A 56701-nucleotide genomic window follows, 5' to 3' on the forward strand; every position below is an offset into this window, starting at 1 on the left:
GCGGGGGGGGGGGGGGGGGTTGGGGCCTGTTGTGCGGGGGGGGGGCGGCCGGCGGGGGGCGGGCGGCCGCGCCCGTGGGTCCGGAGAGGGCGCCCGGGTCAGTTCTCGCGCGTGTAGTAGACGTAGAACATCGTGCAGGCCATCCCGGCCCCGACCACCAGCCCGAGCAGGCCCGACGCCAGCACGCTGTTGCCGTGCAGGCTGTAGAGGAAGCCGACCGCGCCGCCGGCCAGCACCCCGAAGCCCGCGGCCCGCAGCTCGCGCGGCAAGGCCCAGCGGACCCGTACGAGGGCGTAGCAGAGCACCGCGAAGGCCGCTCCGGAGATGACACCGAGCCAGATCTGCCCGCCGGTGGTGGCTCCGCCGTCCCGCTTGATGAAGAAGGCCCAGAACCCGAGGATTACGCCCAGCGCGACGGGTGTCGCCCAGGCGAGCGGCGTGCGGGCGTGGCCCTGGCGTGCGGGGGCGGGGGCCCGCGCTGGTCGGCGCGTCGGCATCGTTGCGTGTGTGGCCATGGCGCACAGCTCCTTCCGTCGCCCCCGTGTTCCTCCAGCGCACACCCGGCCGGGCCACCCGGCAACTCGAATGGCGTACGGTCCGCAGCGCCGCGCCCCCGAACGGGATTGGCTGGTGCCTGTGCGGAACTGTCTCTCGGTGGCCCTGTCTGCGGTACTGCTCGTCCTGCTGGCCGTGCTGGTGCCGCTGAGCGCGCTCTCCGCCTGGGTCGACCTGGAGCTCGACGACACCGACCGGTACCTCGCCGCCGTCTCCCCGCTGGCCTCCGACGCGGACGTCCGGGACACCGTGGCCACGCTGGTCACCGACGAGGCGATGAAGAACATCGACGCCGGGCCGCTCCAGGAGTCCGTCGCGAAGTTCCTGCACGAGACCGCGCTGTCGTTCACCACGACCGAGGCCTTCCAGCGCGCCTGGGACAGCGCGAACCGCACGGCTCACCAGGCCGTGACCGACTCGCTGCACGGGGACGACGGGCAGGCCGTCACCATCGATCTGGCACCGGTGATCGAAGAGGTCAAGAAGGAGCTGGTCAGCAGCGGGGTGCCGTTCGCCGATCAGATCCCGGTCCAGGAGACCTCGATCACCGTGCTGCCCGCCGACCGCGCCGACGACCTGCGGTCCTCCTTCCGGTGGCTGCGGTACTGCAGTGTCTGGCCCGCCGTCGGGACGGTGGTGCTGCTCGTCCTGGTGCTGGGCCTCTCGCTCGTGCGCGGCGGCCTGCGGGCCTTCCTGACGACCGCGGCCGTGACCGGCGGGGGTCTCGTGCTCGGCGCGGCCCTGCTCCGGATCGCCGTCGCCGTCGGCCGCGACCGGGTGCTCGACGAGGTGCCGGGCACCGACCGGGACGGGGCCGCCGCCGTCTTCGACGCGCTGACCGCCTCCCTGCGGACGACGGCGTGGATCGTGCTGCTCGTGGGCGCGGTCCTGGTGGTCGGCGGGATCGTGGGCCGGGTCGTGGCGGTCCGCCGCGGCAGGGCCCCGGTGTGAGCGGCAGGGCCGGCCCGTCCGGGGGCCCCCCACCGCGGCCGATCCCGGGCACGGGCCCGACGTGCGGGGGTGCGTGGGCCGGGCGACAGTGGGATGCGTGGGGACAGGGGACGACTGAGAGGTCTGCCGTATGCGAGCCATCGCTGTCAGCGCGTTCTGTGCGGAGCCCTGTCTCGTCGAGGTGTCGAAGCCCGATCCCGGGGCGGGCGAGGTGCGGGTGAAGGTCGAGTACGCGGCGCTCAACCCGCTCGACTGGCAGACCGCCGACGGCCCTCCCGACAGGGCCGTCCCGCATGTGTTCCCGCTCGTGCTGGGCACCGACTTCGCGGGCCGCGTGGACATGATCGGCAGCGGCGACAACAGCTTCCGGGTCGGCGACGCGGTCTTCGGACGGATCACCGCACCGCCCCTGGGGCGCTGCGGAGCGTACTCCGAGTACGTGTGCGTTCCCCAGGACTCCCCGATCGCCCTCGTCCCGCGCGACATGCCGCTCCGGATCGCCGCGGCCCTCCCGTCCGCCGGGACGACCGCGGCGCAGATCCTTTCGAGCACCGCCGTGCGCAGTGGGCTGAGCCTGCTGGTCGTCGGGGCGACGGGCGGCGTCGGCAGCTTCCTGACCCAGCTCGCGGCGGCTCGCGGCACCGGTGTCGTCGCCGCCGTACGGGGGGACGAGAGCCGGCGGATGGGGGAGCTCGGCGCCACCGCCACCGTCGACACGACGGCCGGTGCCGAAGCACTCGGAGCCGCGGTACGGAGCCTGTATCCGGAGGGCGTCGACGCCCTCGTCGACCTCGTCTCCACGGATGCCGCGTCGTTCGCCGCGTACGCCTCCCTCGTGCGCGACGGTGGGGTCACCGTCACCACCCGGGGTGTGCCGGCGCCGCCCGGCGTCGCATGGACCGACTTCCGGCTCGCCCCGAACGCCGCGCTCCTGGACGAGCTGGCCTCGGCGGTGGCCCGCGGCGAACTGGCCGTCCCCCTCGACATGGAGCTCCCGTTGGAGAAGGCCCCGCAGGCGCTCGCCCAGAACCGCGCGGGCGGGGCGCGCGGCAAGACCGTCTTCGGTATCTGACGGACACGAAGGACACCCGACCAGGAGAAGCTCATGGCCGACCAGGACATCTTCGAGAACATCGACGGGCTGATCGCCGAGGAGCACGCCCTGCGCGCCCGCTCCACCGCGGAGCTGGGCCTCTCCTCCGAGGAGCGGTCACGCCTGCGCGAGGTCGAGGTCCAGCTCGACCAGTGCTGGGACCTGCTGCGCCGGCGACGCGCGCTCAGCGAATACGGCGAGGACCCCTCCGAGGCCAGGGTGCGCCCCGCCGACGAGGTGGAGGGCTACCAGAGCTAGCGTCCTTCGGCCGCGCCCCGGCCCGACCCGGACGGAGGACCCTGGTCGGGATCGGGGCCCCGCCCCTGGAGACGTTCCATCTCGCGGCGGTCCCGCTTGGTCGGGCGCCCCGTGCCCCGGTCACGGACCGGGACCTGGAACGCCGCCTCGCGGGGCGGCGGGGGCGGGCTGTTGTCGACGAAGCACTCCGCCGCGACCGGCGGGCCGACGCGCTTCTTCACGACTCTGGAGACGACGACGATCCGGTCCCGGCCCGCGTGCCGCAGCCGCACCTCGTCGCCCGTACGCAGGGCCTGGGCGGGCTTCGCACGCTCGCCGTTGACCCGCACGTGTCCCGCACGGCAGGCGGCAGCCGCCTGCGACCGGGTCTTCGTCAGCCGGACCGCCCAGATCCAGGCATCGACCCGGACGCTTCCCTCCGCCTGCGGCGCCTCACCGGAAACCATGGGTCCGACTCTAATGCGGTGAGGCGCCCCGGACGGGGTCAGGAACCGAAGTCGCCGATGACCTCGGACATGTTGTAGCTGTACATCTCACGCTTGCACCCGGGGCACTCGCTCGTCGGGGCGTGCTCGCCCAGGGAGTAGAGCTGCGGGGCGAAGCCGTCGCCGCGGCCGTGCGCGAGGTAGAGGTCCTCCGGACCGACCGAGGACTGCAGGACCTTCGAGTTCCCGACGAGCTGCGTCGACTGCGGTGTGGCCTGGAGCAGCCGCCCGTTGCTGGACGCGTTGCTGCGGTGGAAGTACCACTTGCCCTCGTACCGCGTCACGCCCTGGATCTTGTGCCACAGGTCCTCGCCGTTGAAGGAAGCACCGGCCGGCAGCCCGTACGCGAGGTCGGCACCGGCGGTGGTCCCCGCCGCGCCCTCGACGGCAGCCGTCAGAGCCGTCATCGGATAGGTGCCGACGCGGCCCGTGCTGTCACCGCCGTTGTTGTGGTTGCAGTACTCACCGAGGATCAGGTGATCCGTGTCCGTCCGGTCCAGCGAGATGTACGAGGCCTTCGGGCGACCGGTGGAGTAGCACTGGTTCCCCTTGGTGGTCTGGCCGTTCTTCGCCGTGGTGAACTTCAGCGTCGCCACCTGGGGCATCACGTACCGGTAGCCGTAGCCGTACCAGACGTTGCTCTGACGGCCGACCCGCTTCTTGTCCAGGACGTCGCTGACCAGGCCGTCCGGGGTCGGGTCGTTGACGTCGGCGTCGTTGTCCGGGTTGAGGTCCATGATCTTGCGCAGGTCGAAGACGCGCATGCCGTTGGCGGTGTCGGCGACGTACAGGTAGTCGCCGTACCAGACCATCCCGCCCGCGTGCATGCCCTGCTGCGCCTTGCAGGAGTCCGTCACGCTTCCCGTGCACTTGCCCTCACGCGCGTGCAGCGCGTCGAAGGAGATGTGGTCCTTGGAGTTGACGTAGGGCCAGACCAGCAGCACGTGGCGGTACATCTGGGTGGCCTGGTTGAAGAAGCTGACCCGGATGCCCTTCTCGTTGCAGGCATCGGAGGCGGAGTCCTGGACACAGTTGTCCCGGCCCGACGTGAGGTCGCTGCGGCCCGGATTGGAATTGTCGTAGCCGGCCACGGCTATCGGCTCGGAGTTCGACGACCCCCAGTCCTCGTCCTCCTGCGCGTCCGAGACACCGGTGATCGCCTGCGGAATCCACTCCGTGGACGTGGCGTCGTCGCTCTTCCAGCAGATGCGGTGGTTCACGGCGAGATCGGGGCCGTAGATGCCGGTGCTGCCACAGGCTCCCTCCCAGCCCGCGGGGCGGTTGGCCTGCTCCATGAGCTCGGTGAGGCCCTGCTTGGGCAGCGCGGCGTCCAGATCGTTCACGAGACCCGTGAGGGAGGAGCCCGCAGCCAGCTTGAAGTCCCTGGCACGGCCGGGGACCGGGGCCGGAAGCACGCCGGTGGGGGCCAGTCGGGAGGGGGATCCGTCGGGCCCTGCCAGGTCGTCCTGCTCGCCCTCGGGTTCGTTCTCGAATCCGTCGTCGGGCATTCCCTCGTTGCCCGGGACGGGTTCGTCGGCCGTCACGGCCGCCGGGCGGGGAGTGGCCGGGGCGGCGGTCGCCCCGACGGCCGGCGCGAGTGCCGACAGCATCCCCCCTGCCAGCACGGCACAGACCGCGAGTCGTGTTCTGCGGGACGGTATTCCCATGTGGGGGCCCTTCGTGAGCGCGTGTGAGGATCGACGCGGTGCGCCTGACACCCCATCAGCCACACCGGCCGGTCACGCTAGCAACGCGACTCGGTTCCCCGCGCACACATTTGGACGACACACATCAGCCGTGCACCCCACGGGCACAGGCCGTAGGAGGGCTTCCGGTCCCGTCCGGCCCCCGGTCCCGTCGCCCCCCCTTGCGCGAGGGCTGCCCCTTACGCAGGGGGCCTGCGGGGGGGGCTTGCGAGGGGTGGCCCCTGTCCGACGGCCACCCCTCGCGGGCGGTCAGACGCCGATGTCGTGGCCGTCCTTGCGCCACACGGCCACGACCGACGGCCGCACGATCCTGCCCGGCCCGTCCGGCCAGGCGCTCGCCGGCTTGTCCACGGACGCCCCGTCGACCTCGCCCGGGTGCTGTACGGCCACCAGGACACGGCGGTCCTGGATCACCGGACCGCAGGTCTCCGCACCGGTGGGCACGGTCAGGAACTGCTTGAGCTCCCCCCGGCGCTCGCCCTGTGTGGCGACCCCGAACAGCCCGTCGTGCGAGCCGAGCTGGTTGCCGTCCGTGGAGATCCACAGGTTGCCGTGGTCGTCGAAGGCCACGTTGTCCGGGCAGGAGATGGGGCTGACCTTCTCCTTGGGGAAGCCGGAGAAATACGTCGACGGGTCCTCCGGGTCACCCGCGACCAGGAACAGCCGCCAGGCGAACCCGTCTCCCGCCGGGTCGTCCCAGTGCTCCGCCAGCTCCAGGATCTGGCCGTGCTTGTTGGCGTTGCGGGGGTTGGCCTCGTCCGCGCCGGCCTTGCCCGCCTTGCCTCGGTCGGTGTTGTTGGTGAGGGCGACGTAGACCCGGCCGGTGCGCGGCGAGGGCTCGACGTCCTCGGGCCGGTCCATCTTCGTCGCGCCGACCTTGTCTCCGGCCAGGCGCGTGAAGACGTAGACCTCCTCGGCCGTCATGCCCGGGACGTGCGACGTGGTACCCGTGGCGAGCGGGATCCAGACACCGCTGCCGTCGAACTCGCCGTCGGAGGGGAGCCTGCCCGTGCCGTCGAACTCGGTCGCCGGTGAGTCGCCCGTCAGCTTGGCGACGTACAGCGTGCCCTCGTCCAGAAGGGTGAGGTTGTGCTCCCGGGCCGCTCGCGAACCGCCCTTCCTCATCCGCTTGCTGGAGACGAACTTGTAGAAGTAGTCGAACCGTTCGTCGTCACCCATGTAGACGACGGGACGGCCGTCGGAGGTCAGCCGGGGCTGCGCCGCCTCGTGCTTGAACCGGCCGAGCGCGGTCCGCTTGCGGGGCGTGGAGTCGGGGTCGTAGGGGTCGAGCTCGACGACCCAGCCGAAGCGGTGGGCCTCGTTCGGCTCCTGCGCCAGGTCGAAGCGCTTGTCGAACCTCTCCCACTTGCGTTCCGTCCCGGCTGTGCCGATGCCGTAGCGCTTGTCCGTGTCGCTGGAGCCGTTGGCGAAGTACTGGTTGAAGTTCTCCTCGCCGTGCAGCGTGGTGCCCCACGGAGTGGTGCCGCCCGCGCAGTTGTTGAGGGTGCCGAGCACCTTCCGGCCGGTGCGGTCGGCGGAGGTGCGCAGCAGCGGGCTGCCGGCGGCAGGGCCGGTCACCTGGAACACGCTGGTGGCGGTGAGACGGCGGTTCAGCGGGTGGCGGCCGACCGGCGCGAGCCTGCCGGTGCGGTCCTCCTCCTGGACGACGACCACGGAGAGTCCGTGCGCCGCCCAGGCGATCTCGACCTGCGCACGGGTCGGGGCGGCCGGATCGTACCCACGGAACATCAGGATCTCGTCCGTGTACTCGTGGTTCGCGACCAGCACCTGACGGCCGCGCTCGCCGGGGAGCGGGAGCAGGGAGAGGAAGTCGTTGTTGTAACCGAACTGGCCCGCCTGCGCCTTCGCGGACTGCTTCTCAGGATCGAAGGCGGGGGCACCGCGCAGAATCGGTTCGCCCCAGCGGATCACGACGTTCTGGCCGTACCCCTCGGGGATCGTGACCCGGTCGTCCTTGTTGGGCGCCACGGCCGCGAAGCGCAGGCCCCGGGCACCCGGAGGAGTGGGCCTCGGCCTGCCGCCGGGACGGCCCGCGAGCGGAGCGGCCTCGGCACGCTGGGCGGCCGGACCACCGAGAGCGGCGGTTCCTGCGGCCGCGACGGTCACCACGGCGGCGGCCCGCATCATCGACCGGCGGGACAGGGCACCGGCGATGATGTCGCCGGCGTACTCGTTGTCGCTGGTGTTCGGTACCGCCTGGAAGCAGGCGTCACCGCAGCGGTAGAGGCAGGTCAGCGCAGAGCGCCCGCCCGGGTGCGAGCCGATGAGCGGCAGCAGTTCGCGCACGTTTTCGTCCCTCCGTCTGTGTGTCACGCGTGACGGTAGGTGCGCATCCACGCCATACGTGGGACTGCCGGTGAACAGAGGGTGAAGTCCGGGACAGGGCTGCCCTCCCCGCCGTCCAGGGCTCGGTTACGACTCGGTTGGAGCTCGGTTGACGCAGGGGCGGGCCGCGCCGCCGAACGGCCGGATCCGGCCGCTAACCTTACGTATCCGCCCTGGCCAGGGATCAATTCCCGCAGTACGGACATTTATTGCACCCAACTCATGCGAAAGGCCTCGCCCATGGGCATTCGGAGCTTGCTGCGCAAGGTGTTCGGCCGGACGGAGCAGGACGAGCCGACCACGGCCACCGTCCCGCCCCAGGCCGAGCGCACCCAGCCCACGGAGCCGGAGACCGCCGCTTCGGCGGCCGAGCCCGCGAAGGCCTCGGTGCCGGCCCCGGCCTCCTCCTCGGACCGGTCCGCCGGTGCCGAGCACGACAGCGGACAGGCGTCGGACCTGGTGGCGGCGGCCTTCGACAAGGCGGCCGCGGCGTCCGCGACGGCGCCGGCCTCCGCGCCCGCGCCGCGGGTTCCGGCCCAAGGGTCGGACCCGGAGGCGAAGCCGGCCGCGGACGCCGTGAAGGACGCTCCCGCGGAGACCGTTGTCGAGGCCGAACCGGTCGCCGCGACACCGATCACGATCGACATGGACCCGGAGCCGGAGGCGGAAGCCGAGGCGGCACCCGTCGTCGTGGCCACCGAGACGCCCGTCGTCGTGGCCACTGAGACGCCCGTCGTGGCACCTGCCGAGACGTCCGTCGTCGCACCTGTGACGGAGCCGGAGGCGGTGGCTGAGGCCACCGCCCCCGAGGCCGAGGTCGCCGCGGAACCGGCCGCCCCCACCGCATCCGGGACGCCGGAGGCCGAGCCGGTCGCCGCCCCCGAGCCGGTCGCCGCCCCCGAGCCGGTGGCCGTCACCGAGCCGGTCGCGGACCCCGAGCCCGTCGCCGAGCCCGCGCCTGTCGTCGAGCCCGCATCGGACGTGGCACCCCAGCCGGTCGCCGCACCCGCACCGGTCGCCGCCGCGGAGCCCGTCGCCGCCGAGCCGGTCGCCGCCGTGGCCGCGCCCGCCGTCGTGGCCGCGGCCAGGGCCACCGCCCCCGCCGGCAAGCCCGCCGTCACCCTCGCCCGGGTCAAGGCCGCGGCTCCCGGGCTCGTCGCCCCGTACAGGGCGGCGCAGGCCGGGCTCAAGGCCCACGGCCTGACCGGCCTGCGGGCCACCGTCTACCTCGTGCTCGACCGGTCCGGGTCCATGCGGCCGTTCTACAAGGACGGCAGCGCCCAGCACCTGGGCGACCGCACCCTGGCGCTCGCCGCGCACCTGGACACGGACGCCACCGTGCCGGTCGTCTTCTTCTCGACGGACATCGACGGCACCGGAGCGATCGACCTCACCTCCCACGAGGGCAGGATCGACGAGCTGAACGCCGGGCTCGGCCGCCTGGGCCGTACGAACTACCACCGGGCCGTCGAGGAGGTCGTCACGCACTACGAGAAGTCGGGAGCCACCGGTCCGGCACTGGTGATCTTCCAGACGGACGGCGCCCCGGACGCCAAGGTGGCGGCCAAGCAGGCCCTGACGGACGCGGCACGCCTGCCGCTGTTCTTCCAGTTCGTCGCCTTCGGCGACACGGACGCGAAGGGCTTCGACTTCCTGCGCAGGCTGGACACCGGCAACGCCGGGTTCTTCCACGCGGGGCCCGCCCCGCGCGAGGTGCCCGACGCCACGTTCTACCGGGAGGTGCTCGCCGGACTGCCCGCCTGGGCAGCCGCCCGCGGGGTCGTCGCGGAGGACTGATCCGCCGGCAGCCGTACGGTCACGGCGAGCCCGCCCTCCGGGCCGGGAACGAACCGCCGTGACCGTACCGCCGTGGGCCATGGCGACGGAACGGACGACGGACAGTCCGGGACCCGGCCCTGTCCCACCCGGGACGGGCGAGCGCCGCGTCCCCGCTGTACACGGTGGAGACGGCGGATCCGGCCCTCCGCGGCCCGCTCGCCACCAGTTCGCGAAGCTCTCCGCGACCGGGGCAGCCGTTATCGATGTGAGTGGATCTCCCACGGACCGTTAGGATTTCGACCATGGCGGCCACTGGATCCGAGAAGCAGGGGGCGAAGGCGTTCTACGTCTCGACCCCCATTTACTACGTCAACGACGCTCCTCACCTGGGCCACGCCTACACGACCGTCGCAGGCGACGTGCTCACGCGCTGGCACCGCCAGCGCGGCGAGAAGGTGTGGTACCTCACCGGCACGGACGAGCACGGTCAGAAGATCATGCGCACGGCCGAGGCGAACGACGTCACGCCCCAGGCCTGGTGCGACAAGCTCGTCGAGGAGGCGTGGAAGCCCCTCTGGGAGCATCTGAACATCGCGAACGACGACTTCATCCGTACGACGGAGAAGCGGCACACGGACCGTGTGCAGGAGTTCGTGCAGGACCTGTACGACAAGGACCAGATCTACAAGGGCGGCTACGAAGGCCCGTACTGCGTGGGCTGCGAGGAGTACAAGCTCCCCGGCGACCTGATCGAGGCCGAGGACGGCACGAAGCTGTGCCCGATCCACAAGAAGCCGGTGGAGCTCCTCAAGGAGGAGAACTACTTCTTCAAGCTGAGTGAGTACGGCCCGAAGCTCATGGAGTTCTACGCGGCCAACCCGGGCTTCATCCAGCCCGAGTCCGCCCGCAACGAGATCGTGAACTTCGTCAAGCAGGGCCTGCAGGACCTGTCGATCTCCCGCTCGACCTTCGACTGGGGCGTCCCGGTCCCGTGGGACCCGAAGCACGTCATCTACGTATGGATCGACGCGCTGCTCAACTACGCGACGGCGGTCGGCTACGGCGCCAACCAGGAGAAGTTCGACGCCACCTTCCCGGCGGACGTGCACCTGATCGGCAAGGACATCCTGCGCTTCCACTCGGTCATCTGGCCGGCCATGCTGATGGCGCAGGGCCTGCCCCTGCCCGGCAAGGTCGTCGCCAACGGCTGGCTGATGGTCGGCGGCGAGAAGATGTCCAAGTCGAACCTGACCGGCATCAAGCCGCAGGACCTGACCTCGCACTTCGGCGTGGACGCGTACCGCTGGTACTTCCTGCGGGCCATCGCCTACGGCAGTGACGGCTCGTTCTCCTGGGAGGACTTCAGCGCCCGCTACACCTCCGAGCTCGCCAACGACTACGGCAACCTCGCCTCGCGCGTCGCGGCCATGGTCGGCAAGTACTTCGGCGGTGCGCTCCCGGAGGCCACGGCCCCCGGTGACGCGGAGCGCGCGGTCCAGGAGGGCCTGGCGCAGGCCGTCGCCACGGCCGATCTGAAGATCGGCGAGGAGCTCGACTTCCAGGCCGGCATCCTGGCGGTCTTCGACTTCGTGAAGCAGGTCAACGGCTACATCACGGAGCAGGAGCCCTGGAAGGTCGCCAAGGACACGTCGCCGGAGGGCCAGGCCCGCCTCGCGACCATCCTGTACACGGCGGCCGAGTCGCTGCGCGGGGTCGCGGTCCTGCTCAACGCGGTGATGCCGGACACCTCGCAGAAGCTGTGGGAGTCCCTGGGCGCGGAGGCTTCCCTCGGTGCCCTGGCCGACCAGCCGGTGCAGGACGCGGGCCGGTGGGGCCTGCTGCCCGTCGGCTCGACGGTGACGAAGGGCGCGGTGCTGTTCCCGCGCCTGGAGGAGAAGCCCGCGTAACCGACGCAGGCGCCCTGTGCGCGCGAAGGAGCCCGGCCCCTGTCACATCGGGGCCGGGCTCCTTCGTACGTACGCCGCCGCACCGGCGTCACCGGGCCAGCGACGCCGCGTCCCCCATCACGATCACGGGGCTCTTCGCGGGGTCCAGGGTGAGCAGGAGCTCCCGCATCCGGTCCTCGGTCAGCGAGACACAGCCCTGCGTGGGCCCGCCGTGATCCACATGGACCCAGATGCCGCCGCCCCTCTCCCCGCCGAGCGGCCGGGTGCGGTCCAGCGGGCTGGTGCCGGCGAGGCGGTTGTAGTTGATGGCGACGACATAGTCGAAGGAGCCTTCGAGGGGCTCCCCCAGGAAGCCCTCGCCGCTCACCGCGAAGCGGGGTTCCTCGTCGTAGGGGAGCAGCGCGCCCGGGTCGGGCAGCCGGCCACCCGCGTCGGTGAGGCCGAAGACCCCGACGGGTGATCTGAGGTCGTCGGCGAGATGGTGGTCCGTCCAGCCCTCCATCCCGTTGTGGGCGGGCCAGGGCCCTGCCCCGGGTCTCCAGCCGCGTGCGGGATCGTCGCGGCTGTAGAGCGTGACCGCGGAGCGGTTGGAGTCGGGTCCCTGCCCGGTCACCACCACGGCCTGCCGTGCGGCGGCAGGGATCTGTGCCAGGATCTCCGGGCCGAGTGCGGGGATCTCCGCGGGAGCGACGAAGGGCTCCACCGTGCGGGGCGGCGCGGACGAGGCGCCGGAGCCGGGCGCACCCCGGGGCGCCGACGGGTCGGAGGTCTGCACCGCACCGGCGGAACAGCCGATGACCAGCAGGAACAGGGCGACGAGAAGGGCATACGGGCGACGCGGCACGGACACGGTGCGGAACTCCTCGGTGGCGGGCGGGCGAGCACTTCCGGTGCCAGTCCTTGCCGGGCCATGCGGCGCCGAACCCGAACCGGGGCCATCCGGATGTACCCGGTCCGCGTACCCGCGTACGGCGAGTTCCGCACGTCTCACCCGTACGCAGGAAAGGGGCCGGTCCCTGATCGCCTGCCGTGGAGGAGGGCGAGGCCAGGCAGCCCAGCCGGTAGGGACGTGAGCGCAGGCTGTGCGTTCCTGTGCGCCTACGAAAACAGTCCCCGGCCGAACGGCCGGGGACTGTTTCACGTGGAACCGAAGCGGAACCGCTGACGCCTACTTCGCGCCCGTGTCCCTCGCCACCGAGTCCTTGGCCTCCGCCTTGCCCTTGGCCGACGCGACGGGCTTGCGGAGCTGGATGTTCAGCTCGCGCAGGCGGGTCTCGTCCAGCTCGCTCGGGGCGCCCATCATCAGGTCCTGGGCGTTGCCGTTGAGCGGGAAGGCGATCGTCTCCCGGATGTTGGGCTCGTCGGCCAGCAGCATCACGATGCGGTCGACGCCCGGGGCGATGCCACCGTGCGGCGGGGCGCCGAGGCGGAACGCGCGCAGCATGCCCGCGAACTCCTTCTCGACGGTCTCCGCCTCGTACCCGGCGATCGCGAAGGCCTTCAGCATGACCTCGGGCTCGTGGTTACGGATGGCGCCGGAGGACAGCTCGATGCCGTTGCAGACGATGTCGTACTGCCAGGCCAGGATGTCGAGCGGGTCCTTCTCCTCCAGGTCCTTCATGCCGCCCTGGGGCATGGAGAACGGGTTGTGCGAGAAGTCGATCCTGCCGGTCTCCTCGTCCTTCTCGTACATCGGGAAGTCGACGACCCAGCAGAACCGGAAGACGCCCTCCTCGAAGTGGCCGGCGCGCTTGGCGGCCTCGACGCGGACGACGGACATGATCTTGGAGACCTCGTCGAACTCGCCCGCACCGAAGAAGACGGCGTGGCCGGGGACGAGGGAAAGACGCTCGGTGAGGGTCTTGGTGTCCGCCTCGGTGAGGAACTTGGCGATCGGGCCCGCCAGCGTGCCGTCCTCGCCGACACGGACCCAGGCGAGGCCCTTGGCGCCGTGCTCGACCGCGTACGCACCGAGGCCGTCGAAGAACTTCCGGGACTGGCCGGCGGTGTCCGGCACCGGAAGGGCGCGGACGTGCTTGCCGGCGAAGGCCTTGAACTCCGAGTCGGCGAAGATGTCGGAGATGTCGACGAGTTCCAGCTGGGCGCGCAGGTCGGGCTTGTCGTTGCCGTACTTCAGCATCGACTCGCGGAACGGGATGCGCGGGAACGGCGAGGTGACGTGGCGGCCGTTGCCGAACTCCTCGAAGAGCTCGGTCATCAGCTTCTCGATCGGCCGGAAGATGTCCTCCTGCTCCACGAAGGACATCTCGACGTCGAGCTGGTAGAACTCACCGGGCGAGCGGTCCGCGCGGGCGTCCTCGTCGCGGAAACACGGCGCGATCTGGAAGTAGCGGTCGAAGCCGGAGATCATCAGCAGCTGCTTGAACTGCTGGGGCGCCTGAGGAAGCGCGTAGAACTTGCCCGGGTTCAGACGGGACGGGACCACGAAGTCGCGGGCGCCCTCGGGGGACGTCGCGGCGAGGATCGGGGTCGCCATCTCGTTGAAGCCGAGGGCCACCATCTTGGAGCGGATGGAGGCGATCACGGACGAGCGCAGCATGATGTTGCGGTGCATGCGCTCGCGGCGCAGGTCGAGGAAGCGGTACTCCAGGCGCCGCTCCTCGTTGACCCCGTCCTCGGCGTTGATCGTGAAGGGCAGCGGGGCGGCCTCGCCCAGCACCTCGACGTCGGTGACCTCGATCTCGATCTCGCCGGTCGGGAGCTCCGGGTTGACGTTGTCGGCACCGCGCGCGGAGACCTTGCCGTCGATCCGGACGACCGTCTCCTTGGTCAGCTTCGCCAGGGCGTCGTTGCCGGGGGTACCGGGGCGCGCGACGAGCTGCACCAGACCGTAGTGGTCGCGCAGATCGATGAAGAGGATGCCACCCAGGTCTCGGCGATTGTGCAGCCAGCCGCTCAGCCGGACGTCGGTGCCGACGTCAGAGGCGCGGAGCTCGCCGCAGGTGTGGGACCTGTACCGATGCATCGTCGTTCATCCAGTCTTCGCGGTCGGGGTGGATTGAGACCCCAGGCTACCGCCCGTGGACCCAGCGCTTCATTGGCATTGTCGCCGCACGGCTGTCCGGGACGCGCCCAGGAGGTGTCCGGCGGCCGCCGGGCGGCCGTCCCTCGGTGGCGACTGTCGAGAACATCTTCCTAAAGTGGGGCAATGCGCACCAAGGAGATCCTGGCTGCGATCGGGACCGGCCTGTGGAGCTGGGACAGCTCATCGGGCATGGTCGCGCTCGACGCCGAGGCGGCACGCCTGGTGGGACTGCCCGCCGAGGCCACGGTCCGCCCGGGCGAGGAGGTGCGCCCCCGTTTCCACCCGGCCGACTGGAACGAGATCGACGGCATCGTGAACTTCGCGATCACCGAGGGCACGGTGGCCGAGGCCAGGATGCGGATCGTGGACGAGCGCGGCACGGTCGTGCGCATGGTGCGCACCCGGTCCAAGCCGGTCCCGCTGGACACCCCGGGCCGCCACACCTACGTGCTGATGGGCATCCTCCAGGAGGTCGCCCAGCCCTCGGAGGCCACTGCGGCGCACACCCCGCTCACGGGCGACTGGCGACGCTCGCGCGAGGCGTTCCTGCTGGACGCGGGGCGGGCGCTGGCCGAGGCCGGGTCCACCGAGGAGGTGCTGCGGGTCGCCGGGTCGCTCTCCATGCCGGGCTTCTCGCCGGACGGGCTCGCCGTCTTCGGGGTGTCGGGCGAGCAGCTGACGGTCATCGGTCACCACGGGCACAACGTCGGCGACGAGAAGCCCTTCACCGACATGCCGCTGCAGACCGACTACCCGGCCGCCGAGGTCGTCCGGACGGGCCAGGCGATCTACCTCGAGTCCCCCGAGGAGTACCGGCGGCGCTTCCCGGCCACCTGGCCCCTCGCGCAGGAGTTCGGGCGCCAGTCCTGGGCCTTCCTGCCGCTGATCTCGTCCGGACACACCATGGGCGCGTGGATGGCCGGCTTCCGGCACAACGTGGCCTTCTCCCCGGACGAGCGCTCCGTGCTGTCGACGGTGGCCAGGATGCTGGCACAGGCCCTGACCCGCGCCGGGGTGGCCGAGACCGAGCGCGAGCTGTCGCTGGGCCTCCAGAAGGCGATGAGGCCGTCCCTCGGCCCCGGCGTGCCCGGTCTGACGGTTGCGGCGCGCTACATCCCGACGGGAGGCGGCCTCCAGGTCGGCGGCGACTGGTACGACATGATCCCGCTCCCCAACGGCCGCATCGCCCTCGTCATCGGTGACGTCCAGGGGCACGACGTGCGGGCGGCCGGCCTGATGGGCCAGCTGCGGATCGCCCTGCGGGCGTACGCCTCCGAGGGGCACCGCCCCGACGCCGTGCTCTCGCGCGCCTCGCGCTTCCTGTCCGGGCTGACGGAGACGTACGACCTCGCCGACGGCGAGGACCGGTCCGACGCGACGCGCTTCGCGACCTGCCTGTACGCGGAGGCCGACCCGGAGAACGGCACCCTCGACGTCGCCCGGGCGGGCCACCCCGACCCGGTGGTGATCAGCGTCGACGGCACCGCGGTGATCCGGCAGACCGCGGGAGGGCTGCCCCTGGGCGTCGACAAGGACGCCGACTACCCGACGACCCGCGTCGTCCTGGGGCCCGGGGAGACGATCATGCTGTGCACGGACGGCCTCATCGAGACCGGCGGACACGACATGGCCACCGGATGGACCAGGCTGAGGCCGGTCCTGGAGAAGCCCGCCGAGGATCTGGAGGAGCTCGCGGACGCCCTCGTACAGGCCGTGCACGGTCCGGGCTCGCACTACACGACGGGGCCGCTGGTGGACCGCCGCGAGGACGACATCGCGGTCCTCGTCCTGCGCCGCGAGGGCGCGCGGACGCGCAGGACCCCGGGGCGGCGTTCGGCGATGACCATCGCCCAGGCGGAGCCCGAGCGGGTCGCGGCGGCCCGGCAGCAGCTGCGGGAGCTGCTGCACGACTGGGCGGACGGCGAGCAGGTCGACTCGGCGGAGCTGATGGTCTCCGAGATGTCCACCAACGTGCTCGTCCACACGGACGGGGACGCGCTGCTGGTGGCGGAGGTGACGGGTGAGCGGGGCGAACGGCGGCTCCGGGTGGAGGTGGCCGACGCCAGCGACGAGCTGCCGCACAAGCGGCGGCCGGGGGAGATGGCGTCCAGCGGCCGGGGCCTGGTGCTGATGGAGATGCTCGCCGACGCGTGGGGGGTGGACCCCCGGGGCGAGGGCAAGTCGATCTGGTTCGAGCTGTACGAATCGTCGGAGCCGGTGGAACTGAGCGCCGTCGCCGGGTCATGAGTCCCCGGGAACCGCGCTTCCGTCGCCCTCGGCCCCGTACGCCTTGCGCAGCTCGCCGATCACCCCGAACACCGCGGCGCACAGCGGCACCGCCAGCAGCATGCCCAGCAGGCCCGCCACGCTCGCTCCCGCGGTCAGCGAGATCATGATCATGGCGGGATGCATCTGGACCGTACGGCTCTGGATGGCGGGCTGCAGCACGTGGCCCTCCAGCACCTGGACGGCCAGCACCACGCCCAGTGCCCAGAGGGCGATCACGATCCCCCGGTCGGCGAGCGCGACCAGCACGGCCACGGCGCCGGAGATGAAGGCCCCGAGATACGGGATGTAGGCGCCGACGAAGACCAGCGCCCCCAGGCCCGCCGCGCCCGGCACCCGCAGGATCAGCAGGCCCACGGTGATGCACAGCGCGTCGATCAGGGCGATGAAGGTGGTGCCGCGCATGAACCCCTCGACGGCCTCGAAGGCCCTGCGGCCCATGGCCTCCACGAAGTCGCCCGTGCCACGCGGTGCGAGGCTGTGGGCCAGGCCCACGGCACGGTCGGAGTCGCGCAGGAAGAAGAAGGTCAGCAGCAGCGCGAGGACGCCGGTGGTGACGAGCGACCCGATGAGGCTGATCCCGGTGAGGAGCCCGCCCGCGGCGCTCGCACCGAACTTCTCCACGAGGTTCTTGGCGTTGTCCGCCAGATCGTCGACGTCGGCGACGCCCTCGATGTCGAAGTGGTCGATGACCCACTGCGCGGCATCCTTCAGCGAGTCCACGATCTGGCCGCCGGTGTCGACGAGCACCGTGACGACGATGTAGCCGGCACCCCCGCCCACCGCCACCAGGGCGGCGCACGTGAGCCCGGCGGCCACCGACCTGTTCACCTTGTGGGCGGCCAGCCAGCGGTGGACGGGACCGAGAAGCGCCGTGCCGAGCAGGGCCAGGAGGACCGGGGTGACCGCGGTCTTGAGTGCGACGCACAGCCAGACGGCCACGCCCACGACGCCGGCGACGAGGAGCAGAACGCCGCACCAGGCGGCCGTCCGCCGCGCGACGTCGGGCAGGAGGGGCTTCCGGGTAGGCACCCTCCCACCCGACCACGGGCCCGGAGTGGTGTCCCCTCCTCACGGGCGTACGGGTGACGGTCCGTCACCCGTACGTCCGAGCAGGCGTCCTCACATCCCGTGGACGGCCGGGACGGTGCCCAGCCTGCCCTTCTGGAAGTCCTCGAAAGCCTGCTTGAGCTCGTCCTGGGTGTTCATCACGAACGGCCCGTAGTGCGCCATCGGCTCACGGATCGGACGCCCGCCGAGCAGCACGACCTCCAGGTCGGGCGTGTTGCCGTCCTGCGTCTCGTCGGCGCGGACGGTCAGCGAGGACCCCTTGCCGAAGACCGCGGTCTGGCCGGTGCGGACGGGGCGGCGCTCCTCGCCGACGCTCCCGCGGCCGGCGAGGACGTAGGCGAGGCCGTTGTACTCCTCGCGCCACGGCAGCGTCACCTCCGCGCCCGGCCGGATCGTCGCGTGGACCATGGTGATGGGCGTGTGCGTGATGCCCGGACCCTCGTGACCGTCGAGTTCACCCGCGATGACGCGGAGCAGCGCGCCGCCGTCCGGAGAGGCGAGGAGCTGGACCTGGCCACCGCGGATGTCCTGGTAGCGCGGGGCCATCATCTTGTCGGCCTTGGGCAGGTTCACCCAGAGCTGGAGGCCGTGGAAGAGGCCGCCGGACATGACGAGGGACTCCGGCGGGGTCTCGATGTGGAGGAGGCCGGAGCCGGCCGTCATCCACTGGGTGTCGCCGTTCTCGATGGAGCCTCCGCCGCCGTTGCTGTCCTGGTGGATGAAGCTTCCGTCGATGATGTAGGTGACGGTCTCGAAGCCGCGGTGCGGGTGCCAGGGGGTCCCCTTCGGCTCGCCTGCCGCGTATTCCACCTCACCCATCTGGTCCATCATGATGAACGGGTCGAGGTGCCGGTAGTTGATCCCGGCGAAGGCGCGCCGCACCGGGAACCCCTCGCCCTCGAAACCGCTCGGCGCGGTCGTGACGGTCAGCACGGGACGGGCCACGGCCTCGGCCTGGGCCGCGACCTTCGGCAGGGTCAACGGGTTTTCGACGGTCACTGCGGGCATGGGGGCCACCTCCGGGAGTCTTCTGATCCCAATTTAGTTGAACGGTGAACATCTTGCAAGGCGGCGTTCATTCCCGACGCCTCCGGACAGCACCGAGGGCCCGCACCGGCACGGTGCGGGCCCTCGGGGTGCCTCGGGTTGCTGCGGACGCTCCTCAGCCGTACGTACGGCTGCGAGCGCTCCTCAGCCGTACATACGGCGCATCGCGAAGTCCACCATCTGCTCCACCGCCTTGGCGTCGAAGACCATGCGGTGGTCGCCCTCCATGTCCAGGACGAAGCCGTAGCCGGTCGGCAGCAGGTCGATCACCTCGGCACCGGTGATCACGAAGTACTTGGACTCCTTGCCCGCGTAGCTCCGCAGCTCCTTGAGCGTGGTGAACATGGGGATCACCGGCTGCTGGGTGTTGTGGAGGGCCAGGAATCCGGGGTTGTCGCCGCGCGGGCAGTAGACCTTCGCCGTGGCGAAGATCTGCTGGAAGTCCTCCGCGGACAGCGAACCGGTCGTGAAGGCCCGTACCGCGTCGGCCAGGGACGGCGGCGAGGGCTCGGGGTACAACGGCTGCTCGCCGTAGCCGCCGCCCATCTGCTGCTGTGCGCCCTGGTTCTGGTCGTAGCCATACATGCCGCAAAGAGTAATCGGACACATCTGTGCCTTGAGGGGTTGCGTCTTATTACTGACGGGTAGCATCATCGTAGAGGTCAGGTGATATACCCACGCCCGGCCGTCCGCCGCCCGATCGTCACTCCTCCACGGGGCGCTGCGCGCCACTGCTATTGATTACGGAGCCTTCCCATGGGGCACTACAAGTCGAATCTCCGCGACATCGAGTTCAACCTCTTCGAGGTCCTCGGGCGCGACAAGCTGTACGGCACCGGTCCGTTCGCGGAGATGGACGTCGAGACCGCGAAGAGCATCCTGGACGAGGTCACCCGCCTCGCGGAGAACGAGCTCGCCGACTCGTACGCCGACGCCGACCGCAACCCGCCGGTCTTCGACCCCGAGACGAACACCGCGCCCGTCCCGGCCTCCTTCAAGAAGTCGTACCAGGCGTTCATGGACTCCGAGTACTGGCGCCTGGGCCTGCCCGAGGAGATCGGCGGCACGACCTCCCCGCGCTCCCTGATCTGGGGTTACGCGGAGCTCCTGCTCGGCTCCAACCCGGCGGTCTGGATGTACTCCTCCGGCCCCGCGTTCGCCGGCATCCTCTTCGACGAGGGCAACGAGGCGCAGAAGAAGGTCGCCGAGATCGCCGTCGAGAAGCAGTGGGGCTCCACCATGGTGCTCACCGAGCCGGACGCCGGTTCGGACGTGGGCGCGGGCCGCACGAAGGCGGTCGAGCAGGAGGACGGCTCCTGGCACATCGAGGGTGTGAAGCGCTTCATCACCTCGGGCGAGCACGACATGTCCGAGAACATCCTCCACTACGTCCTGGCACGCCCCGAGGGCGCCGGCCCGGGCACCAAGGGGCTCTCCCTCTTCCTGGTCCCGAAGTTCCACTTCGACTGGACCACCGGCGAGCTCGGTGAGCGCAACGGCGTGTACGCGACGAACGTCGAGCACAAGATGGGCCTGAAGGCGTCGAACACCTGCGAGATGACCTTCGGCGACCAGCACCCCGCCAAGGGCTGGCTGATCGGTGACAAGCACGACGGCATCCGCCAGATGTTCCGCATCATCGAGTTCGCCCGCATGATGGTCGGCACGAAGGCCATCGCGGCGCTGTCGGCCGGCTACCTCAACGCGCTGGAGTACGCCAAGGAGCGCGTCCAGGGCACCGACCTGTCGCAGTTCATGGACAAGACGGCCCCCAAGGTCACCATCACGCACCACCCCGACGTGCGCCGCTCCCTCATGACGCAGAAGGCGTACGCCGAGGGCATGCGCTCCCTCGTCCTGTACACCGCCTCCGTCCAGGACGCGATCCAGGTGAAGGAGGCCGCCGGCGAGGACGCCAAGGCGCTCAACGGCCTCAACGACCTGCTCCTCCCGATCGTGAAGGGCTACGGCTCCGAGAAGTCCTACGAGCAGCTCGCGCAGTCGCTCCAGACCTTCGGCGGCTCCGGATACCTCCAGGAGTACCCGGTCGAGCAGTACATCCGTGACGCCAAGATCGACACCCTGTACGAGGGCACGACGGCGATCCAGGGCCAGGACTTCTTCTTCCGGAAGATCGTCCGTGACCAGGGCGCCTCGCTGAACACGCTCTCCGAGGAGATCAAGAAGTTCCTCGCGGGCGCCCACGGCAACGAGGAGCTGTCCGGCGCGCTGGACAACCTCGCCAAGGCGGCGGTGGACCTCGAGGCGATCGTCGGCACGATGATCACCGACCTCACCGCGACCGGCGAGGACGTCAAGAACATCTACAAGGTGGGCCTCAACACCACCCGCCTCCTGATGGCCTCCGGCGATGTCGTCGTCGGTTACCTGCTGCTCAAGGGCGCGGTCGTGGCCTCCGAGAAGCTGCGCAACGCTTCGGCCAAGGACGCCGCCTTCTACCAGGGCAAGATCGCCGCGGCGAAGTTCTTCGCCGCGAACATCCTGCCCGGCGTCGGCGCCGAGCGTGCGCTCGCCGAGACCGTCGACAACTCGCTGATGGAGCTGGACGAGGCCGCCTTCTAGGGGCGCCGCGCCTCCCGGCCGTCGAAGCGCCGCCCCCGGAGTCCTCCGGGGGCGGCGCTGTCGTGTTCCGGCCCGGGGCGGTGGCGCGACGACGGCCGGGGACAACTTTTGGACACGGGTCGCAGGCGTCCGCAGCACACCGTGAAGCGTCCCCGTCCGCCGTCGTTACAGTGAAGAACATGAGCTCTCCCCCCCTCCGCTTCGACCGCGGGCACACCGACGATCTGATGGCCTTCCTGATGGCCGCTCCCTCCCCGTACCACGCCGTGGCCGCAGCGGCCGCGCGACTGGAGAAGGCCGGATTCCGGCAGGTCGAGGAGACGGACGCGTGGGACGGCTCCACGGGCGGGAAGTACGTCCTGCGGGGCGGCGCGATCGTGGCCTGGTACGTGCCGGAGGGCGCCGGCGCCCACACTCCGTACCGGATCGTCGGGGCCCACACCGACTCCCCCAACCTGCGGGTCAAGCCCCTGCCCGACACGGGTGCGTACGGCTGGCGCCAGATCGCCGTCGAGATCTACGGCGGGACGCTCCTGAACACCTGGCTGGACCGGGACCTCGGTCTGGCCGGCCGCATCTCGCTGCGCGACGGCACGCACCGGCTGGTGAACGTCGACCGGCCGCTGCTCCGGGTTCCGCAGCTGGCCGTGCACCTGGACCGGTCCGCCAATCCCGACGGTCTCAAGCTCGACCGCCAGAAGCACATGCAGCCGATCTGGGGACTCGGTGAGGTCGAGGAGGGCGACCTCATCCGCTACGTCGCCGAGGAGGCGGGCGTCGACCCCGCGGAGATCACCGGCTGGGACCTCATGCCGCACCCCGTGGAGGCTCCCGCCTACCTGGGCCGGGACCGTGAGCTGCTAGCCGGCCCGCGCATGGACAACCTGCTCTCGGTGCACGCCGCGACGGCGGCGCTGGCCGCCGTGGCCGCGCAGCCGGACGCGGAGCTCCCGTACATCCCCGTGATGGCCGCCTTCGACCACGAGGAGAACGGCTCCCAGTCCGACACCGGCGCGGACGGCCCGCTGCTCGGCACCGTCCTGGAGCGCTCCGTGTTCGCCCGTGGCGGTTCGTACGAGGACCGCGCGCGGGCCTTCGCGGGGACCATCTGTCTGTCTTCGGACACCGGTCACGCCGTCCACCCCAACTACGCCGAGCGGCACGACCCGACGCACCACCCGGTGGCCAACGGCGGGCCGATCCTCAAGGTCAACGTCAACATGCGCTACGCGACCGACGGCGGTGGCCGCGCCGTGTTCGCTGCGGCCTGCGAGAAGGCGGGCGTGCCCTGGCAGATGTTCGTCTCCAACAACTCGATGCCCTGCGGCACGACGATCGGGCCGATCACCGCGGCCCGGCACGGCATCAGAACCGTCGACATCGGTGTGGCGATCCTCTCGATGCACAGTGCGCGCGAACTGTGCGGCGCCGACGACCCGTACCTCCTGGCCAACGCCCTCGTGGCGTTCCTCGCGGGCTGACCTCCACCGCCCCAACCGCTCCCACGGACATGGTTGTTGCCGGGCCGGGTACTCGATCCGTACACCGGCCCGGAGTCACCGGGCCGTCGAGGAGGCGGAAATCATGGGACTCGGAGGATGCATTCTCCTGATCGGTGCCGGGGCGATTCTGGCGTTCGCCACCGACTGGGAAATGGACACCGTCAACGTCGACCTGGTCGGCTGGATCATGATGCTCGTCGGCCTCGTCGGGGTCTTCGTCTACGTGAGCATCGCGCGCCGTCGCCGCATGGTCGTGCCGCCCACCACCACGGTCGTCACGGAGGACGAGCGCCGCTACCAGTGACCTGACGGGCAGGCAGGGCACTGCCGCCCGGCCGACCCGCGCCGCCCGTCGGCGCGCCGTCTCCCGTGGCAGCACGAGGCGCCCAGCGGATCATCCGCCGGGCGCCTCGTGCACGCGCGGGCGGACCGGGCCGCCCTTCGCCGCACTCCGTGCGGTCAGCCCTGCTGCTCGTCCATCCCGGCCAGCACCAGCGGGAGCCTGGACACCCCCGCGGCGGTGACGCTGACGGGGACACCCCAGTCCTGCTGGTGCACATGGCAGGCCGGGTACTCGTTCGCCGGGTCGTCGTCGCAGGACGCCGCCATCGCGGACACGTGCAGGACGCCCTCGGTGAACCCGTCCGCGAGGACCAGGTCGCGGCTCAGATCCGTACCCGGGCCGGACCCTTCCGCCAGCAGCTCCGGTGGGGTCGAGGAGACCAGCAGCCTGGTCGAGGGGCCGTAGCGGGTGTCGAGCTTCTGTCCGGCCGGCGCCTGGAAGACCACGTCCAGCCGCAGCGTCCCCGGGGCGACCTCGGTGGCCGCCCGCCGGGTGCGGTGGGCCCGGTCCGCGACGCGCACAGCCTCCTCGGGGAGCCGCAGCCGGGTCAGCCGGTGCCGTGCGGACTCGACGACGACCAGGTCGCCGTCGACCAGCACCGCATCGCTCGGCTCCCTCAGGTCGGTGGCCAGGGTGGTGACCTCGCCGCTCTCCGGGTCGAAGCGCCGCAGGGCGTGGTTGTAGGTGTCGCTGACGGCGACGGAGCCGTCCGGGAGGGCGGTGACGCCCAGCGGGTGCTGGAGCAGCGCCTGCCCGGCGGGGCCGTCGCGGTGGCCGAAGTCGAAGAGGCCGGTGCCGACGGCGGTGTGGACCGCGCCCTCCAGGTCGACGTAGCGCAGCGAGGAGGTCTCCGAGTCGGCGACCCAGAGGCGGTCGCCGGCGGCGGCCAGGCCGGACGGCTGAGCGAACCACGCCTCGTCGCCGGGGCCGTCGACCAGGCCCTCGTTGGTCGTTCCTGCGGCCACCCGCACCGTGGCCTGCCCGGGGTCGTAGGTCCACAGCTGGTGCACACCGGCCATCGCGATCCACAGCCGGTCGCCGAACCACGCGATGTCCCACGGTGACGACAGGTCCACCTCCGTGGCCGGGCCACTGGTGGCGGACCCCTGCCACCACTGGCGGCCGGTCCCGGCGAGCGTGGTCGTCACACCCGTCGCGAGGTCGAGCGCCCTGATCGCGTGGTTGACCGTGTCCGCGACGGCGATCCGGCCGTCCGGCAGGACGGCGAGTCCCTGGGGCTCGCTGAACCGCGCCTCGTCGGGGCCGCCGTCCGCGAATCCCCGCTCACCGGCGCCGAAGTGGCCCCGCACGGTCTCGCCGTCGGCGTCCAGCTCGACCAGTCGGTGGCGGGTGGTGTCCGAGACGAGGAAGCCTCCACCGGGCAGGGCGAGCGCCTTCCCCGGGAAGCGCAGGTGTGTGGCGACCGGCTCCGGGGCGACGTACGGGCCGTCACCGCGGCGCAGGGTGCCCTTCGCGGCGTGCTCGGTCTCCAGCTCCTCGACCAGCTTCTCGATGGCGTGGGCGTGCCCCTCACCGGCGTGCTGGGCGACGACATAGCCCTCGGGGTCCACGACGACGAGCGTGGGCCAGGCCCGGACGGCGTACTGCTTCCAGGTGGCGAGCTCGGGGTCGTCGAGGACGGGGTGGTGCACCTCGTACCGCTCGACGGCGTCGACGACGGCCTGGTGCTCCGCCTCGTGGACGAACTTCGGCGAGTGGACACCGATGATCACCACGGTGTCGCGGTGCTTCTCCTCCAGCTCGCGCAGCTCGTCGAGCACATGCAGACAGTTCACGCAGCAGAAGGTCCAGAAGTCCAGGATGACGATGCGTCCCCGCAGGTCAGCAAGGGTGTACTGCCGGTCGCCTGTATTGAGCCAGCCGCCCTTGCCGATCAGTTCGGGGGCGCGGACACGTGCACGTGCTGTCATGACACCAGTCAACAGCACCATGGCCTGCGCGCATTCCGGCAGGGCGTCGGGGAACCTGTGATCCATGAGACTTCTCGTACGTGAGCGGCTGCTCGGCATCGGCGACGACTACTGGATCGAGGACGCGGACGGGCGCAAGCTCTTCCTCGTCGACGGCAAGGCCATGCGGATCCGCGACGCCTTCGAGCTGAAGGACACGGACGGCCGGGTACTGGTGGAGATCCGCCAGAAGCTGATCAGCCTGCGCGACACCATGCTCATCGAGCGCGGCGGCGAGAAGCTCGCCCAGGTCAAGCGGAAACGGCTCTCGCTCCTGCGCAACCACTACCGGGTGACCCTGGTGGACGGCACCGAGCTGGACGTCAGCGGCAAGATCCTGGACCGGGAGTTCGCCGTCGACTACGACGGCGAACTGCTGGCGCAGATCTCCAGGCGATGGCTGAGCGTCCGCGACACCTACGGCGTCGACATCGTGCGGGAGGACGCCGATGTGCCCCTGCTCATCGCGGTGGCGGTCTGCGTGATCGCCCTCGCGGACAAGGAACACGACGAGGACTGACTGGACCGGCTCTCCCGGACCGCCGGTGGCCCGGTTTCACGTGAAACCGGGCCACCGGGAAGACGGACGTACGACTCAGGGGAGGCGCCGGGGGGCGATGCCCAGACGGCGGTCCTTGAGTGCCGGGAACTGCTCCCGCGTGGTGGTGGCCTTCGCCGGGTCGAACTCCACGGTGAGCACCTCCTCGTCGGCCCCGGCCTCGGCGAGCACCTCGCCCCAGGGGTCGACGACGATGCTGTGGCCCGCCTGCTGGACCCTCGCGTGGGTGCCCGCGGACCCGACGGCCAGGACGTACGCCTGGTTCTCCACGGCCCGGGCCTGCGCCAGCAGCGTCCAGTGCGAGCGACGGCGCTCCGGCCAGCCGGCCGCGACGACCATGGTCTCGGCCCCGGCGTCGACGAGCCCGCGGAACTGCTCGGGGAAGCGCAGGTCGTAACAGGTGGCGAGGCCGAGCGTGGTCTCCGGCAGAGCGACGGTCACGAGCTCCTCACCGGCCCCCATCATCACCGCCTCGCCCTTGTCGAAGCCGAACCGGTGGATCTTCCGGTACGACGCGGCCCGCTCGCCCTCGGGCGAGAACACCAGCGAGGTGTTGTAGAGGGTGCCGTCCTCGGCACGCTCCACGAAGGAACCGGCATGCAGCCAGACGCCGGCCTCGGCAGCCGCCTTCGCCATGATCTCGTGCGTGGGCCCGTGCAGGGGCTCGGCCTCGTCGGCGAACGTGGTGTAGGCGAAGGCCCCGACCATCCAGAGCTCGGGAAGGACGACGAGGTCCGCGCCCCGCTGGGCCACGACCAGTGAAGCCGCGCGCTCTCTACGGGAATTGACCGATTCATCCTGGTTTACAGCGATCTGGATGAGAGAGGCGTGCACACTACCACCGTCCTGGCATGGGAGCCGTCAACGCGGGCCTACGATCGTCACACGAAAGCACTGCCGGGGTGCCTGCTCGCAGCGTAACTTAGCGAGCGAACCTCCCACGCAGCCCGCAGACAGCACCGTCGGTGCCGGCCATCCCGTCGGCACTCCCCTGCTCGCCAGCCCATGCACCGCAGAACCGCACGAGGGGTCCCGTGACCGTCCATCCCAGCCTCCAGACCTATGCCGACGCCTGGACCCACTCCATCGAGTCGATAGCCGAGCTGGTCAAGCCACTCGCCGAGGGGGAGTGGAACCGCCGGACCCCCTGCCCGGGCTGGTCGATACGCGACATCGTCTCGCACGTCATCGGCATGGAGTGCGAGCAGCTCGGCGACCCCCGTCCGATCCACACGCTGCCGCGCGACCTCTACCACGTGCAGAACGACCACCAGCGCTACATGGAGATGCAGGTCGACGTACGGCGCCACCACACGGCGCCGGAGATGACCTCGGAGCTCGACTACACGCTCATCCGGCGCATGCGGCAGCTGCGCAACGAGTCGCGCGACCCCGAGACCATGGTGCGGGCGCCCCTCGGCGCCGAACAGACGCTGGAACTGGCCCTGCGCATGCGCGCCTTCGACGTCTGGGTGCACGAGCAGGATCTGCGTACGACGCTGGGGCAGCCCGGCAACCTGGATTCCCCCGGCTCCCTGATCGTCCGGGACACGCTGCTGGTCGGTCTGGCGAAGGTCGTCGCCAAGGACGCGGGCGCGCCGCCCAACTCGGCCGTGGTCTTCGATGTGCACGGCCCTCTGGAGTTCCTGCGCACGGTCAGGGTCGACGGCGAGGGGCGCGGCTCGGTCGACGGTGCGCCGTCGCTGGGGCCCGCGGCGACCCTGGCGATGGACTGGGAGACGTACTACCGGCTGGCCTGCGGCAGGGTCCGGGCCCAGGCCGTGGAGGACCTCGTCAAGATCGACGGCGACCAGGACCTGGGCGCCGAGATCCTGCGCCACTTCGCCGTGACCCCGTAGCGCGGCACCCGGCGCCACCCCTCCGTCGGCGGCCCCGGGCGGGCCCGCCGACGGGGCGCGTTCAGGCCGGCACGTGCACGGCTTCGACCCGGCTGACGACGTGGTGGTCGCGTTCCCTGTGCGTGGCGCCGGCGTGCAGCCGCAGGATCTGCACGACGCCGAGCGCCTCCAGGACGAAGACCGAGGCGAACGCCACGCGGTAGTTGTCCCCGGTCGCGTCCAGCAGGACCCCGACCGCGAAGAGGGTCGTCATCGAGGCGACGAAACCGCCCATGTTGACGATCCCGGAAGCCGTGCCCTGGCGCTCCGGCGGATTGGCGGGGCGGCCGAAGTCGAACCCGATCATCGACGCCGGGCCGCAGGACCCCAGCACCAGGCACAGGGTGATGAGCAGCCACATCGGCGCGTGGTCACCGGGGTAGAAGATGGTGGTCGCCCAGAGCACCGCGGTCATCGCGACCGTACCGAGGGCCAGCGGGGCGCGCGCCGCGTGGTGACGGGCGATGATCTGCCCGTAGACGAGCCCCACCACCATGTTGGAGAGCACCACCAGGGTGAGCAGCTCACCGGCGGTACCCCTGCTCAGCCCCTGCGCCTCGACGAGGAACGGCATGCCCCACAGCAGCAGGAAGACCATGGCGGGGAACTGGGTGGTGAAGTGCACCCACATGCCCAGGCGGGTGCCCGGCTCCCTCCAGGAGGCGGCGATCTGCTTCCGCACGTACGCCGCTCCGGCATGCTCGGCGGGCGGTGGTTCATGGCCCTCGGGGTGGTCCTTGAGGAAGAGGAGCAGCAGCACCAGCACCACCACGCCGGCCAGCGAACTGCCCACGAAGGTCGCGGTCCAGCCGAACCCGTGAAGTGCGCGGGCGATGAAGAGCGTCGAGACGAGGTTGCCGGCCATCCCGAAGAGCGCGGCCACCTGCCCGATCAGCGGCCCCCGCCGGGCCGGGAACCACCGGGCGCCGAGCCGGAGCACGCTGATGAAGGTCATCGCGTCGCCACAGCCGAGCAGCGCGCGGGAGGCGAGCGCCGTGCCGTACGAGGGCGAGAGCGCGAAACCGAGCTGCCCCAGGGTGAAGAGCACGACCCCGATGGTGAGGACCTTCTTGGTGCCGAGCCGGTCGACCATCAGGCCCACGGGTATCTGCATGCCCGCGTAGACGAGCAGCTGAAGGATGGAGAACGTCGACAGGGCGGAGGCGTTGACGTCGAAGCGGTCGGCCGCGTCGAGACCAGCGACCCCGAGGCTCGTACGGAAGATGATGGCGACGAAGTAGACCGCGACGCCGATGCCCCAGACCCGGGCGGCACGCCGGCCACCGGGCGGATCTCCGGGCAGGGAGAGAGTGGGAGCGGGAAAGCTCATCGGTCATCACCCCGGACCAGCACCCTGACCCGGCTGACATGGCGTCGTACGACCTGGGCGGCACCTTCCGCGTCGCCCGCCCTGATGGCCTCCAGCAGCTCACCGTGCTCGGTGAGGTTGGCGGCGATCCTGCCGGGGTGCGCCTCCATCACGGCGACGCCCATCCGGAGCTGACGGTCGCGGAGCTGGTCGTAGAGGCGCGAGAGGATCTCGTTGCCCGCGTTCTTCACGATCTCGGCGTGGAAACAGCGGTCCTTGACCGACACCGCAGCCAGATCGCCCGCCTCGGCGAGCTCCCGCTGCTCCTCCAGGAGCTGTTCGAGCCGGGCGATCAGCCGGTCCGGTGCGGGCACGGCCTTGCGCGCGGCGAACTCCTCGACGAGCAGCCGGGTCTCCACCACGTCGGAGATCTCCTGCGCGGAGACCGCGAGGACGAGGGCGCCCTTCTTCGGGTAGAGCTTGATCAGGCCCTCGACCTCCAGGCGGAGCAGCGCTTCCCGCACCGGGGTCCTGGACACGCCGACGGCCTCGGCGAGATCGCCCTCGGTGAGGAGCGTGCCGCCCTCGTAGCGGCGGTCGAGGACCGCTTCCTTGATGTGCGTGTAGACGCGCTCGGCCGCGGGCGGGGGCTTGGGCTGTGCCTTGTGGGCAACGGGGACGGCGGAAGGTGCAGCAGGCATGCACACAGCATAGATACAAGATGCGTACGTGCGCTGCCCCGTCCGCGATCCGGACCCCGCGCACCGGCGCTCCGCCCGCACCCCGCACCCGTACACCCGCCGCCCCGGCTCCGACGGCACTCGCCGCCCCGCCCGCGAAGCCGTCGCACGCGCCTCGGGCACCCCCCTCCGCACCCCGGTCCGGAAGCGGCCCATATGATCCGTCCACCCGGAAACGGATTCACCCTTTCGAGAGCACATCCATCCGGCCACCTCACGAGTCTCACCACCAAGCGGCACCCTCATGTAGCCGCATTTCAGGTGTATTTGGAGTATTCGACTTGAAAATCGGCCTTAAGGACATAAACCGAGCAACCGTCGTGGCACTCACCACGGGTGCCGTCCTCGCGAGCGGGGCATTCGCCTCCGCGGCCCAGGCAGCCACACCGCCGACGCCCACGATCACCGCCAAGGGCGGATTCGTGATGAACAACAGCACCTCGAAGACGCTCTTCGGCAAGGCCGCGGACACCCGCCGCTCCACCGGCTCGACGACGAAGATAATGACCGCCAAGGTGGTGCTGGCGCAGAAGAACCTGAACCTCGACGCCAAGGTCACGGTCCAGAAGGCGTACAGCGACTACATCGTCTCGAAGACCGCCTCGTCGGCCCGGCTCATCGTCGGCGACAAGGTCACGGTCCGCCAGCTCCTGTACGGCCTCATGCTGCCGTCGGGCTGCGACGCCGCCTACGCCCTCGCCGACAAGTTCGGGTCCGGCTCCACGCGTGCCGCCCGGGTGAAGTCGTTCATCGGCAAGATGAACACGGACGCGAAGGCTCTGGGCCTCAAGAACACCCACTTCGACTCCTTCGACGGCATCGGCAGCGGCTCGAACTACTCGACGCCCCGCGACCTGACGAAGATCGCCTCCGGCGCGATGAAGAACTCCACGTTCCGCACGATCGTGAAGACGAAGTCGACGAAGCAGAAGGTCACGACCAAGACCGGCGGCTACCGCTACATGTCGTGGTCCAACACCAACGCCATGCTGGGGAGTTACACCGGCATGATCGGTGTGAAGACCGGTTCGGGCCCGACCGCCAAGTACTGCCTGGTCTTCGCCGCGACCCGCAACGGCAAGACGGTCATCGGGACCGTCCTCACCTCGACGTCCGCGACCACCCGGACCGCCGACGCCAAGAAGCTGCTGGACTACGGCTTCAAGAAGTAGACCGCCAGGAGCACACGCGAAAGGGGGCCCTCCGCATCACGCGGCGGGCCCCCTTCCATATGGCTCGCTATGCCCAGGTGATCAGACGCTTCGGCTGCTCCAGGATCGCCGCGACGTCCGCGAGCACCCTGGAGCCCAGCTCTCCGTCGACCAGCCGGTGATCGAAGGAGAGCGCGAGCGTGGTCACCTGACGGGGCTTCACCTTGCCCTTGTGGACCCAGGGCTGGAGCTTGATGGCCCCGACCGCCAGGATCGCGGACTCGCCCGGATTCAGGATCGGCGTCCCCGTGTCGACGCCGAAGACGCCGACGTTGGTGATGGTGACCGTGCCGCCGGCCATAGCGGCCGGGGAGGTCCTGCCGTCGCGCGCCGTGGAGACCAGCTCGCCCAGCGCCTCGCCCAGCTGGGGCAGGGTCCTGTCGTGCGCGTCCTTGATGTTCGGCACGATCAGGCCGCGCGGTGTGGCGGCGGCGATACCCAGATTGACGTAGTGCTTCTGCACGATCTCCTGGTTGGCCTCGTCCCAGGCGGCGTTGATGCCCGGGTTGCGCCTGATCGCGACCAGGAGGGCCTTGGCGATGATCAGGAGCGGATTGACCCGCACCCCCGCCATGTCCTTGTCCTCCTTGAGCTCCGCCACGAGCTTCATCGTGCGCGTCACGTCGACGGTCACGAATTCGGTGACGTGCGGCGCGGTGAAGGCACTGCCGACCATGGCCTGCGCGATGGCCTTGCGCACGCCCTTGACCGGGATACGGGTCTCCCGCCCGGCCGTGTCGGCGGGGGCGGAGGCCGGCGCGGGCGCGACGACGGGCTGAGCGGGGGCCTCGGCAGGGGCCGGCGCGGCAGCCGCGTGGACGTCCTCGCGGGTGATGACCCCGCCCTCGCCCGTCGGAGCGACCGTGGCGAGGTCGATGCCCAGGTCCTTGGCCAGCTTGCGCACCGGCGGCTTGGCGAGCGGGCGGCTGTCCGGGACCTTCGTGCCGTGGCCGTTGATCTCCGCCTGGATCGCGGCAGCGGCCGGCCCCGGGATCTCGACACCCTTGCGGGCACGGCGCTTGGTGGAGGTCTCCGCCACGCCGTAGCCGACCAGCACCGGCGTGCGGCCCTTGGGCGCTTCCGGTTCCGCTTCCGCGGCGGGTTCCGCCACGGGCTGCTGCACCGTGTCCTGCGCGGCCGGGGCGTCACCGCTGCCGGGCGCCACGTCCACCGCGATGATCACCTCGCCGACGTCGACGGTCGTGCCCTCGGGGAAGCGCAGCTCGTGCACCACCCCGTCGAACGGGATCGGCAGCTCGACCGCGGCCTTGGCCGTCTCGACCTCGCACACGACCTGGCCGTCGGTGACGGTGTCGCCGGGCTGGACGAACCACTTGAGGATCTCCGCCTCGGTCAGCCCCTCGCCCACATCGGGCATCTTGAACTCACGGAAACGAGCAGACGTTTCGGTCATCGTCGTCACGACCCTCTCCTCAGTACGCCAGCGAGCGGTCGACGGCGTCGAGCACCCTGTCGAGACCCGGCAGGTACTCGTCCTCGAGCCTGGCCGGCGGGTAGGGGACGTGGTAGCCGCCGACCCTCAGCACGGGTGCTTCGAGGTGGTAGAAGCAGCGCTCGGTGATCCGGGCCGCGATCTCGGCCCCGGACCCGTAGAACACCGGCGCCTCGTGGACCACCACGAGCCGGCCCGTCTTCTCGACCGAGGTCTGCACGGCGTCGAAGTCGATCGGGGACATCGACCGCAGGTCCAGGACCTCGATCGACTTGCCCTCCTCCTGCGCCGCGGCGGCCGCCTCCAGGCAGACCTTGACCATCGGGCCGTACGCGACGAGCGTGAGGTCGGAACCCTCTCGGGCCACAGCGGCCTTGTGGAGCGGGCCGGGGATGGACTCGGTGTCGAGCTCCCCCTTGTCCCAGTACCGCCGCTTGGGCTCGAAGAAGATGATCGGATCGTCGCTCTGGACGGCCTGCTGCATCATCCAGTAGGCGTCGCTCGCGTTGGAGGGCGAGACGACCTTCAGGCCCGCGACGTGCGCGAACAGGGCCTCGGGCGACTCGCTGTGGTGCTCGACGGCACCGATGCCGCCGCCGTACGGGATGCGGACGACGACCGGCATCTTGATCTTGCCGAGTGCGCGGGCGTGCATCTTGGCGAGCTGCGTGACGATCTGGTCGTACGCGGGGAAGACGAAGCCGTCGAACTGGATCTCGACCACCGGGCGGTAGCCCCGCAGGGCCAGGCCGATCGCCGTACCGACGATGCCGGACTCCGCGAGCGGGGTGTCGATGACCCGGTCCTCGCCGAAGTCCTTCTGGAGTCCGTCCGTGATGCGGAAGACCCCGCCGAGCTTGCCCACGTCCTCACCCATGATGAGGACCTTGGGGTCGGTCTCGAGAGCCTTGCGCAGCGACTCGTTGAGCGCCTTCGCGATGGACATCTTCTCGGTGGCCATGGCTAGTTGCCCTCCTCGGCGAACGATGCCTGGTAGGCGGCGAACTGGGCGCGCTCCTCGTCGACGAGCGGACTGCCGTCGGCGTAGGCGTGATCGAAGATCGCCAGCCGTTCCGGGTCGGGCATGGCCCGCACCGTCTCGCGCACCCGCTTGCCGAGGGCCTCGCTCTCCTCCTCCAGAGCGGCGAAGTACGCCGCGTCGGCGAGCTCCTGCTTCTCCAGGTAGGCACGCAGCCGCAGGATCGGGTCCTTGGCCTCCCAGGCCACCCGCTCCTCGTCCGCCCGGTACTTGGTCGGGTCGTCCGAGGTGGTGTGGGCGCCCATCCGGTAGGTGAACGCCTCGACGAGGGTGGGGCCCTCGCCCCGGCGGGCACGCTCCAGCGCCGACCTGGTGACGGCCAGGCACGCCAGCACGTCGTTGCCGTCGACCCGGACACCGGGGAAGCCGAAGCCCTGCGCGCGCTGGTAGAGCGGCACGCGCGTCTGCTTCTCGGTCGGCTCCGAGATCGCCCACTGGTTGTTCTGGCAGAAGAACACGACGGGGGCGTTGTAGACGGCGGAGAAGGTGAACGCCTCCGACACGTCGCCCTGGCTGGAGGCGCCGTCACCGAAGTACGCGACGACCGCCGAGTCCGCGCCGTCCTTGGCGACGCCCATGGCGTAGCCGGTGGCGTGCAGGGTCTGCGAGCCGATGACGATCGTGTACAGGTGGAAGTTGTTGGTGTTGGGGTCCCAGCCGCCGTGGTTCACACCGCGGAACATCCCGAGCAGATTGGTCGGGTCGACGCCACGGCACCAGGCGACGCCGTGCTCACGGTAGGTCGGGAAGACGTAGTCGTCGTCACGCAGAGCCCGGCCCGAGCCGATCTGCGCGGCCTCCTGGCCCAGCAGCGAGGCCCACAGGCCCAGCTCGCCCTGACGCTGCAGCGCGGTGGCCTCGGCGTCGAAGCGGCGGGTCAGGACCATGTCCCGGTAGAGGCCCCGGAGCTCGTCCGCGCTCAGGTCGATCTCGAAGTCCGGGTGCTCGACGCGCTCACCCTCCGGCGTCAGCAGCTGTACCAGCTGGGGCTCGGAACTCTGTGGCGTCTTCGCGGCGCTGGTCCGCTTGCTGCTGCGTCGCGGTTTGCGCGCGGCAGTGCTCTCCACGGTCACGTGCGTGCTCCTCCGTCGGTCCGGCCCCCGGGATGGCCGGGAACCAGTGCGGCTCGCCTGTCCGGACCCGTGCACGGGGTGGGTGCCGCTCGGCCGGAACAGGCGTGACAGGTGCCCCGGCGAGCGTCCTGTCATAGGCACGTTACCCAGTGCATCGCATAACTGCGAAACACCTTGTGACCTGCGATTTTGCTTGGATTTCCAAGTAAATCGCAAAAATCGTGAACTCCCGCTGGTCACAGCACTGGCAACGGCCCTGCAGGCGGCCGGAACAACGGCACGTTATCCCGGCCGACAGCCGCAGGGAAGGGCGGACGGGAAAGGAATATGTGAGACTGCGAAGGTGCGCGAAGAAGGAAAAATCACGGTATTCCTGCTCGATGATCACGAAGTCGTCCGGCGCGGCGTCCACGAGCTGCTCTCCGCCGAGGAGGACATCGAGGTCGTCGGCGAGGCGGGCACGGCCGCGGACGCGCTCGCGCGCATCCCGGCGACCCGGCCCGACGTCGCCGTCCTGGACGTACGGCTGCCGGACGGGAGCGGGGTGGAGGTCTGCCGGGAGGTCCGCTCCAAGGATGAGGACATCAAGTGCCTGATGCTCACGTCGTACGCCGATGACGAGGCCCTCTTCGACGCGATCATGGCGGGCGCCTCGGGGTACGTGCTGAAGGCCATCCGGGGCAACGAGCTGCTCAGTGCCGTGCGCGACGTGGCGGCCGGCAAGTCCCTGCTGGACCCCGCGGCCACCGCCCGCGTGCTGGAGCGACTGCGCGAGGGCAAGGACGGCAAGGGCGACGACCGGCTGGCGGGCCTGACCGACCAGGAACGCAAGATCCTCGACCTGATCGGCGAGGGGCTCACGAACCGGGTGATCGGCGAGCGGCTGCACCTCGCCGAGAAGACCATCAAGAACTACGTCTCCAGCCTGCTGTCCAAGCTGGGCATGGAGCGGCGCTCGCAGGCCGCGGCGTACGTGGCGAGGCTCCAGGCCGAGAAGCGCTGAACGGTCCGGGCAGGGACTTTGGTCCCGGACCGCCGGGGGCGGCGGACCCTTACACGGCTCCTACGCGTCGCGGAGAGTGGGACGCATGCTTTCCTCCCGCCCCTCCGACACCGGAACCGCGACGGGCTCCGGGCCCTCCGACGCCGGAACCGCGGCAGGCTCCGGGCCCTCCGGCCCCCCGGCCTCCTCCGTCGCGGAGAAGCTCCGCGCGATCGAGCTGCTCGGCAGCGTCCGCTACGGCCGGCTGGCCATGAGCATGCGGGCCCTGCCCTTCCTGGCCGTGGCCCGGCACCTGGTGGTCGAGGGCGGCGTGATTCTGCGGATGCACCGGGGCCTCGGCTTCCACGAGTCCTGCGACGGAAGCGTCGTCGCCTACGGGGCGGACAACTTCAACTCCCCCGCACCCGTCGGCGGGGAAGACCTCTGGTCGGTGCAGTTCACCGGCCCCGCCGAGCTCGTGCACCCGGCCCCCGAGCAGCGCGAACGCTTCGGGACCGGCCCGTCCGCGGTGAACGGCGAACACTTCGATCCGGTCTACCTCCGGCTCGACCCCCGCCTCTCCCATATGCACACTCTGGCCTTCGACGCAAGTACGTAAGCCCGGACACGTAGCGTCACCTAACATGTGGCGAGTGCTGCGCTCATCTGTGACCCTCCCGCCTGTCCCTCCGGTCGGCGAGGTCCTGCGCCGCTACCCGGACGCCGGTGAGCCCCTCGCCTGCGAACCGCTCAGCAAGGGCCTGCTCAACCACGGCTACCGCGTCTCCACCACTCGGGGCTCGTACTTCCTCAAGCACCACCTCGACAAGCACCACCTCGACGACGCCAGCGGCGATCACGCCACGATCGTCCGGCAGCACAGGGCGACCCAGCAGCTGCACTCCCTCGGCGTGCCGGTGGCCCCGCCCCTCGCGGACACACACGGTGACACGGTCACGGTGATCGACGGCGAGCGCTACGCCCTGCACCGCTGGGTGGACGGCCTCCACCGTGACGGCGCCCAGCTGACGACAGCCCAGTCACGCCGGCTCGGGTCGCTCCTCGGAGCCGTACACATGGGGCTGGAGCAGGTCATGGAGGCGGACCCGCCGCCTTCCGTACGGGGGCAGAGCACGAGCCCCGACCCCGCCGACACCTTCACGCTGATCGACGAGCTGCTGACGGCCGCGCGGCGCCCGGGTCCCCGGGACGCCTTCGACGAGCTCGCCGTACACCGTCTCGTCGAACGCCGCGCCCTGCTGGAGCAGCACGCGCACCGCCGGCCGCCCACGCCCGAGGGTTCCGCAAAGGGGTGGGTGCACGGTGACTTCCACCCGCTGAACCTGCTCTACCGGGGCGCCGACCCCGTGGCGATCGTGGACTGGGACCGGCTCGGCGTGCAGCCGCGCGCCGAGGAGGCCGTGCGCGCCGCGGCGATCTTCTTCGTCCGGCCGGACGGGGAGCTGGCGCTGGAGAAGGTGCGGGCTTACGCCCGCGCGTACCGGCGGTCGGCGGGCGCCGGGGCGGCCGAGCTGGCGGCCGCGGTGCACCGGGTGTGGTGGGAGCGCCTCAACGACTTCTGGATACTGCGCTGGCGCTACCGCCTACACGACCGCAGGGCCGACCCGCAGTTCCCTGCGGTGTCGGCCCTGGCGGTGTGGTGGACGCGCGAGTACGAGGCGGTCGGGGAGGCCTTCACGGGGTGAAGGGCGCGTCACCGCCCGGTGACGCCTGCCTCACTCTCCCGTGGTGCCCGTGCCCGCGGCGGCACCCGCCGCGGTACCGGCCGCGGTCCCTGTCGTGGTGCCCTCCGTCGTCGTACCCGCGTCATCGCCGGTGCCGCCGTCCTCGGTGCCGCCGTCGGCGGCACCACCGTCGTCACCGGTGCCGCCGTCCGTCGTGGTGCTGCCGCCGTCGCTCGGAGCCGGTGTCGTGGGCGTCTCCGTCGGCTCCTTGGTCGGCTTCGTCGGTTCGTTCGTCGGGGTCCACGTCGGTTCCTCCGTGGGCCACGTCTGACCGCCCGTGGAGCTGTCCGGCTCCTCGGTCTCCTCCGTCTCCTCGTCCGTGGGCTCCGCCGAGGACGGGGTCGACGAGGGGGAGACCGAGGTGGAGGGCGAGACCGGCGTCTTCTTCTTGCCGCCGTCGTCGTTCGCCGCCTGGAGGGCGAAAGCGACACCCGCGCCGATCGCGATCAGCGCGAGCAGGACGAACAGCCACATCTTGCCGCGGCCGCCGCCGCTGTTGTGACGGCCGCCCGCGTACGCACCGTCGTCCGGGTTCATGGGCGGCAGGATCGGGCCCTGCGACGTGTCCCCGTGCATGGGGTGCCCCATGGCCGTCGTGCCGCCGCCCATGCCCATCGCCGCGGTGTGGCCGGCGTCGTGCGCGCTGACCGGACCGGTGTTCCACGTGCCCGTGTGCCCGCCCTGGACCTGGAGCATCTGCAGGCTGTACTGGACGAGGCCGCGCATCTCCTCGGCGCTCTGGAACCGGTCGTCCGGGTCCTTCGCCAGGGAGCGCATGACGAGCCCGTCCAGCTCCGGGGGGACGGATCCGGCCGTCTGGGAGGGCGGGACCGGCATGTCCTGGACGTGCTGGTAGACCACCGAGAGCGGGGTCTCACCCGTGAACGGGGGCCGCAGTGCGAGCAGTTCGTAGAGCAGGCAGCCGGTGGCGTACAGGTCGGAGCGGTGGTCGACCGCCTTGCCGAGCGCCTGCTCGGGGGAGAGGTACTGCGGCGTGCCCATGACCATGCCGGTCTGGGTCATCGTCGACTGGGCGCCGTGCAGCGCGCGGGCGATGCCGAAGTCCATCACCTTGACCGCGCCGGAGTGCGTGATGATCACGTTCGCCGGCTTGATGTCACGGTGCACGATGCCGTGCTGGTGGGAGTAGGCCAGGGCCTCCAGGACGCCCGAGACGATGATCAGCGCCTGCTCGGGCGGCGGTGCCTCCGCCTCGAGCAGCAGGTCGCGGATGGTGTTGCCCTCGACGAGCTCCATCACGATGTACGGGACGGTCGACCCGCCCACGACGTCCTCACCGGAGTCGTACACGGCGACGATCGCATGGTGGTTCAGCCCCGCCACCGACTGCGCCTCACGCGTGAAGCGGGCCTTGGAGACCGGATCCTCGGCGAGGTCGGAACGGAGCAGCTTCACCGCCACCGTGCGTCCCAGACGGACGTCCTCCGCGGCATAGACCTCGGCCATGCCGCCGCGGCCGAGCCGGTGGGTCATGCGGTAACGGCCGTCCCCGACCACACCGCCGACACCCCAGGAGTCGGTGCCATCCGAAACTCCGCCGCCGTTTGCTTCGGATTCGGGTGCCATCAGTCCTCGCCGTCGTATCTGTCCGCGCGTCCGCGGGTTCTCACGGTGCCTTGCTGCATTGCCACGTCACGCTACAGGCTCTGCCCGACACACCGGTTTTCAGAGTGACGGGCCATCCAATCGGCTCGCGCGCCGTCCGCGCAAATTCGGTGCGCTTCCTGTAACGCTTCCGAGACGCTTCTTGTGCGTAGGGTCACGGAACGGGCACCCGGCTTGACGTGTCGTACCCCTCGGGCAGACTTGGCCCGTCACAGGGATGATCGCGTCTGTCGGGCGCCGAGGGGGATGCAAGTCATGAGCCACGACGGCGCACAGGGGCGCTACGCGGGCGGTTCCGTGGCCGGCGGCCGCTACCAGCTGCGCGACCTGCTCGGCGAGGGCGGCATGGCGTCCGTCTACCTCGCGTACGACTCAGCCCTCGACCGCCAGGTCGCCATCAAGACACTGCACACGGAGCTGGGACGCGAGCAGTCCTTCCGCGAGCGCTTCCGGCGCGAGGCGCAGGCCGTCGCCAAGCTGCAGCACACCAACATCGTCTCGGTGTTCGACACGGGCGAGGACGAGCTCGGCGGCGCACTGATGCCGTACATCGTCATGGAGTACGTCGAGGGGCAGCCGCTCGGCTCCGTGCTCCAGTCGGACATCCAGCAGTACGGCGCGATGCCGGCCGACAAGGCGCTCAAGGTCACGGCCGACGTGCTCGCCGCCCTGGAGACCAGCCACGAGATGGGCCTGGTCCACCGCGACATCAAGCCCGGCAACGTGATGATGACCAAGCGCGGCGTCGTCAAGGTCATGGACTTCGGCATCGCCCGGGCCATGCAGTCGGGCGTCACCTCGATGACCCAGACCGGCATGGTCGTCGGCACGCCGCAGTACCTCTCCCCCGAGCAGGCGCTCGGCCGCGGCGTCGACGCGCGCTCCGACCTGTATTCGGTCGGCATCATGCTCTTCCAGCTGCTCACGGGACGCATCCCGTTCGACGCGGACTCGCCCCTGGCCATCGCGTACGCGCACGTGCAGGAGGAGCCGGTCGCCCCTTCGAGCATCAACCGGTCGATCACACCCGCGATGGACGCCCTCGTCGCCCGCGCCCTGAAAAAGAACCCGAACGAGCGCTTCCCGAGCGCGGCGGCCATGCAGGACGAGATCGCGCGCGTGCTGAACGCGAGCGGCCCCGCCGGCGCCCCGGTGATCATCGGCGGGGGCTCCCCGGCGAACAGCGGCTCCGGCGTCGGCTCGGCGGTCTTCCCGCCCGTCGACCAGGCGGCCCCGGCACCGCACAGCGTGCAGACGCCGTATCAGCCCCACCTCCACCAGCAGCACCAGCCGGGTCCGTACGGCGCGCCGACCCCCGCTCCCACGCCGGGTTACGGCTACCCGCAGGCGGCCCAGCCGTACGGGACGCCGGGGCAGCACCTGGGGAACCAGACACCGCCGCCGTACACGATGGCGCCGCACACGGCGCCGGGCTCAGGCGGCAGCGGCGGATCCAGGCGGAACATGCCGGTCGTCGTGGGGTCGATCGTGGTCGCCCTGGTCGCGATCGGCGGGCTCGTCGCCTTCCTGAACATGAACGACGACCCGGAGAACGGCAAGGGTGGCGACCCGAGCTCCAGCGAGTCCACCGTGGCCGGCGAGCACAAGCCTCCGGAGCGGAACCGGACGATGGACGAGGAGGACTGCACCGACGCCACGGAGGACACGGACGACCCGGCGAAGGTCCAGGCGCCCAACTTCGTCTACAAGGACATCAACTCGGCGAAGTCCTGCGCCGCAGCGGCGGGCTGGACGGTCAAGGTCATCGAGGTGGAGGGCAACACCTACGCCGAGGACCAGGTCATCGACCAGTTCCCGACCCCGGGCACGGCCGTGGCGGAGCGGGGAGCCCACTTCGAGCTGCGGATCGCGACGGGCGACCCGGCCTGACCTGCTGACCCAAGGCCCGACCTGCCGACCGGCCCGACCTGCCGACCTGTCTGACCTGCTGCCCCGGCTGATCTGCTGACGCGGCTGATCTGCCGACCGGCCCGCCGGGGCTGATCTCCCCGCGCGGTCGGTGCGCGGCGTGCGGACGCACTCGGGATGCCGGACATATCCGGGCGTGTGACGCTGATCCCATGCCTCCAGGACTCCCGGCTTCACGGTGCGTGGTCTGTCTGGTGACGGCAGTCGGGATGGCACTCGGCCCCGGCGCCTGGGCGAACGCGGACGGCGGAACCGTGGCGTCCGTACACCCCGGGCAGCTGGCACCCGCGAAGCCTCCGGGCAGCCCTTCCCCCGCCGCGAGTCCCTCCGCCGAGGAGTCGGCCCTGGCGGGGCGGCAGGCCGGGGAGGGGCGGGCACGGCCGGGACGCCCGCTCTCGCCTCTCGAAGCCGCGAGCTCCGAAGCCGCGGCGGACGAGGTGCCGCCGGACCCGGACCCCGTGGAGGTGCCCGCGTTCACACCTCCGCCCGGCGCGTTCCCCGAGCCGGGCGAGACCCCGCGGCAGCGGCAGGCACTGGACGAACCCGCCGCACGTCGGGTGCGGGATGTGTCGCTGGGCAGCGGAATCGCCCTGGTCGGCATGGGACTGGCGTTCCTGGCGCTCCGCATGCGCCGCGCGAGCTGAGGCCGCCGGCCGACCGCCGCCCGGAGTACTCCGCACGCCCCGCCGCACGCTCGGGATCCGCATGATCCTTCGGCGGGGCGCCGTGAAGCGCTTGAGCCTGCATACGGAGGCCTGCGGGAGCGTCTGATCCTGCGCACACGCCTGCGAACGCCGAGCAGCAGGCGAAGCCGACTGTGTTCGCGCAGGTCGGGCCCGGGTGTACCTCAGTCGCCCGGCGGCCCGGTCGAGCGACGGAATCCTGGTCCTGCTGATCGGCCTGCTGATCATCGCCTGTTCGCGGGCGGGGTGACTGTGGGCACCGTTGCGATCACCACCGACCGGCGGCGGCCCTGCGGCTGTTCGGCCTGTGGGAGGCGAAGGCCGCCGGAGCGGGCGCAGCCCATGGGTTCCTGCCGTCATGCGGGAGCAGTTCATGGGCTCCGCACACGCCCATCGTCCTGCCGTGGGAGGCACCCCGGGCTGCCGGCCATGCTTCGTGCCGGTGGTGGCGGGGCTGCTGACCGCGGCGTTCACCGGGGTCGCGGACGGCTCCGGCACGGCGCGCCGGGTGGCAGCGTCCGCTGACCGGACGTGCCGGTGCCTCCGAAGACGTGCCGATGCCTCCGGAGAAGGGTGATCAACCCTTTCCGGGGGCACCACCATGTGGTGACGTCCGTGTGCGAGACAATGGCGTCATGGAGATGCCGAGGAATGAACGGTCGCAGGAGCACCCCCAAGTCCTCGTGGTGGGGCAGGACGGAATGGCCATCGGCGGTGGTGGCGGTGACGACGAGTCGCGCGAGGTCCCGGTGACGGAGATGGTCGAACAGCCCGCGAAGGTCATGCGCATCGGCAGCATGATCAAGCAGCTTCTGGAGGAGGTCAGGGCGGCTCCTCTCGACGAGGCGAGCCGGGTCAGGCTGAAGGAGATCCACGCGAGCTCGGTGAAGGAGCTCGAGGACGGTCTGGCACCGGAGCTCGTCGAGGAGCTGGAGCGGCTCTCCTTGCCGTTCACCGAGGAGTCCGTCCCCTCCGAAGCCGAGCTGCGGATCGCGCAGGCCCAGCTGGTCGGATGGCTGGAGGGCCTCTTCCACGGCATTCAGACGGCGCTGTTCGCCCAGCAGATGGCGGCCCGTGCGCAGCTCGAGTCCATGCGCCGCGCCCTTCCCCCGGGCGTCGGCCACGAGGACGAGGAGGGCGGCGCCGATCCGCACGGACCGGCGCGCTCGGGCCCGTATCTGTAGGCCTCAGCTCCCGACTCCCACCGACCGCGGTACGCACCGGGGCCCGGCACACGCTCTGTGTGCCGGGCCCCGGCGTCTGCCCGTGGGAGCTGGTGCGGCGCCTGCCGTGAGGGTTACGTGGCGCCTGCCTGCCGTGAGGGTTACGTGGCGCCTGCTTGCCGTGAGGGTTACGTGGCGCCTGCTTGCCGAGGCGCCACGCGGGTCGCCCCAGGTCACTCACTCGCGGATGTCCCGCTCGCGGGTCCCTCGCTCGCTGGTCCGTCCCTCACGTCGCCCGCTCGTGTCAGGCCTGCTTGTGTCCACACCGGCTCCTGTCAGGCCTGCTCGTGTCCACGCCCGCTCGTGTCGCGCGAGTTCACCTCAGGCCTTCGGGGCGGCCAGGAGGATCTTGCCGATGTGGCTGCTGGACTCCATCAGCCGCTGAGCCTCCGCCGCCTCCGCCATGGGCATCGTGCGGTCCACGACCGGGCGGACGACGCCGTCGGCGAGCAGCGGCCACACGTGCTCGCGTACCGCGGCGATGATCGCGGCCTTCTCCGCGAGCGGCCGCGCGCGGAGCGACGTCGCCGTGACAGCGGCTCGCTTGCTCAGCAGAGCGCCCAGGTTCAGCTCGCCCTTGGCACCGCCCTGGAGCCCGATGATGGCGAGACGGCCGTTCACCGCCAGCGCGCGTACGTTCCGGTCCAGATACTTCGCGCCGACGATGTCGAGGATCACGTCCGCTCCGGCACCGTCCGTCGCCTTGCGCACCTCCTCGACGAAATCCTGCTCGCGGTAGTCGATGAGGATGTCGGCGCCGAGTTCCTGGCAGCGCGCCAGCTTCTCGGGGCCTCCCGCCGTCACCGCGACCCGCGCGCCGACGGCCTTGGCGAGCTGGATGGCCATCGTGCCGATGCCGCTGGACCCGCCGTGGACCAGGAGGGTCTCGCCGGGGCGCAGGTGGGCCACCATGAAGACGTTGGACCAGACCGTCGCCGTCACTTCGGGCAGCGCAGCGGCCTGCGTGAGGTCCACGCCGTCGGGCACGGGCAGCAGCTGGCCGACCGGGACGGCGACCTTCTCCGCGTATCCGCCGCCCGCGAGGAGCCCGCAGACCTCGTCGCCCACGGACCATCCGGTCACCCCGGGGCCGAGCGCCGCGATGCGGCCCGAACACTCCAGGCCGGGGTAGGGGGAGGCGCCGGGCGGAGGGTTGTAGAAGCCCTGCCGTTGCAGGACATCGGCACGATTGACCGCGCTGGACACGACCTCGACGAGGACTTCGCCCTCGCCTGGTACGGGATCGGGGACCTCGGCCCATACGAGCGCTTCGGGGCCGCCGGGTTCGGGGATCGTGATCGCATACATGGCCGCGAGGCTACTCCGTGCAGAGTCCCGGACGGGGGCGGACCTGCATGCGTCGCGCCCCGGTCCGGTTCCTAGGAGCGCTGGTTGGGCTGTTGCGGATGGCTCAACGGTGAGACGTGGAGCGGAGAAGCCCGCACAATCGTGATCACCCGGTCCGTCAGCTGCAGGGGGCTGGCTGCCGGATCGTCGTAACCGATCAGCCGATGACCGCGCAGGACGCTGACCACCAGGTCGTCGGTCTCCCGGACGTTCTTGCCCACCTCGGCCTTTATCACCGGCCGTTCGACGAGATCGAGGCCGCTGCCCTGCTGGATGAGGTCCTCCATCACCGTGCCCGCACTGGGGCTGAGGACGGAGAGACCCAGCAGACGGCCCGCCGCACTCGCGCTGGTGATCACCGCATCGGCGCCGGACTGCCGCAGCAGCGGCGCGTTCTCCTCCTCGCGCACGGCAGCGACGATCTTCGCCCCCCGATTGAGCTGTCGCGCGGTCAGGGCGACCAGCACGGCGGTGTCGTCCCGCTGTGTGGCGATGATGATCTGACGGGCCTTCTGCACCTCGGCGCGCAGCAGCACGTCACTGCGTGTCGCGTCCCCCAGCACGCCCACGAAACCCTCGGCGTTGGCCGCCTCGATCACCTTGCCGGCCGGGTCGACGATGACGATCTGGTCCTTTTTCAGACCGGTGGCGCAGAGTGTCTGGATCGCAGAGCGGCCCTTCGTGCCGAAGCCGACGACAACGGTGTGTTCACGCAAGTTGCTTCTCCAACGATTCAGCCGGAAGTCCTCCCGGGTCCGTTCCGTCAGGACCTCGAGGGTGGTGCCGACCAGGATGATCAGGAAGAGCACGCGCAACGGCGTCACCAGCACCACGTTGACGAGCCGCGCCGGGTCGCTGTACGGGACGATGTCACCGTAACCGGTGGTCGACAGCGTCACCGTCGCGTAGTAGACCGCGTCGAGGAAGTCGACCTTGTTGTCGGCGTTGTCGTGGTATCCGCCCCGGTCGGCCCAGACGATGAAGACCGTGGTGGCCAGCACCGTGAGAGCCATCGCCAGGCGCTTGGCCACCTGGCGCAGCGGCCGGTCGACCACACGCCGGGGCAGGAGCACCCGGGTCGGAACGACGTGCTCGTCTGCGCGCCTGGCCATTGCGTCGTGGCCGGGAAGTTTCACGTGAAACACCCTTCTGTCCACGGCGACGCCGAGGCCCACGGTAGATCGAGGATCTCCACCTCGGTGCCGGACCGTACCCCGCCGGGCGGCACCACGGCCAGCCCGTCCGCGGCAGCGATGCCCCGGAGCATCGCGGGCCCGTTGTAGTGGAGGGGTACAACGCTGTCGTCGCGGTGGACCACGGGGATCAGCCGGGTGTCATACGGATGTCCATGCACCTCTTCATGGACCGGCGCGCGATAGCGGTCCTGAGCGTGCCTGCCGGCGATTCCCCGGATCAGAGGTTCCGCGAGCGTCAGCAGCCCGGACACCGCGGCAAGCGGGTTCCCCGGCAGGCCCACCAGGAGGGGGCCGCCCTCGGGGAGCCGCGCCAGCAACATGGGATGGCCGGGACGTACGGCGACCCCGTCGACCAGCAGCTCGGCACCGATCTCGGCCAGGACCGGATGAACATGGTCCACCGGCCCGGCAGCCGTCCCGCCCGTGGTGAGGATCAGATCGGCATCGGAGGAGGCGAGAGCCCGGCGGAGCGCCTCGGCGTCGTCGCCGAGCCGCCTGGGTTCCGCGACATCCGCGCCCAGAGCGCGGATCCAGGGGGCCATCATGGGGCCGAGCGCGTCACGGATCAGCCCGTCACGTGGCAGCCCTGACGTGAGCAGTTCGTCACCGAGGACGAGGACGTCGACGCGCGGCCTGGGTACGGCGACGAGGGCGTCGTACCCGGCGGCAGCGGCCAGACCGAGAACAGGCGGGGTCACCACGGTTCCGACGGGCAGGAGCTCGTCGCCGGACCGGCACTCCTGGCCGCGGGGCCGGATGTCCTGGCCCGGGACGACCTCACGTGTGGGGTGCAGCAGCCGCTTTGCCTCGTCGTGGTGGGCGTGCTCGCTGCGGATCACGGCGGTGGCGTCCGCCGGAAGGCGTGCACCGGTGGCGATCCGCACGGCGTGCCCGTCGGGGAGCGGCTCCGTGGATCCGCGTCCGGCGAGCAGCCCTTCCCCCTCCCGTACGGTCCAGGGCCCCGGGCCCGCGACGACCCAGCCGTCCATGGCCGAAGTGTCGAACGACGGCAGATCGGTGAGCGCGAGCACGGCCTCGGCCAGTACGTGCCCGAGAGCCCGGTCCAGGGGAAGCCGGTGTGACGCCAGGGGCGCGGTATGCCCGAGGCGCTCCGCCAGGGCGCGCGCCCCTACCCAGGCGGTGGCCGCGGCGCGATGGACGTGCGGCGCTTCCGGGGAGCCGTGGCCCGACGGGGCTCCGTGACGTCCGGGCGGTCCGGAGACAGGCGAGCCCGGCGCCAGGGAACCCGAGGCACTGGAGCCCGGGGCGCCAAAGCCCGGTGCGGGGGAGCCCGAAGGCGGACTGGTGGGCAGGCCTGTCCTCGTCGGCACCGACGGGGAGTCCGGGGCTCTCCCACCGGAACGGTCCGCCGGAGCCGTATCACCGGACCGGTCCCCAGAGGTGTCGGCGGCGTACGGCCGGTGTCCGACGATCGCCAGGGCCTGCTCGACTGCCCGCTCCTCCTCGGCCGCCCGCGCCTCCTCGGCCGTGCGCGCCTCGCCTCCGTGCGCGGTCATGGCGTTCCGGGCCCGCTGCCCGCCTGCGTTTCCTCCTCCCACCGGAGCGCGAGGGCAGTCGCCTTGCGGGAAGCTTCCGCGACCGCTTCGGCAGCCTCCTCCGCACTCTTGCCACTGCTTGCCATCGCTGCCGCGTACCCCACGAGGAAGGTGGTCAGCGGGGCGGCGGGGCGTGCGACGCCGTGGGCGGCATCGCGGGCGAGATCGAGCAGAACGCCGGTGTCGACGTCGAGTTCGATGCCCAGTTCGTTCTTGACTGCGGTGATCCATTCGTCCAGCACGGTCCCATGCTCCCTGATCCGCGCCCTGGCGGCAGCAATGTCTTCCCAGGTGTCGCAGTCGAACGAGGCGAGAGGTCCGGCCGGGACCCTGGTCAGATCGAGCTCGGCCGTCAGCAACCGAAGCGGAAGGCCGGCGAGGCTGCCGTGTTCGGTGGCGAGAAGCGCGAGCTCACGACGGAGCGGCTCGCCCCGGTACACCGCGACCAGCGGCTGGTCCCGGCCGTCCCCGTCGGTGCACAGGGCCCCTTCACACGTTCCCGTCCGCGCCGCGGCCAACAGGGAGCGCACGGTCCCCTCCTCCAGGAACGGGAGATCCGCGGAGAGCACCAGGACGCTCTCCGCCTCCGTGTGCCGTACGCCGGCACCGAGCGCGGCCAACGGGCCGCCACCCTCCGGCACTTCACGCGTCCAGGTGACCGGACGCACGGTGGGCCTGCGCCCGCCCACCACCACGGTGGATCGGGCTCCGGCACATACGGCGAGAACCCGGTCGAGCAGCGCACGGCCGCCCACACGGAGCCCTGGTTTGTCGGCTCCCCCGAGGCGCTTCGCGGCCCCGCCGGCAAGGACGATGGCGTCATACGCGGTCATGCCCCCGAGTATGCGGGCAGCCCGCCCACGACGGTCCTCCGAGGGACCGAACTCACAAGGAGCCCGGGCAGGGCCGCCCACGGGCCGGTACCGCTACAGCGTGCGCAGCAGCACCGCCGGCTGTTCCACGCAGTCCGCGACGTACCGCAGGAAGCCGCCCGCCGTGCCTCCGTCACAGACCCGGTGGTCGAAGGTGAGAGAGAGCTGCACGACCTGGCGGACCGCCAGCTCGCCCTCGTGCACCCAGGGCTTGGGCACGATGCGGCCGACGCCGAGCATGGCCGCCTCGGGGTGGTTGAGGATGGGCGTCGAACCGTCGACGCCGAACACGCCGTAGTTGTTCAGCGTGAACGTCCCTCCGGTGAGCTGCGCCGGGGTCAGCTTGCCGTCCCGGGCCGCTTCGGTCAGCCGGCTGATCTCCGCACCGATCGACTCCACGTTCCGCGTGTGCGCGTCCCGCACGACCGGAACGACCAGGCCACGCTCCGTCTGGGCGGCGAATCCCAGATGGACCCCGGACAGCCTCACGATCTCCCCGGCTTCCGTATCCACCGTCGAGTTGAGCTCGGGGAACCGTGCCAGGGCCGCTGTGCAGATGCGGGCCAGCAGAGCGAGCACCGAGACCTTGGGCCCAGCGGCGGGGCCACCGGCACCGTTCATGGCGGCCCGTGTCGCCATCAGCTCAGTGGCATCGGCGTCGACCCAGCACGTGGCGTCGGGAATCTCCCGCCGGCTCCGCGACAGCTTCTCGGCGACCGCCCCCCGGACCCCGCGCAGCGCAATGCGCTCGCCCGGTGTCTCCGGCCCCGGGCGGGCCGCCGGTTCCGTGCCGACGGCGCGGTCCTCGTCCACTGTCTTGATCGCGGACTCCACATCGGTACGCAGGATCAGCCCGTCACGCCCCGTACCGGCGACCTTCCGGAGATCGAGGCCGTGCTGCCGCGCCAGCTTGCGGACCAGAGGGGAGACGACAGCGACAGGGCCGAGCGGATCCGGTGAGGCCGTGGCCGTGCCTGCCGCCGGGACCGGGGATGCGGGTGTCGATGTGACCGGGGCCGAAGCCCGGTCGGGCCTGACCCTGCGCCTCCGGGCGGCCGGTGCCGCCGTCCCGTAGCCGACCAGCACGTTGCCCGAGGCCCCGCTCTCGGCACCGGCGGCCTCGACGGAGGACCCGAGCCCGGCCACCGGCTCCACCGACCCGACCGCCACCGTCAGCAGCGGTGCGCCGACCGGGAGTTCCGCGCCCTCCTCGCCGAATCGCGCGGTCACCACACCCCCGTAGGGGCAGGGGACCTCCACCATGGCCTTGGCCGTCTCGACCTCGACGACCGGCTGGTCGATGGCGACGACGTCGCCGACCTCCACCAGCCAGCGCACGATCTCTGCCTCGGTCAGGCCTTCACCCAGGTCCGGCAGCTTGAATTCGAGCACCTGCGCCATCAGCTCCCGGCCTCCCACTGAAGACGGGCGACCGCGTCGAGCACGCGGTCCACGCCCGGCAGATGGTGCCGCTCCTGCATCGGCGGCGGATAAGGAATGTCGAACCCGGCGACGCGTAGTACCGGCGCCTCCAGATGATGGAAGCACCGCTCGGTGACCCGCGCCGCGATCTCGCCGCCCGGGCCGCCGAAACCGGACGACTCGTGGACGACCACCGCCCGTCCCGTACGCCGGACCGACGCGGCGACGGTCTCGTCGTCGAAGGGCACCAGCGAGCGCAGGTCGACCACCTCGAGGTCCCACCCCTCGGCCGTGGCCGCCTCGGCGGCCTCCAGACACACCGGGAGGGACGGCCCGTAGGTGATCAGGGTCGCGCTCCGCCCGGGGCGCCGGACCACGGCCTTCCCGATCGGGTCGACCGGCGCGGGCGCGTCCGGCGACCAGTCGGCCTTGGACCAGTAGAGCCTCTTCGGTTCCAGGAAGACCACGGGATCGTCGGAGGCGATCGACTCCCTCAGCAGGCCGTACGCGTCCTCGACCGTGGCCGGCATGACGACGTGCAGGCCGGGGGTGGCCATGTAGTACGCCTCCGAGGAGTCGCTGTGGTGCTCCACGCCTCCGATCCCCCCGCCGTACGGCACCCGCACCGTGATCGGCAGCGGCATGGCACCCGCCGTCCGGTTCCGCATCTTGGCGACATGACTGATCAGCTGCTCGAACGCCGGATACGCGAAGGCGTCGAACTGCATCTCCACGACGGGCCGCAGGCCGTACATCGCCATGCCCACGGCCGCGCCGAGGATTCCCGCCTCGGCCAACGGGGTGTCCGTGCAGCGGTCGTCGCCGAACTCCTTCGCCAGGCCGTCGGTGACTCGGAAGACGCCGCCGAGTGTGCCCACGTCCTCACCGAGGACGTGCACCGTCGGATCGGCCGCCATCGAGTCGCGCAGCGCCCTCCCGAGGGCCTGTGCCATCGTGGCCGGCCTGGCCCTGACGGCCTGTACCCCGGCTGTCGCGGCGGCGGTGCTCATCGCCCCTCCTCCACGCCGTTCTCGTCGCCGTGCTCGGCGTCCAGCTCGCCCTGCAGCTGCGCGGCCTGCTCCCGCAGCTGTCCGGTCTGCTCCTCGTAGACGTGGGCGAACAGATCCATCGGGTCGAGCACCGGATCCGCGTTCATCTGCTCCCGCAGTCCCTCGGCCATCCGCTCCGCCGCCTCCCGCACCGTCCCGATGCCGTCCTCGTCCAGCAGCCCCCGCCCGGTCAGCTCCCGCTCGAGCAGCCGGATCGGGTCGTGCGCACGCCATGCCTCCACCTCGCTGTCGACGCGGTAGCGGGTGGCATCGTCGGCGTTCGTATGGGCTTCCATGCGGTACGTGACGGCCTCCACCAGCGTCGGGCCCTCGCCGCGCCTGGCACGCGCCACCGCCTCGCTCAGCACCTGGTGCACCGCGGCCGCGTCGTTGCCGTCGACCAGCCGGCCCGGCATCCCGTACCCCACAGCCTTGTGGGCGAGGGAGGGCGCCGCCGTCTGCTTGGCCAGCGGCACGGAGATCGCGAAGCCGTTGTTCTGCACGAGGAAGACGACCGGGGCGCGCCAGACGGCCGCGAAGTTCATCGCCTCGTGGAAATCGCCCTCGCTCGTCCCTCCGTCGCCGACCATCGCGAGCGCCACCACGTCGTCGCCCTTGAGGCGCGCCGCGTGCGCCAGCCCCACCGCGTGCGGCAACTGGGTGGCCAGCGGGGTGCACAGCGGCGCGATCCGGTGTGCGCGCGGGTCGTACCCGGTGTGCCGGTCCCCGCGCAGCAGCGTCAGCGCCTCGACCGGGTCCAGGCCACGCGCCACAGCGGCGAGGGTGTCGCGATAGCTGGGAAAGAGCCAGTCACGGTCCTCCAGCACCAGCGCCGCCGCGATCTCGCACGCCTCCTGGCCGGTGCTCGACGGGTACACCGCGAGCCGGCCCTGCTTGGTCAGCGCGGTGGCCTGCGCGTTGTACCGGCGGCCGCGCACCAGCTCGGCGTAGAGCCTCAGCAGCAGCTCGGGATCGGCGCCGGCCGCGGCGTCCGTACCGAGCACGCGGAACGGCTCGGGGTCCGGGAGCAGCGGCGCGGGATCGGTGAGCGGCTTCCAGGCCGGGGGCGGCGTGGGCCGATAGGCGGCTGCGCCGGGCAGCTCCTGGACCGTCATGACAAGCACCTCCTGGCATCGAGATATATCGAGGGATGTCGAAATCTGCAGGAATGTCGGGGCGTGAGCAGGTCAGCGGTGTGGGCCGCCTCACCTACCGATTGTTCGGTCGCGGGCGCAATTTGGCTACAGGCGCCTTCAGCCTGTGGACAAACGGTTCTCCACAGCCTGGGATAGGGACAGGTCGTCCACAACAGGGAGGCGCGGGCAGATGGCAGCTGAACAAATGGCCGACGGAGCCGGGGACCCGGGCCGCACGCCGCCCGCACGGCCGCTGGACTCCACGGACCGAGCCATTCTGCGCATCCTCCAGACGGACGGCCGCGCCTCGATACGGGCCGTCGCCGAACGCGTCCACGTCTCGCGGGCCAACGCGTACGCCCGTATCAACAGGCTCGTCGAGGACGGTGTGATCCGGGGCTTCAGCGCACGCGTGAACCACGAGCGCGCCGGGGAGGGCGCCTCCGCCTACATCACGCTCAAGATCGTTCAGAACTCCTGGCGGACCGTGCGGGAGCAGCTCCAGGCGCTCCCGGGCGCCACCCACATCGCGCTGGTCAGCGGCGACTTCGACGTCCTGCTCCTGGTGCACACCCCGGACAACCAGGCCCTGCGCGAGCTGGTCCTGACCAGGATCCAGGCCATACCAGAGGTGCTGTCGACCCGCACCCTGCTGGTGTTCGAGGAGACCGACCTGGGCCCGCGCGCCGACCGCCCGGCCGAGCTCGCCTAGGGCCTTCCGTCCCGGGTCAGCCGGCCCGCATGCCCTCGAAGGCGAGCTGGACGACCGTGTCGGCCAGCTGCTCGGCCTCCGCGGAGCCTCCCGGCTGCGGCCGGTACCACTCGACCAGCGAGTTCACCATGCCGAAGAGGAGCCGGGTGGCCAGGCGTATGTCCACGTCGGCACGCAGGTCACCCTCCGCCACCGCCGCCTTGAGGAGTTCGGAGACGCGCTGGTCGAACTCGCGCCGCCGCTCCAGCGCCCAGCGCTCCGTCGTCGTGTTGCCGCGCACGCGCAGCAGCAGGGTGACGTAGGGCAATTCGCTCAGCAGCACCTCGACGGTGCGTCGCGTGACGTACTCGACCCGGGCGATCGCCCGCCCCTGTATCGCCCCCGTCTCGTCGAGGATCCCGAAGAGTCCGTCGAGCGCACGGCTCACCGCACGGCGCAGGAGCTCCTCCTTGCCCGCCACGTGGTGGTAGATGGACGACTTGGAGATGCCCGCCGCCTTGGAGAGGTGCTCCATGGACGTGCCGTCGTAACCGCGCTCGTTGAAGACACGGACGGCAACGGTCAGGAGTGTCTCCGGGGTGTACGTGTCCCGCTTGGCCGTGGTCATGAACGCGATCCTCCCCCATGAGTTGTCCACAGGTCTCCCGGGCCCCCTTGTCCCGACCGATCGTTCGGTTACTCTAACTCCGTCCGCACATCCCTGCCCGGCTCGACGAGGAGTTGGTCCGTCATGGCCGCCGAGCTTTCCCCCGAGAAGCTGTCCGAGATCCACCGACCGACGCTCGACCAGGCCCTCGACGCGATCCGTACGCGCGCCTACTGGTCCCCGCACCCCGAGCACCCGAAGGCGTACGGCGAGGGAGGCCTCCCCGGCAGCCTCGGCGCCGCCGAGGGCAAGGCCGCGTTCGACGCCGTGCTCGGCACCCGGCTGGATCTCGGTCAGCCCGGTACCGACGGCTGGACCGGCGGCGAGGTATCGCCGTACGGGCCGGAGCTCGGCGTCGAGTATCCGCACGCCGACCCGGACATCCTGCTTCCCGCCATGAGCGCCGCCATGGGCTCCTGGCGTGCTGCGGGCCCCGAGACGAGGGCCCTGGTCTGTCTGGAGATCCTCGCCCGGATCGGCGCTCGTACGCACGAGCTGGCCCACGCCGTGATGCACACCAGCGGCCAGGCCTTCGTCATGGCCTTCCAGGCCGGCGGCCCGCACGCCCAGGACCGCGGCCTGGAGGCCGTGGCGTACGCGTTCGCGGAGCAGACGCGAACGCCTTCCGGCGTCGACTGGGCGAAGCCGCAGGGCAAGCGTGATCCGCTGCAGCTCCACAAGTCGTACACGGCGGCCGGACGCGGCATCTCCCTGCTGATCGGCTGCAACACCTTCCCCACCTGGAACGGCTACCCGGGTCTCTTCGCCTCGCTGGCCACAGGCAATCCCGTCCTGGTCAAGCCGCACCCACGCGCCGTGCTGCCGCTGGCGCTCACCGTCCAGCTGGCACGTGAGGCGCTCTCGGAGGCGGGCTTCGACCCGAACCTCGTCGCGCTCGCGGCCGAGCGGCCCGGCGAGGGCATTGCCAAGACCCTGGCGGTGCGGCCCGAGATCAAGATCATCGACTACACCGGCTCCACCGCCTTCGGCGACTGGCTGGAGACCAACGCCCGGCAGGCCCAGGTCTACACGGAGAAGGCCGGCGTCAACACGATCGTCCTCGACTCCACCGACGACTACCGGGGCATGCTGGCCAACCTGGCGTTCTCCCTCTCCCTCTACAGCGGCCAGATGTGCACCACCCCGCAGAACCTGCTCATCCCGCGCGACGGCATCAGCACCGACGCGGGCGCCAAGTCCTACGAGGACGTGGTGGCGGACATCGCCGGAGCGGTGACCGGACTCCTCGGGGACGACGCACGGGCCAACGGCCTGCTCGGCGCCCTGGTGAACGCCGACGTGCGGACCCGCCTGGAAGGGGCGGCCGCCCTGGGAGACGTCGCACTCGCCTCGCGTCCGGTCGTCAACCCGGACTTCCCCGACGCCGTGGTCCGCACGCCGGTGCTCGTGAAGCTCGACGGCACCAAGCCCGACGACGGGGCGGCCTACCTGTCGGAGTGCTTCGGTCCGGTCTCGTTCGCGGTCGCCGTCGACTCGACCGGTGACGCGCTGGACCTGCTGCGCCGCACGATCCGCGAGAAGGGTGCGATGACCGTCGGCGCCTACACCACCTCGCCCGAGGTGGAACGCGCGATCGAGGACGTCTGCCTCGACGAATCGGCCCAGCTCTCGCTGAACCTCACCGGAGGCGTCTACGTCAACCAGACGTCGGCCTTCTCGGACTTCCACGGCTCGGGAGGCAATCCGGCGGCCAACGCGGCGCTCTGCGACGGAGCCTTCGTGTCCAACCGCTTCCGGGTGGTGGAGGTCCGCCGCCAGGCCTGAGTGAGCACCCGGCCGGCGGCCTCACGGGGGCATCCGGTGGAGCGGGCATCCGCTCCACCGGTCACCCGTCGCGCGGATCCGGGACGTCCGCGTACCGCTGCACCCAGGCGTGCATGGCGATGGCGGCCGCCGCACCGGCGTTGATCGACCGCGTCGATCCGAACTGCGCGATCGAGCACACCATCGAAGCGCGCTCGCGAGCCTCCTCCGTCAGCCCCGGCCCCTCCTGCCCGAACAGCAGCACACACCGGCGCGGCAGCTCCGTCCGCTCCAACGGCACGGCCCCGGGCAGGTTGTCGATCCCGATGATCGGGAGCCCCTCGGCCGCCGCCCAGGCGGTCAGGTCCGCCGTGTCCGGGTGATGCCGCACATGCTGGTACCGGTCGGTGACCATCGCGCCCCGCCGGTTCCAGCGTCGCCGCCCCACGATGTGGATCTCCTTCGCGAGGAAGGCGTTGGCGGTGCGCACCACCGAGCCGATGTTGAAGTCGTGGCCCCAGTTCTCCACCGCCACGTGGAAGTCGTGCCGCCGCAGGTCGAGATCGGCGACGATCGCCTCCCTCGTCCAGTACCGGTAGGCGTCCCCCACATTGCGCCGGTCCCCCTGGGCGAGCAGCTCCGGGTCGTAGCGCTCTCCCTCGGGCCAGGGAAGCGGGTGCGGCCCGACGCCGATCACGGCGCCGTATCCGTCGTCGTACTGGATCGGTTCCGCGGACGGATCGGGCACCGCTGCCGCCTGGGGCTCTTCTGTACTGCCGGTCTCGCTGGTCACCCGACGAGCGTATGGCCACTGCCACCGGCGCCGCGCGGGGCCTCCTCGCCTTCCGGCTCCGGCCTGCGCTGCCCGGGCAGCCTGAGCCCGCCGGCCCCGCGGGAGAACAGCCTCCGACGCCCGCGCGTCACCCCGTTGCCCAACCACAGGAGGAAGACCGTCGGCAGGAAGACGGCGTCCGCGGAGATCATCGCCATGGAGAAGAAGGGCAGACCCAGCAGGACGGAGATGCCGGCGTGCTCACCGATCATGAGGACCAGCAGGACGTTCTTGACCCGCCGGTTGAACAGCGTGAAGGGGAAGGCGACCTGTGCGATGACAGTGATGTACGTCAGCACCATGACGGCCAGGGCGCTGGACGCGACGACGCCGGACAGCCCGGGCCACGGAGCGAAGTAGTCCAGCTTGAGCGGGTAGTAGATCGCGGTGCCGTCCTGCCAGCGGGATCCCTGGATCTTGTACCAGCCCGCCGTCGCGTAGATCAGGCAGACCTCGGCCATGATCACAGCGAGCGCGGCATTGTGGGCGAGGTTGGCCAGGACGTCGAGAAGGGTGCGCAGCTCATGGCCCGGCGCCTTACGGCTCAGGGCCCACCAGGCACCGTTGCCCAGCCACAGCACCCACATGAGGGACGGCAGCCACCAGGTACCGCCGAGCCCGCCCATGAGGGAGGCGGGCAGCAGGACACAGCCGAGCACCGCCCAGAGGGCCGGCCCCGCGATGTCACGGGCGGGTCCGCCTCCCTCCGCGAGATGCTCGGCGTCCCGAGCCGCGCGGCGCGCGTCCAGGGACCAGACCCGCGCGCAGCGCGTCAGCACCAGGTAGACCGCCATCAGGTGGATGACGTTGTCGCCACCGTCGCCCATGAAGATGCTGCGGTTCTGCAGAGAGAGCACCCCGGCCATGAACAGCACGGATGAGAACCGGGTGCGCCAGCCGATCAGCAGCAGCGCGGCCGACGCGAGCGTGAGCACGTACACGGTCTCGAACCAGAGAGTGCTGTCCGACCACATCAGGACGGTGAAGGAGCCGTTTCCGGTGATGAGCCGGCGCGCCATGTCCCAGCCCCACGGACCGTCGGGACCGTACAGCTCGTGGCGGTGGGGCAGCTCACGCAGCAGGAACAGCAGGTAGGTCGCGGAAACACCGATCCGTACGACGGCGCTCTGGTGGGCGCCGAGGGGCGAGGCGGTGACGCGCTGGATGGCGCGGGCGAGCGAGAGGCCGACGGCCGCGGCGCCCTCGCGGACCGGGACGGAGGAGCTCACCTCTCCGCCTTCCGGGCCTGTGACGCCTGATCGGCCGACCCCGGCAGGTCGGACGGGGTGACGGTCCACCACGGGAGCTCCCGGTATTCCGGCTTCGTACTGATCTTCTCGTCGCTCCACGGCGGGGCCCCGACGGAGCGCACCACTGAGCGCACCTGGATGCGCTCGACCGTCCCGCCGTAGCCGTGCTCGTCGAGGCGCAGCATGACGATGCGGCGGATGTAGCGCTCGGACAGTTCGCCGCGCAGACCGTTGGGACGGCTTTCGCTGTCGTGGGACCCGGTGTAGAAGTCCCAGGCCCGGCGCAGCTCGTTCTGGTCGACGTGGCTGGGGAGGAGGTTGCCGCGTATCGCCTCACCGTCATCACGCGAGAGGTTCATCCAAGGCGTGATGCGGCTGCCGTCGGCGCCGTTGTCCGCCACGTCGGCCCGTACGTGCACGGAGATGTTCTGCTGGAGCGGATTGGGGGCGAACAGCTTCCAGTTCTGCTCGAACTCGGGGTAGACCCAGCGGTCGACCGCCTCGCCGTGCTGCTTCGTCAG

48 protein-coding genes and 1 pseudogene (1 of these 49 cut by a window edge) are annotated in these 56701 nt (G+C 70.9%); 20 read left to right on the forward strand and 29 right to left on the reverse strand.

Annotation, left to right across the window (positions count from 1 at the left end; all coding sequences use genetic code 11):
* Nucleotides 1-98 precede the first annotated feature (98 nt).
* On the reverse strand, nt 99-515 hold the full coding sequence (locus ACFUNE_RS16975) for a hypothetical protein (RefSeq protein WP_383567804.1): 417 nt from the start codon (nt 513-515) through the stop codon (nt 99-101).
* A gap of 70 nt (nt 516-585) precedes the next feature.
* Here ACFUNE_RS16975 and ACFUNE_RS16980 point away from each other — a divergent pair, with 70 nt between their 5' ends.
* From ACFUNE_RS16980 to ACFUNE_RS16990, 3 genes are all read left to right on the forward strand, one after another.
* Nucleotides 586-1506: a hypothetical protein gene (locus ACFUNE_RS16980; RefSeq protein WP_383567807.1), complete on the forward strand. Its 921-nt coding sequence runs from the start codon at nt 586-588 to the stop codon at nt 1504-1506.
* Nucleotides 1507-1636: 130 nt separating this feature from the next.
* Nucleotides 1637-2578: an NADP-dependent oxidoreductase gene (locus ACFUNE_RS16985; RefSeq protein ID WP_383567810.1), complete on the forward strand. Its 942-nt coding sequence runs from the start codon at nt 1637-1639 to the stop codon at nt 2576-2578.
* Between the two features lie 33 nt (nt 2579-2611).
* The gene (locus tag ACFUNE_RS16990; protein WP_383567813.1) at nt 2612-2857 is read left to right on the forward strand and encodes a DUF2630 family protein; all 246 of its coding nucleotides are present in this window, start codon (nt 2612-2614) and stop codon (nt 2855-2857) included.
* On the opposite strand, the gene ACFUNE_RS16995 is transcribed toward ACFUNE_RS16990, so the two are convergent.
* From ACFUNE_RS16995 to ACFUNE_RS17005, 3 genes are all read right to left on the reverse strand, one after another.
* Complete coding sequence (locus ACFUNE_RS16995) at nt 2854-3303, reverse strand: RNA-binding S4 domain-containing protein (protein WP_383567816.1); 450 nt, start codon at nt 3301-3303, stop codon at nt 2854-2856. The two genes, ACFUNE_RS16990 and ACFUNE_RS16995, sit on opposite strands and share 4 nt — an antisense overlap.
* A 38-nt stretch (nt 3304-3341) precedes the next feature.
* Complete coding sequence (locus ACFUNE_RS17000; protein WP_383567819.1) at nt 3342-5009, reverse strand: hypothetical protein; 1668 nt, start codon at nt 5007-5009, stop codon at nt 3342-3344.
* 288 nt (nt 5010-5297) lie between these two features.
* Nucleotides 5298-7355, reverse strand: coding sequence for a PhoX family protein (locus ACFUNE_RS17005; protein WP_383567822.1), 2058 nt, complete (start codon nt 7353-7355; stop codon nt 5298-5300).
* Between the two features lie 279 nt (nt 7356-7634).
* Here ACFUNE_RS17005 and ACFUNE_RS17010 point away from each other — a divergent pair, with 279 nt between their 5' ends.
* Nucleotides 7635-9191, forward strand: a complete 1557-nt coding sequence (locus ACFUNE_RS17010; protein ID WP_383567824.1) for a VWA domain-containing protein — start codon at nt 7635-7637, stop codon at nt 9189-9191.
* On the opposite strand, the pseudogene ACFUNE_RS17015 reads toward ACFUNE_RS17010, so the two are convergent.
* Nucleotides 9125-9317, reverse strand: a pseudogene (locus ACFUNE_RS17015) (two-component sensor histidine kinase); the annotation flags it as partial. The gene ACFUNE_RS17010 and the pseudogene ACFUNE_RS17015 overlap by 67 nt on opposite strands.
* Before the next feature lie 158 nt (nt 9318-9475).
* Here ACFUNE_RS17015 and metG point away from each other — a divergent pair.
* Entirely contained in the window at nt 9476-11080 is a 1605-nt protein-coding gene (metG, locus tag ACFUNE_RS17020) for a methionine--tRNA ligase (RefSeq protein WP_383567827.1), read from the forward strand.
* Between the two features lie 88 nt (nt 11081-11168).
* Here the strand turns inward: metG and ACFUNE_RS17025 are convergent, their stop codons facing one another.
* On the reverse strand, nt 11169-11930 hold the full coding sequence (locus ACFUNE_RS17025) for a hypothetical protein (protein ID WP_383567830.1): 762 nt from the start codon (nt 11928-11930) through the stop codon (nt 11169-11171).
* A gap of 318 nt (nt 11931-12248) precedes the next feature.
* Nucleotides 12249-14066, reverse strand: coding sequence for an aspartate--tRNA ligase (gene aspS, locus ACFUNE_RS17030; protein WP_383567833.1), 1818 nt, complete (start codon nt 14064-14066; stop codon nt 12249-12251).
* A 183-nt stretch (nt 14067-14249) separates the two neighbouring features.
* Between aspS and ACFUNE_RS17035 the strand changes: the two genes are divergently transcribed.
* A complete protein-coding gene (locus ACFUNE_RS17035) occupies nt 14250-16373 on the forward strand; it encodes a SpoIIE family protein phosphatase (RefSeq protein ID WP_383567834.1) in 2124 nt (707 codons plus the stop codon).
* On the opposite strand, the gene ACFUNE_RS17040 is transcribed toward ACFUNE_RS17035, so the two are convergent.
* The 3 genes from ACFUNE_RS17040 to ACFUNE_RS17050 all read right to left on the reverse strand — a co-directional run bounded on the left by ACFUNE_RS17040 (nt 16368) and on the right by ACFUNE_RS17050 (nt 19115).
* Nucleotides 16368-17444, reverse strand: coding sequence for an AI-2E family transporter (locus ACFUNE_RS17040; protein ID WP_383567837.1), 1077 nt, complete (start codon nt 17442-17444; stop codon nt 16368-16370). The two genes, ACFUNE_RS17035 and ACFUNE_RS17040, sit on opposite strands and share 6 nt — an antisense overlap.
* Before the next feature lie 90 nt (nt 17445-17534).
* A complete protein-coding gene (locus ACFUNE_RS17045) occupies nt 17535-18491 on the reverse strand; it encodes a pirin family protein (protein ID WP_383567840.1) in 957 nt (318 codons plus the stop codon).
* A 183-nt stretch (nt 18492-18674) separates the two neighbouring features.
* Nucleotides 18675-19115 carry an SseB family protein gene (locus tag ACFUNE_RS17050; RefSeq protein ID WP_103760589.1) on the reverse strand — a complete coding sequence of 147 codons (441 nt, stop codon included), beginning with the start codon at nt 19113-19115 and terminating at the stop codon, nt 18675-18677.
* Nucleotides 19116-19286: 171 nt separating this feature from the next.
* On the opposite strand from ACFUNE_RS17050, the gene ACFUNE_RS17055 reads away from it, so the two are divergent.
* From ACFUNE_RS17055 to ACFUNE_RS17065, 3 genes are all read left to right on the forward strand, one after another.
* Nucleotides 19287-21113 carry an acyl-CoA dehydrogenase gene (locus ACFUNE_RS17055; RefSeq protein ID WP_383567843.1) on the forward strand — a complete coding sequence of 609 codons (1827 nt, stop codon included), beginning with the start codon at nt 19287-19289 and terminating at the stop codon, nt 21111-21113.
* A gap of 179 nt (nt 21114-21292) precedes the next feature.
* A complete protein-coding gene (locus ACFUNE_RS17060) occupies nt 21293-22594 on the forward strand; it encodes a M18 family aminopeptidase (RefSeq protein WP_383567846.1) in 1302 nt (433 codons plus the stop codon).
* Nucleotides 22595-22697: 103 nt separating this feature from the next.
* Nucleotides 22698-22919 (forward strand): DUF6458 family protein, encoded by a 222-nt coding sequence (locus tag ACFUNE_RS17065; protein WP_031090542.1) that lies wholly within the window; start codon nt 22698-22700, stop codon nt 22917-22919.
* Nucleotides 22920-23074: 155 nt separating this feature from the next.
* Here the strand turns inward: ACFUNE_RS17065 and ACFUNE_RS17070 are convergent, their stop codons facing one another.
* A complete protein-coding gene (locus ACFUNE_RS17070; protein ID WP_383567849.1) occupies nt 23075-24889 on the reverse strand; it encodes an NHL domain-containing thioredoxin family protein in 1815 nt (604 codons plus the stop codon).
* A gap of 64 nt (nt 24890-24953) precedes the next feature.
* On the opposite strand from ACFUNE_RS17070, the gene ACFUNE_RS17075 reads away from it, so the two are divergent.
* Complete coding sequence (locus ACFUNE_RS17075) at nt 24954-25448, forward strand: LURP-one-related/scramblase family protein (RefSeq protein WP_383567852.1); 495 nt, start codon at nt 24954-24956, stop codon at nt 25446-25448.
* Nucleotides 25449-25523: 75 nt separating this feature from the next.
* Here the strand turns inward: ACFUNE_RS17075 and ACFUNE_RS17080 are convergent, their stop codons facing one another.
* The gene (locus tag ACFUNE_RS17080; protein WP_383567855.1) at nt 25524-26321 is read right to left on the reverse strand and encodes a carbon-nitrogen family hydrolase; all 798 of its coding nucleotides are present in this window, start codon (nt 26319-26321) and stop codon (nt 25524-25526) included.
* Between the two features lie 200 nt (nt 26322-26521).
* Between ACFUNE_RS17080 and ACFUNE_RS17085 the strand changes: the two genes are divergently transcribed.
* Nucleotides 26522-27346 (forward strand): maleylpyruvate isomerase family mycothiol-dependent enzyme, encoded by an 825-nt coding sequence (locus ACFUNE_RS17085; protein ID WP_383567858.1) that lies wholly within the window; start codon nt 26522-26524, stop codon nt 27344-27346.
* Nucleotides 27347-27407: 61 nt separating this feature from the next.
* On the opposite strand, the gene ACFUNE_RS17090 is transcribed toward ACFUNE_RS17085, so the two are convergent.
* Together ACFUNE_RS17090 and ACFUNE_RS17095 are read right to left on the reverse strand one after the other, a co-directional pair.
* Nucleotides 27408-28715: a nitrate/nitrite transporter gene (locus ACFUNE_RS17090; protein WP_383567861.1), complete on the reverse strand. Its 1308-nt coding sequence runs from the start codon at nt 28713-28715 to the stop codon at nt 27408-27410.
* Complete coding sequence (locus tag ACFUNE_RS17095) at nt 28712-29395, reverse strand: GntR family transcriptional regulator (protein ID WP_383567863.1); 684 nt, start codon at nt 29393-29395, stop codon at nt 28712-28714. Before ACFUNE_RS17095 ends, ACFUNE_RS17090 begins: the two co-directional genes overlap by 4 nt.
* A gap of 320 nt (nt 29396-29715) precedes the next feature.
* On the opposite strand from ACFUNE_RS17095, the gene ACFUNE_RS17100 reads away from it, so the two are divergent.
* Entirely contained in the window at nt 29716-30606 is an 891-nt protein-coding gene (locus ACFUNE_RS17100; protein ID WP_383567866.1) for a D-alanyl-D-alanine carboxypeptidase family protein, read from the forward strand.
* Between the two features lie 67 nt (nt 30607-30673).
* On the opposite strand, the gene ACFUNE_RS17105 is transcribed toward ACFUNE_RS17100, so the two are convergent.
* Genes ACFUNE_RS17105 through pdhA (ACFUNE_RS17115) form a run of 3 tightly spaced genes read right to left on the reverse strand, consistent with a single transcriptional unit; the run spans nt 30674 to nt 34210 of the window.
* Nucleotides 30674-32068 (reverse strand): dihydrolipoamide acetyltransferase family protein, encoded by a 1395-nt coding sequence (locus ACFUNE_RS17105; protein ID WP_383567869.1) that lies wholly within the window; start codon nt 32066-32068, stop codon nt 30674-30676.
* A 10-nt stretch (nt 32069-32078) separates the two neighbouring features.
* Entirely contained in the window at nt 32079-33059 is a 981-nt protein-coding gene (locus ACFUNE_RS17110; RefSeq protein WP_383567872.1) for an alpha-ketoacid dehydrogenase subunit beta, read from the reverse strand.
* A gap of 2 nt (nt 33060-33061) precedes the next feature.
* Nucleotides 33062-34210, reverse strand: a complete 1149-nt coding sequence (gene pdhA, locus ACFUNE_RS17115; protein ID WP_383567875.1) for a pyruvate dehydrogenase (acetyl-transferring) E1 component subunit alpha — start codon at nt 34208-34210, stop codon at nt 33062-33064.
* Between the two features lie 343 nt (nt 34211-34553).
* On the opposite strand from pdhA (ACFUNE_RS17115), the gene ACFUNE_RS17120 reads away from it, so the two are divergent.
* The 3 genes from ACFUNE_RS17120 to ACFUNE_RS17130 all read left to right on the forward strand — a co-directional run bounded on the left by ACFUNE_RS17120 (nt 34554) and on the right by ACFUNE_RS17130 (nt 36898).
* Entirely contained in the window at nt 34554-35213 is a 660-nt protein-coding gene (locus tag ACFUNE_RS17120) for a response regulator (protein ID WP_383567878.1), read from the forward strand.
* 85 nt (nt 35214-35298) lie between these two features.
* Nucleotides 35299-35811, forward strand: a complete 513-nt coding sequence (locus ACFUNE_RS17125; protein ID WP_383567881.1) for a pyridoxamine 5'-phosphate oxidase family protein — start codon at nt 35299-35301, stop codon at nt 35809-35811.
* A 25-nt stretch (nt 35812-35836) separates the two neighbouring features.
* Nucleotides 35837-36898 carry a phosphotransferase gene (locus ACFUNE_RS17130; protein WP_383567884.1) on the forward strand — a complete coding sequence of 354 codons (1062 nt, stop codon included), beginning with the start codon at nt 35837-35839 and terminating at the stop codon, nt 36896-36898.
* Between the two features lie 30 nt (nt 36899-36928).
* On the opposite strand, the gene ACFUNE_RS17135 is transcribed toward ACFUNE_RS17130, so the two are convergent.
* The gene (locus ACFUNE_RS17135) at nt 36929-38524 is read right to left on the reverse strand and encodes a protein kinase (RefSeq protein ID WP_383567887.1); all 1596 of its coding nucleotides are present in this window, start codon (nt 38522-38524) and stop codon (nt 36929-36931) included.
* A gap of 294 nt (nt 38525-38818) precedes the next feature.
* Here ACFUNE_RS17135 and ACFUNE_RS17140 point away from each other — a divergent pair, with 294 nt between their 5' ends.
* From ACFUNE_RS17140 to ACFUNE_RS17150, 3 genes are all read left to right on the forward strand, one after another.
* Nucleotides 38819-40453, forward strand: a complete 1635-nt coding sequence (locus ACFUNE_RS17140) for a protein kinase (protein WP_383567890.1) — start codon at nt 38819-38821, stop codon at nt 40451-40453.
* Nucleotides 40454-40644: 191 nt separating this feature from the next.
* The gene (locus ACFUNE_RS17145) at nt 40645-41136 is read left to right on the forward strand and encodes a hypothetical protein (protein ID WP_383567893.1); all 492 of its coding nucleotides are present in this window, start codon (nt 40645-40647) and stop codon (nt 41134-41136) included.
* Between the two features lie 674 nt (nt 41137-41810).
* Nucleotides 41811-42359, forward strand: coding sequence for a bacterial proteasome activator family protein (locus tag ACFUNE_RS17150; protein WP_383567896.1), 549 nt, complete (start codon nt 41811-41813; stop codon nt 42357-42359).
* A 360-nt stretch (nt 42360-42719) separates the two neighbouring features.
* Here ACFUNE_RS17150 and ACFUNE_RS17155 read toward each other — a convergent pair whose 3' ends face one another.
* The 7 genes from ACFUNE_RS17155 to pdhA (ACFUNE_RS17185) form a co-directional block, all read right to left on the reverse strand.
* A complete protein-coding gene (locus ACFUNE_RS17155; protein WP_383567899.1) occupies nt 42720-43706 on the reverse strand; it encodes an NAD(P)H-quinone oxidoreductase in 987 nt (328 codons plus the stop codon).
* Between the two features lie 71 nt (nt 43707-43777).
* The gene (locus ACFUNE_RS17160; protein ID WP_383567902.1) at nt 43778-44920 is read right to left on the reverse strand and encodes a potassium channel family protein; all 1143 of its coding nucleotides are present in this window, start codon (nt 44918-44920) and stop codon (nt 43778-43780) included.
* Nucleotides 44878-46458, reverse strand: a complete 1581-nt coding sequence (locus ACFUNE_RS17165) for a molybdopterin-binding protein (RefSeq protein ID WP_383567905.1) — start codon at nt 46456-46458, stop codon at nt 44878-44880. The genes ACFUNE_RS17160 and ACFUNE_RS17165 overlap by 43 nt, the downstream gene beginning before the upstream one ends.
* Nucleotides 46455-47330, reverse strand: coding sequence for an NTP transferase domain-containing protein (locus ACFUNE_RS17170; protein ID WP_383567908.1), 876 nt, complete (start codon nt 47328-47330; stop codon nt 46455-46457). Before ACFUNE_RS17170 ends, ACFUNE_RS17165 begins: the two co-directional genes overlap by 4 nt.
* Nucleotides 47331-47423: 93 nt before the next feature.
* Nucleotides 47424-48770 carry a dihydrolipoamide acetyltransferase family protein gene (locus ACFUNE_RS17175; RefSeq protein ID WP_383567911.1) on the reverse strand — a complete coding sequence of 449 codons (1347 nt, stop codon included), beginning with the start codon at nt 48768-48770 and terminating at the stop codon, nt 47424-47426.
* Nucleotides 48770-49801, reverse strand: a complete 1032-nt coding sequence (locus tag ACFUNE_RS17180; RefSeq protein ID WP_383567914.1) for an alpha-ketoacid dehydrogenase subunit beta — start codon at nt 49799-49801, stop codon at nt 48770-48772. The genes ACFUNE_RS17175 and ACFUNE_RS17180 overlap by 1 nt, the downstream gene beginning before the upstream one ends.
* Entirely contained in the window at nt 49798-50955 is a 1158-nt protein-coding gene (gene pdhA, locus ACFUNE_RS17185) for a pyruvate dehydrogenase (acetyl-transferring) E1 component subunit alpha (RefSeq protein WP_383567917.1), read from the reverse strand. The genes ACFUNE_RS17180 and pdhA (ACFUNE_RS17185) overlap by 4 nt, the downstream gene beginning before the upstream one ends.
* A 226-nt stretch (nt 50956-51181) precedes the next feature.
* Between pdhA (ACFUNE_RS17185) and ACFUNE_RS17190 the strand changes: the two genes are divergently transcribed.
* Nucleotides 51182-51688, forward strand: a complete 507-nt coding sequence (locus tag ACFUNE_RS17190) for an Lrp/AsnC family transcriptional regulator (protein WP_383568656.1) — start codon at nt 51182-51184, stop codon at nt 51686-51688.
* 16 nt (nt 51689-51704) lie between these two features.
* On the opposite strand, the gene ACFUNE_RS17195 is transcribed toward ACFUNE_RS17190, so the two are convergent.
* Nucleotides 51705-52295, reverse strand: a complete 591-nt coding sequence (locus ACFUNE_RS17195; RefSeq protein WP_383567920.1) for a TetR/AcrR family transcriptional regulator — start codon at nt 52293-52295, stop codon at nt 51705-51707.
* 123 nt (nt 52296-52418) lie between these two features.
* Here ACFUNE_RS17195 and paaN point away from each other — a divergent pair, with 123 nt between their 5' ends.
* On the forward strand, nt 52419-54119 hold the full coding sequence (gene paaN / locus ACFUNE_RS17200) for a phenylacetic acid degradation protein PaaN (RefSeq protein WP_383567923.1): 1701 nt from the start codon (nt 52419-52421) through the stop codon (nt 54117-54119).
* Nucleotides 54120-54180: 61 nt separating this feature from the next.
* Here the strand turns inward: paaN and ACFUNE_RS17205 are convergent, their stop codons facing one another.
* The 3 genes in view from ACFUNE_RS17205 to ACFUNE_RS17215 are tightly spaced (each overlapping or abutting the next) and all read right to left on the reverse strand, a layout consistent with a single transcriptional unit that may run on beyond the window.
* Nucleotides 54181-54891, reverse strand: a complete 711-nt coding sequence (locus ACFUNE_RS17205; RefSeq protein WP_383567926.1) for a TrmH family RNA methyltransferase — start codon at nt 54889-54891, stop codon at nt 54181-54183.
* Nucleotides 54888-56159: an HTTM domain-containing protein gene (locus ACFUNE_RS17210; protein ID WP_383567929.1), complete on the reverse strand. Its 1272-nt coding sequence runs from the start codon at nt 56157-56159 to the stop codon at nt 54888-54890. Before ACFUNE_RS17210 ends, ACFUNE_RS17205 begins: the two co-directional genes overlap by 4 nt.
* Nucleotides 56156-56701 carry the 3' portion of a DUF5819 family protein gene (locus tag ACFUNE_RS17215; protein WP_383567932.1) on the reverse strand. It continues 390 nt past the right edge of the window, so only the last 546 of its 936 coding nucleotides appear in the window; its start codon lies beyond the right edge, outside the window — the gene reads right to left on this strand; it ends in the stop codon at nt 56156-56158. The genes ACFUNE_RS17210 and ACFUNE_RS17215 overlap by 4 nt, the downstream gene beginning before the upstream one ends.

The organism is Streptomyces sp. NPDC057287, from assembly GCF_042667905.1.
In the GTDB taxonomy this organism is placed as follows: domain Bacteria; phylum Actinomycetota; class Actinomycetes; order Streptomycetales; family Streptomycetaceae; genus Streptomyces.

Coding starts and splice junctions, on each gene's coding strand:
- ACFUNE_RS16975 (WP_383567804.1), bottom strand. CDS start 515: ATGGCCACACACGCAACGATGCCGACGCGCCGACCAGCGCGGGCCCCC.
- ACFUNE_RS16980 (WP_383567807.1), top strand. CDS start 586: ATGGCGTACGGTCCGCAGCGCCGCGCCCCCGAACGGGATTGGCTGGTG.
- ACFUNE_RS16985 (WP_383567810.1), top strand. CDS start 1,637: ATGCGAGCCATCGCTGTCAGCGCGTTCTGTGCGGAGCCCTGTCTCGTC.
- ACFUNE_RS16990 (WP_383567813.1), top strand. CDS start 2,612: ATGGCCGACCAGGACATCTTCGAGAACATCGACGGGCTGATCGCCGAG.
- ACFUNE_RS16995 (WP_383567816.1), bottom strand. CDS start 3,303: ATGGTTTCCGGTGAGGCGCCGCAGGCGGAGGGAAGCGTCCGGGTCGAT.
- ACFUNE_RS17000 (WP_383567819.1), bottom strand. CDS start 5,009: ATGGGAATACCGTCCCGCAGAACACGACTCGCGGTCTGTGCCGTGCTG.
- ACFUNE_RS17010 (WP_383567824.1), top strand. CDS start 7,635: ATGGGCATTCGGAGCTTGCTGCGCAAGGTGTTCGGCCGGACGGAGCAG.
- metG (WP_383567827.1), top strand. CDS start 9,476: ATGGCGGCCACTGGATCCGAGAAGCAGGGGGCGAAGGCGTTCTACGTC.
- aspS (WP_383567833.1), bottom strand. CDS start 14,066: ATGCATCGGTACAGGTCCCACACCTGCGGCGAGCTCCGCGCCTCTGAC.
- ACFUNE_RS17035 (WP_383567834.1), top strand. CDS start 14,250: ATGCGCACCAAGGAGATCCTGGCTGCGATCGGGACCGGCCTGTGGAGC.
- ACFUNE_RS17045 (WP_383567840.1), bottom strand. CDS start 18,491: ATGCCCGCAGTGACCGTCGAAAACCCGTTGACCCTGCCGAAGGTCGCG.
- ACFUNE_RS17050 (WP_103760589.1), bottom strand. CDS start 19,115: ATGTATGGCTACGACCAGAACCAGGGCGCACAGCAGCAGATGGGCGGC.
- ACFUNE_RS17055 (WP_383567843.1), top strand. CDS start 19,287: ATGGGGCACTACAAGTCGAATCTCCGCGACATCGAGTTCAACCTCTTC.
- ACFUNE_RS17060 (WP_383567846.1), top strand. CDS start 21,293: ATGAGCTCTCCCCCCCTCCGCTTCGACCGCGGGCACACCGACGATCTG.
- ACFUNE_RS17065 (WP_031090542.1), top strand. CDS start 22,698: ATGGGACTCGGAGGATGCATTCTCCTGATCGGTGCCGGGGCGATTCTG.
- ACFUNE_RS17070 (WP_383567849.1), bottom strand. CDS start 24,889: ATGACAGCACGTGCACGTGTCCGCGCCCCCGAACTGATCGGCAAGGGC.
- ACFUNE_RS17075 (WP_383567852.1), top strand. CDS start 24,954: ATGAGACTTCTCGTACGTGAGCGGCTGCTCGGCATCGGCGACGACTAC.
- ACFUNE_RS17090 (WP_383567861.1), bottom strand. CDS start 28,715: ATGAGCTTTCCCGCTCCCACTCTCTCCCTGCCCGGAGATCCGCCCGGT.
- ACFUNE_RS17095 (WP_383567863.1), bottom strand. CDS start 29,395: ATGCCTGCTGCACCTTCCGCCGTCCCCGTTGCCCACAAGGCACAGCCC.
- ACFUNE_RS17110 (WP_383567872.1), bottom strand. CDS start 33,059: ATGGCCACCGAGAAGATGTCCATCGCGAAGGCGCTCAACGAGTCGCTG.
- ACFUNE_RS17125 (WP_383567881.1), top strand. CDS start 35,299: ATGCTTTCCTCCCGCCCCTCCGACACCGGAACCGCGACGGGCTCCGGG.
- ACFUNE_RS17130 (WP_383567884.1), top strand. CDS start 35,837: ATGTGGCGAGTGCTGCGCTCATCTGTGACCCTCCCGCCTGTCCCTCCG.
- ACFUNE_RS17135 (WP_383567887.1), bottom strand. CDS start 38,524: ATGGCACCCGAATCCGAAGCAAACGGCGGCGGAGTTTCGGATGGCACC.
- ACFUNE_RS17140 (WP_383567890.1), top strand. CDS start 38,819: ATGAGCCACGACGGCGCACAGGGGCGCTACGCGGGCGGTTCCGTGGCC.
- ACFUNE_RS17145 (WP_383567893.1), top strand. CDS start 40,645: ATGCCTCCAGGACTCCCGGCTTCACGGTGCGTGGTCTGTCTGGTGACG.
- ACFUNE_RS17150 (WP_383567896.1), top strand. CDS start 41,811: ATGGAGATGCCGAGGAATGAACGGTCGCAGGAGCACCCCCAAGTCCTC.
- ACFUNE_RS17155 (WP_383567899.1), bottom strand. CDS start 43,706: ATGTATGCGATCACGATCCCCGAACCCGGCGGCCCCGAAGCGCTCGTA.
- ACFUNE_RS17165 (WP_383567905.1), bottom strand. CDS start 46,458: ATGACCGCGCACGGAGGCGAGGCGCGCACGGCCGAGGAGGCGCGGGCG.
- ACFUNE_RS17170 (WP_383567908.1), bottom strand. CDS start 47,330: ATGACCGCGTATGACGCCATCGTCCTTGCCGGCGGGGCCGCGAAGCGC.
- ACFUNE_RS17175 (WP_383567911.1), bottom strand. CDS start 48,770: ATGGCGCAGGTGCTCGAATTCAAGCTGCCGGACCTGGGTGAAGGCCTG.
- ACFUNE_RS17180 (WP_383567914.1), bottom strand. CDS start 49,801: ATGAGCACCGCCGCCGCGACAGCCGGGGTACAGGCCGTCAGGGCCAGG.
- pdhA (WP_383567917.1), bottom strand. CDS start 50,955: ATGACGGTCCAGGAGCTGCCCGGCGCAGCCGCCTATCGGCCCACGCCG.
- ACFUNE_RS17190 (WP_383568656.1), top strand. CDS start 51,182: ATGGCCGACGGAGCCGGGGACCCGGGCCGCACGCCGCCCGCACGGCCG.
- ACFUNE_RS17195 (WP_383567920.1), bottom strand. CDS start 52,295: ATGACCACGGCCAAGCGGGACACGTACACCCCGGAGACACTCCTGACC.
- paaN (WP_383567923.1), top strand. CDS start 52,419: ATGGCCGCCGAGCTTTCCCCCGAGAAGCTGTCCGAGATCCACCGACCG.